Genomic DNA, 57,671 nt, shown 5'->3' with positions numbered 1-57,671 from the left:
AAACATCTTTAGGCAAAGGGGAAATATATTGTACTTCAGGCAACTCTGCCAATTGCACTACCTGATCTTTGGTTATAGAAAAAACAAACTTATTTAGCTGCTCCCAATTACTATTTACCTGTACTATATCTATATTGTTCAATGCATTTAAGAAAGCTATTTTATCTCCAGCTGCATAAAGGGACACTATAATATCGGTATTTCCTTCATAGCCTTTCAACCTTTCATCAATCTTCCACAAGGAGGAATAATCTTGTATATAGTATGCATACGCGTTTTTTAGTACTTCTAATTTCGAGCTTTGGTCAACTAAAACCACATAAGCGTTATCAGGAATATAATCCTTCAAAAAGATGTTGTGTTCTTTTAACTGTAGCTTAGTAGCAGTACTCGGTAGTTTAGAAAAGCGTATTAGTAGAAGTTTTGACTGCTCAACTTTGCTATGCTCATTTAACCATGCATCAACGTTATAAGTAACATTAATATCTGCTCCTTTGATATATATCCTCTTGGGGACATTAGCTTGTCCCCAAACAGCAATATTTCCAACCAACATGGAAAAAATTAAAAAAAACAGACCAAGCCTATTACTTATACCGATTCTCATTGATGCAAAAATTGTTTTTCAACAGTAACATTCAATTTAAGACTTTCAACTGACAATATGCCTTATAAATGGGTATCAATTGTCCTTATTATGCCATTTCTTGGTGCAGAGTACGAGTATTTTTGCTTATTTTTAATGTTCTCATTTAAAAATTAAATTATATAAACTATATACTTTATGAGGTTTAAAAATCTACTATTTACCATCATTGCTGTTTTTCTATTCAGTAGTGCTACTAATGCTCAATTATCAAGAGTTCAGTTTATACACAACTCAGGAGACATTTCAATTTTAGGTGTAGATATTTATATCGACGGCGTACTGCAAGTAGATGACTTATTTTTCAGAACGTCATCATTTTTTAATGGTGTAAATGCAACGAACCCTGTACGTATATCTGTAGCACCAAATACAAGTTTTTCTGAAGCTGATAGCTTTTATAGCACTACAATGACACTAACTCCCGGAGGCATCTATTTGATGATACTAGCTGGAAATGAAAGTACTTCAGGATACTCTCCAAATGTTCCTTTCCATTTTGACGTTAATAATATGGGACGTGAAGCGGCTTCTATTTTTACCAATACTGATATCATGTTCTACCATGGGGCTACAGATGGCAGCACTATGGATATAAGAGCAGGTGTTACTACCTATGCAGACAACATTAGTTATGGCAACTTTATAGGATATGCGGAGTTTAAGACAAGCGATTTGATATACAGAACTACTAATACCTCAGGTACCGTTATCAATACATCTTACGAAGCACCGCTTCTTACCAACCATAGTATGACGGGGCAAGCAGGAGTTGTTTTACTATCAGGCTATCAAAACCCATCTAATAATAGCAATGGTCCTGCAATGGGATTATGGCTTGTAAATACAAACGGAGGGCCATTCATTAATTTAAGTGAAACAAATCATGAAAAACTAGCACGTTTACAGTTGATTCATAACAGTGGAGATACCATAGCATCGAAAGTTGATGTTTATATAGATGGTACAAAGAGGTTTGATGACATGGATTACAAAACGGCGACTACTTACTTTGATGCATATGCTAACCAACCGACAACATTTGCACTGGCAAAAAGCAATAGCACCTCTATTGCAGATACGTTTTTTAGTATGACTACAAGCCTTGATTCTACAAAAACATACGCTGCAGTTATACACGGTATAAAAAGTGCTGCTAACTACAAACCTAAACCACCAATGACCATTCACCTACACAATGGCGCTAGAGAAGCTGCTACAGTAGGTACGAATACTGACATACTATTTATCAATGGTAGTACCGACTTAGGTGCTGTTGATGTATTAGAAGGCACTAATAGCTTATTTAGCAATGTTGCTTATGGGAACTTTAGTGGCTATATACAGCAAGCAACTTCAAATAAAGTATTTACATTAAACAAGAATGGCGGCGCTACTATTAGTAAACATGCTGCAAACTTGCAAATACTTAATCTCCAAGGTCAGTCTATTACAGTACTTACAACAGGTTTCTTAGAACCTGATAGCAACAGCGGAGGTCCGGCAGTAGGTATGTATGCTGCTCTTAGTTCTGGCGGTGCGCTGGTTGAACTACCAGTAACCAACAGCATTAAGAATATCAAAGCAAACAATGTAAAGGTTGATATTGTACCTAACCCTACTACAAACACAATACACATATCTGCTCCTAGCATTTTAAGTAACATTATCATTTACAATGTAACAGGGCAAACAATAATGACTATAGAGAAGTCTTCTAGTAACAAGATAGATGTTAGTCACTTAGCAAAAGGCAATTACATAATTACCGCTAATGGAGGAACAAAAACTTATTATGGCAGATTTACAAAGCTGTAATAGCTACAAATAATTCTTAATTAAGGCTCTACTATGTAGGGCCTTAATTATTTACAATTAACTTAAATCCGATACCGTAGGCGTTGAGTATCTCAATATTGGGATCTTCTTTTAGCAGCTTCCTGACCTTGCTGATATACACATCCATACTTTTAGCTGAGAAGTAATCGTCGTTACCCCATACTTGTTCTAAAATGGCGCTTCTATTTACCAACACATTTATATTACTAGCTAGTATATACAGAAGTCCTGATTCCTTAGAGCTCAACTTTGTAGAGACTCCTTCGAGTTCTAAAGTCATCTTTGTAGTGTTCAGAAGGTACCTACCAATATGTAGCTCGTCAGCTAATGGCTTGTCTTTTTGAGTTCTGTTAAGAATCGCATTTATCCTTAAGAAAAGCTCTTGTGTATTAAACGGCTTTGTCACATAGTCATCACAACCCAATTCAAAACCTTTTATTTTATCTTCTTGCATATTTCTGGCAGTAAGAAAAATAACAGGCATATCAGGTTTTATAGCTTTTATCTCTTTCGTTAGTGTAAAACCATCTTTGGTAGGCATCATAACATCAAAAATGCAAAGGTTATAATTCCCAGTTTTAAACTTATCTAAGCCATCAGTTCCATTCTTGCACCACTCTATATCAAAACCTCTATTATTAAGGTTTTCAGTTAATAACATGCCTAAATTTTGGTCATCTTCTACAAATAATATTTTTGTCATAACTACTTTTTAGGTAAGTAAATGGTAAATACAGTTCCCTTGCCCTGCTTACTTTTCAAAACGATCTCCCCCTTGTGTAGGTCTACAATATATTTAGCATAGCTCAATCCAAGGCCAAATCCTTTTACATCATGAGTATCACTAGTATTTTCTCTATAAAAATTTTCAAAAACATGCTTTTGCGCCTCGGCTTTCATACCTATACCATTATCACTAACCTGTATCACTAAGTTCCCATTAGTATTAAAGGTTGCAATGGATATTTTTGGATTATCGGAGCTATACTTTATTGCGTTATCTATGAGGTTGTGAAATAAGTCTGCTATCTGTTCTTTATTAGCGCTTATATATGCATCGGTAGCATTAAACTGCAGATCAATAGTAGTATGGATCCTTTGCAGTTGCATCTCAAATTTTGATATAACATCTTTTAGAAGATTATGAATATCAAATTCAGACTTTTGTTCCAAAACACCTGTATTCTCTAATGTAGCCAATTGTAATATTTGCTCTACATTCTTATACATATGCTCATTCTCTTCCTTGATCACATTCATATACACCTCACTATTCCCTTTTACATCTTTCCAATTTTCGATAGCAAGGTTGATATTGGTAATTGGCGTTTTGAACTCGTGGGTGATATTATTAATGAATGTATTTTTCATAGCCGACAAACGCTTCTGATCTAAGATTGTTTTTACAAAATAGCCATACAACATTATGAGTATAATGATTATGATAATAGAAGATATCATCATAATAGACATAGATTTTATAATATTGGTAAAGGAGTTGGGAATAAAAATTACGAGTTCATATGGTGCATTAAATTCATCGCCAAGAAAAGAGGCCCTTATCTTACTATTATTCAAACCCGCTACAAAAGCATTATCAGACAAGTATTCATATCCTACGCTATCAACTCGCTTAATGCCCAATGAGTAATTGGTGTCAAGACTATTATCAATTAGTACTTTTTTCAAATCTGCATTTAGATGCTCGTAATTAATAATAGTAGAGAGGTTTTTATTCTCTCTAAGTAGATCTTTGAAGTTATTTATGTTTAGAGTTTTAGTTTTGCTGGAATAGGCATCAGATGTGTAGTTAGAATCAAGTAACAACTCAAACTTTAAGGCCACATCAAGCTTTGCATTATAGTTATCAAAACCGATATAACTATCGTTGATGAATGTATCTATGTTCACTTCAAACAAGTTGAACATATTTATAGTATCTATTTTGCCCCCCTGTTCAGGACCATAAAAACGACCGTCTTTATATGATTGCTTAATTAGATAAAACCCCTCTCCTCTATTAAATTGAGTTTTAGCATACATGTTGAAACAACTACTATTATCTTCTATATCTTTTGCAATAAGAGATACATCTTCCTTTAGCGCTCGCTCTATAGTTGTCTTCTGAAGACTTATATTATTCCATATCCAATAAAGCTGTACGCCTATTAAGCAGGCAATCACTATACCGGAAAGAATAAAGAGTGACTTGTTATTTACTCTAGCCATATTATATAGTTAAAGATACGAGTATGATCAGGTTCTGTTATAATTGTTTGTGTTTTATATCTAAATATTAAGAATGTTTAACTATTCGGAATATACTGCCAATAAAAAAGCCACTCAAATTGAGTGGCTTTTGATATGAATAAGATAAGATCAATTATTTATCGTCTTCTGCTTTCTTCATTTTTTCTTTAAGCTCAGCTAATGCACCAAGATCTCCAAGAGTTGGTTTTTCCATTTTAGATTGGACGTTCTTAACCGCTTTCTTAGTTTTCTCTGCATTGGCAGCTGCTTCTTTTCTATCAGCTTCTCTTTCGTCAGCTTTGGTTTGTTCCCAAATACGAGAGTGAGAAACCATGATACGCTTGTCGTTACGATCGAACTCAATGATAACAAACTGTAGTGTTTCATCAACCTCTACATTGCTACCATCTTCTTTACGTAGATGACGAGCAGGAGCAAAAGCCTCAAGACCATATTGTAACTGTACTATAGCACCTTTCTCATCACGTTTAGTAACGATACCTTCGTGCTCACTACCTATTGGGAATACAGTTTCAAATGTGTTCCACGGATCTTCTTCCATTTGCTTATGACCTAGAGCCAATTTACGGTTCTCTTTGTCTATGCTAAGGATAACAACATCGATCTCTTCACCTACTTTAGTGAATTCATTCGGATGGTTGTAACGCTTGATCCAGCTAAGATCACTGATGTGGATCATACCACCAATACCAGTCTCTAGCTCAACAAACACACCGTAAGGAGTGATGTTCTTCACAGTTCCTTTGTGCTTGCTATCTTGAGGGAATTTGTTCTCGATAGTCTCCCATGGATCTTCAGTCATTTGCTTGATAGACAAGCTCATCTTACGCTCTTCTTTATCTAGAGTAACAACTACTGCTTCGTACTCGTCACCCATGTTAAAGAACTCCTTAGCGTTGATTGGCTGAGAAGACCATGTAATTTCAGATACGTGAACCAAACCTTCAACACCAGGAAGTATCTCAAGGAATGCACCGTAATCTTCAATATTTACAACCTTACCTTTCACCTTAGCACCTTCTACAACGTCTGCAGATAGGCTATCCCAAGGATGCTCAGTAAGTTGTTTCAAGCCCAGGCTGATACGCTTCTTCTCGTCGTCGAAGTCTAGAACAACTACATTCAATTTCTGACCGTTCTCTAGAACCTCGCTCGGATGCGTTACGCGGCCCCAGCTGATATCTGTGATGTACAATAGACCGTCTACGCCGCCAAGGTCGATGAATGCACCAAAGTCAGTAACATTCTTAACTGTACCCTCAAGTACTTGACCTTTCTCCAACTTACCGATGATCTCAGAACGTTGTTGTTCGATATCGCTTTCGATAAGCGCTTTGTGAGATACAACTGCGTTGCGGATAGCTTCGTTGATCTTAACGATCTTGAAGTCCATTGTTTTACCAACATACTGATCGTAATCAGTAACTGGCTTAACGTCGATTTGAGAACCAGGAAGGAAAGTCTCCAAGCCATATACATCAACAATAAGACCACCTTTAGTCTTACTAGTGATAGTACCTGTAACCACTTCGCCAGTTTTGTAGTAATCAACGATCTTACCCCAAGCGTTAGCCTGGCGAGCTAGTTTACGGCTTAGGTGAAGATGACCATTGCGGTCTTCTTTTTCAACCACCATTACCTCAACTTCGTCTCCTATGTTAACTGAATCCAAATCACGGAATTCGTTAAGCGATACAAGACCGTCTGATTTAAAACCGATGTTGATGATAGCATCAGTTTTTGTAAGACCTACAATGTGTCCGCTTAATAGCTCAGACTCTGTAATGTCTTTGAACGTACCAGTGTAGATTTCGTCCATTTCTGCACGCTTCTCATCTGAGTAGTTTGATACGTTTCTTTTGTCGACGCTCCAGTCGAAATCATCATGAGCGCCAGCCTGTTGTTCTGTTAGGCCGTCAGTTTGATTAACAATTTGATTTTCTTCCAAAATATTAAGATTTTTTTTAAGGACTGCAAAGGTAACCCTTTATATGTTCCCAAAAAAGGATTTGGAAGAATTATTGTAACATTTCTCTTGTGCATAACTCGCTGATTATCAGCACCAACCTGTTAAAATGTTACGAATTGTTACAACAAACACTCTATTTACCCGCCGTAATGTATGCCGTATGAGCCTTTTGGGCACTTATACGAAACACTTCGTAAGTGGCGGTGAGTAGCGTAAAAGAGCTAAATAGGTATAACATAACGCACAAAATAACTATAGCAAATATACGCTTTTTATGCCGAAATACCCTCTTGTTCATCGCATACGTTTGTTGGGATTGTAAGGGGGTGGCTGCATCTGTTGCCGCTTGCTACGGGGGTGGAATATGGTATTGCCGGCTACCATCATTACCGATAGTGCGAAGTACATCTTAAGCATGATGTATGCTAGTACGGTGAGTAAAATTTTCATAGTCCCTTTATTTTTTGTTTTGAAACGCCTTGTTTACGTGTTGGCGATGAGCAACACACACGTGAGTATGCCCAGGAATAGCGCAATCTTCAGACCTACCATTGTGTGTGTCACCATCTTTGTGTTTTTTATTTGTGCCTTACATGCCCGCTCTCCCCCACACCTATATTTATACGCCTGCTATCAGCTTGTGCAGCATAGGCTGCATAAAGTCTATAATATGAATGGCATAGCTGCCCAGATAAGCAAAAAGCGCAAAGGTGAGTAGCGAGTAAAACAGTTTGTTTTGCCTGTTGCTCACAATGTAGAAACGCTTTACCCGCACCTCAACCGTTTTGCGTATTTTCTGCTCTCTATAAAAGAAGAAGGAATGCCATAGTTTTTGCCCGAAATAAACCGCCTGCCTGCGATGGAGTATTAATAGACACTTGGAGATAAAATGTGTCGTTGCGATAAGAACCGTAAGCATTAATAGCTTTTCTGATAATGTACCCATAGCGTGATTTATTTTTTGTTGTTGATACAAATGTAGAACACAACAAGGGGCTACAAATCCCTAATCTTAGTAATTTTTTGGAGGGAGAAGAAAGAGGGTGAAAACACCCTACCTTAAGGAATATGCTTTTGTATTTTTAAACAAACCGTATATATGTATAAAGAGGTAAAGTTGAATGAAAAATTTAGTGAGTATTTCTGTAAAAGTCAATATGAAGACCAAAAGAACATAATAGACAGCCTATCAAGAATAAACATATTTATAGGTGCGAATAACTCAGGGAAAAGCAGAATGCTTAGAAGGTTATTTTATGATAAAAATTATAGATACGCACACAAAGATATCAATGCAAAAGCAAGACACATACATATTAAGCGATTTTTAAACAATTTAAAAGATGGCGGCTTAAGAAATTATACCGCAGAATATTTAAATGATGTTATTGAACATTTACAAGAAATTTTTGACAAATTAACCTATTGGGATATTCATAATGCAAACTCATATGATGAAGCATATAGAAATTTTGCAAACGCGATTGATACTACTAATTTGTCTAATAGCTTGTCTAAAATTAATATACGAGATAGGTATGCTACTGCTAGATTTATACATGACAGATATACACATAATCTTAAAAACACTTTTTCACTTTTAAATGAAAAATTGCCCGAACAATCAAAATTTGACAGATACTATATCCCAGTACTAAGAAGCTTAAAAGGATTATCACCTAAACAAGAGGTAGGCATAAACGCCTTCAATGATATTTACAAAACGCATACACAAAAAGAATACTTTAAAGAGAATGACACTTTAAATATATTTACTGGCCTTTCTTTGTATGAGGATACTACTAAGCTACTACTTGGAGACACAGCAAAAAGAAATAAAATAAAAGAGTTTGAAAAATTCCTAGAAGACTCTTTCTTCCAAAAGGAAGTAAACATTGTACCTCATCTAGAATCAAAAACTTTACATATAAAGATTGGAAATAGAGAGCGTCCTATACATGAATTGGGGGACGGTGTACAATCAATAATTATACTTACCTACCAGCTGTTTATGCAGCAAGGAGAAAATGCTATTTTCTTCTTTGAAGAGCCTGAAACACACCTTCATCCAGGCTATCAGAGATTATTTATCGAAACATTGCTAGATTCTAGGTTTGATAGTTTTCAATACTTCATGACTACACACTCTAATCATTTTTTAGACATAACACTAGACTATAACAGCATATCTGCTTATACTTTTAACAGACGTACAAATAATGACAATTTTGATGTAGAAAATGTAACCTCTGGAGACGAGAATGTACTAAAACTGATAGGGGCTAGAACATCTTCTGTTTTTCTTAGCAACTGTACTATATGGGTAGAGGGTATAACCGATAGGATATACATACGTAAGTATTTAGAAATGGTACAAAAGACTAAACCTATTAAATACAAGGAAGACTATCATTTCTCATTTGTAGAATACGCAGGTAATAATATCACTCATTGGTCATTTCTTGATGCAGAAGATCCTGAACACGACAATATAAATGTGGAGCATCTGTGTGCGAAACTATTCTTAGTAACAGACAATGACGGAGCTGGGTTAAAGCTAGACGGACAACCTCATGTTAATAAAAAAGCGAAATATGAAAGGCACTTAAAGTTACAAGAAAGGCTTGATGATAGGTATTATCTATTACAATGTAGAGAAATAGAAAATCTACTTACAAAAGATGTTATCAAAAGAGTAATTGAAGCTAAAGAACCTGAGGATGCAGAACTAGACTTCAAAAAATTTGACAAAAAGCCACACAAAGTAGATGCTATTGGAAAGTTTATAGAAAAGAATGTTACAGGTTTAAAACGCAAGTATACCTACAAGTCTGATACTATAAATGACAAATTAGGATTTGCTAAGAAAGCAGTTGAACAGATAAACACCTATGATGATATGAGCGCCGAAGCAAAAGACTTAGCAGAAAGGCTGTACAACTTTATTAAATCACAAAACTCCTAACATATCTCCTACATCAAAGCGCGTCATGTCGAACCGAAGGGAGACATCTAGTAAGTAAGAATGAGATTTCTCACCCTAAAGGGGTTCGAAATGACGAAGAGCTATTGAGCTAACAACCTAAATAAAAGGACAAATATCTAAAGCTCGGCGGCACAGCAGCACTATGCCTCATCAAGGCTACACGAAAATTTGGGTGTGATAAATTTTCGGCGTCTTTTCTTTCGTTCTTTCTTTGGACAAGCAAAGAAAGGACAAAGCAGATAGTACAACACTTATATCTTGAGATGGCTTCGTCATTGCACTCCTCGCCATGACGGTAAAAACACGCTCCCCTTTTCCCGCATAATACCTTACATTTACACTTGAAAATATTAAAGCGTAATTGCTTTAGTCTTGCCATAGAAACGTAGGAAATTTCAGCGCACAAGACGAAGTAAGAACGCTCACGCTAAGGCGTGGGCTCTCTTATTCGTGTGCGGGTCTCCTACGACCTCTATGGCGGTAAGTTGGGTTCCACGTCTTTTTGTATACAGGCGGGTGCTCGGCTATCAAACTTTAATCATGAGAATATGAAAACCGAACGCTGTATGACTAACGTCACCGCCCGCTTTGCGGGTTTTGCCCACGCTGCCGCAGAGCTGTCTGCCTATGCACGCACTATAGATGTATTTGTTATTGCCCTACGCACTGGGCAAATTGTGCAACACACGCCGCCCGATGCTGCCGAGTTTGAGGCATGGCTACACACGCACCACATCCGCAATATTGATAAAGACTGGAGGAGATAAAAACAGGGTGTTTTCACGGTTGCCTACTCGGGCATTAGGGGTATCTTAGCGGTTCATTATTTAACCATCTAAAAAAATCAACGCCATGAGTACAACGGTGAAATTGAACTACATCAACCGTAGCAACGATGTCAACAATTCTCAGATCGTCATCTTTCAAAAAAACATAGCCCCCAGTTTTGATGAGCTGGCAGTGGCTTGGAAGGTGATAAAAAATTGCGGACAGGGAGACAACCACCCTTTTACCTTCCCTCATAGTTTTTCGGTAGGCGCGTCAGACTCTTGGGGCAATTACACTCCAAAGTTCTCTGCCGAGTATGGGCAGCAGTGGGAAATGATAAAAGACCAGTCGGGAGACATCTTAAAACTATCGAGCGCACCACACGTCAGCATTAAGGAGGTAGCTATTGCTAACAACCTAACGCAGGGCGCTATCAATGCCGGTGTGTACAAAGATGGCAGTTTGCTGGCTACTAAAACAAACATTGTACCTGGTCAGAAAAGCGTATTTGAATTCAAACCTACGATATGGATAGGCATAGTCTCTCAGATAGAGGAAGGCGAGGTATTGAACTCTGCCATCATCAGCCAGATCAATACCGAAATATCTTTACTAGGCATCTCTAGTGCTGATATTGTAATGACAGGTGGCGGCAGCGGTGCCGAAGCCAAGCCTTTTAGCTTTGCGCTGGAGAATGTTGTGGTGGCCTAGCTAGGGCTTCATCTTCATGCGTACAAGCAGTAGTATAATAACAATAGTACTCAACACCGTACCGGGTACTAAATACCATAAAGAGCCAATGCTCATATACAACAGTCCTTTATGAGCATTGGCCACTCCCATACCAAATGCTATGGCCATAGCAATGCCCACAGCACCCCATAGTAGAAATAGCCACTTCATCAATGTAGACTCGGGGTTGACGCCTACCTTTTCTACAACTTTAGCCCAAGGGCCAAGTTGACCTGCATGCTGCCCTGTTTTAGGTCGTATATAGTCGCCTATTATCAAACCGCGAGCACCATCTATTGCCATGTAGCCAAAGTTGAGTAATGAGAGGATTATTATGATCCATTTAAGGAGCGCCATATTTCAATTTTTCCCTGAAAATATATAAATGGAATATTATTATACACTACCCTTTGTCTTTTTTATATCATTTTATAACCAGTGGTTACAAAAAAAAGAGACTGCCCTCTGCAAGCAGCCTCTATGTATGAAGCATCCGCATAAGAAAAAAAATCGCCCCCAATTCTTTTTTATACTTCAGCTATCTTCTGAGCAACAACCCATGAAATTGTTACTAAACCAAATTTAAAATTTAGGCCACCTAGACAAGCAGCCTCGTTTATTAAGACTCGTATAATCAATACCCCTATTGCATTACACGTATATGTAAGTAGCTGCCTATAGCTACAATGCGTCCTTAGAAATAGACTACTTAGACAAGCAGTCTCTCGATTTAATAAAGAGTAATCTCGTACCCTTACACAACCTTAGTTTTTATCCGTTCATTACGGTAATTACAGTTTTATCTGCGTCTATCTTTATCCGTTGCTCCTTTGCTAAGAACAACAAGCTGGGTAGTATATTATCTATATGCTCATCCATATCTTCCAGCAAGCTACTCACGGGTAGTCTTGTCTTATCAGTCACTCGTCGGTGCATCCTTACTATAGCTGCCCACACTTCGTCCAAAGATGGTTTCATATCGTTGTTCTGTTCTTCTTTTATAGTAACGACGGCTGTGTGAGATTCGTTAGCAAAACATTCACATTTTTTTATCCGCTATGTAACATTAGTAGCCATACACTACTAGTTGCGAGGGTACATTTAACTAAACAATGATTGGTAACCTTAAAACTAGAACGATATGAGAAACTTAATTTCAGCAGTAGTAGCCCTAGCGCTTTTGGGCACAACAGTAGGCTTTACTTCTTGCAAAAAAGACAATGAAGTAACCCCTCAACAAACTACACAGACAGCAACACTTTCTGATGCAGAAAAAGCAGCCTTGAGCTTCCTACGCGAGGAGGAAAAAATGGCAAGGGATGTATATGATGCCTTACTGGTTTCGCACCCTGCAATGACTTTCTTGTCAAATATTCGTGGTAGTGAGCAAAAACATATGGACGCAGTAAAAAACCTACTGGATCAATATGGCATTGCCGACCCAATAGGCAACAACGCAGCGGGTGTATTTACTAACGCAGACATACAACAGCTGTATAATACACTGGTGGCCAAAGGACAAAAATCTGAGCTAGATGCCGTTATCGTAGGGCTTACCATAGAAGATATGGATATAAAAGACTTACAAGATGCTATCAGCAAAGCAACACAGGACAATATAAAAACAGTGTATGGCAATTTGCAAAAAGCTAGTAAAAACCACATGAGAGAGTTTTATACTCAGCTCACCAGCAGAAATGGTACTTACACGCCACAGTACATCACACAGGCAGAATACGATGCTATCGTAAATAGCCCAAAGGAGCACGGTAGTAACTAAATAAAAAGGTAGGGGTTGATTTGATATATTGCTCGCTTGTTTTATTCAGGCGGGCATTTTTTTCTTAAAAAAAATAAAAAGTATGGCAGAGCATAGGGGTATTTTTCTACAGAGTTGTTTTAAGAGCATAAAACTTAGAAACTATGTATATGAGAAAACTACTTTTGACACTAACAGTACTATTAGCATGTAATCTTTTATCATTTGCGCAGATGCCGTACAAGGTAACTGTAAGAAACAATAACTATCAAGCGCTAAGCACAGGAGTAAACGTCAGCGACACCACGGCCTGGACAGAAGACTCTACCTTCATTATCAACATTCCTTTTGACTTCAAAATAGAAGGAGTGAACGTAAAACAAATAATACTATCTGGTGCTTCATTAGCAGTATCTGATACAGGCTCAAGTGCTGATGCGTTTCCTATCATCAGTGCTGAAATTGTAGACCGAGGGCTTTCTGATACTGATTCCGTTTCTCAGTCTCCAATCCGCTACCAAGTAGATGGTAACATGGGTAGTAGAATATTAAAAATTGAGGTAGCCAATGCGGGTTTTTATGATGAGTTAACACAGAGTGGTACAACAAAGAATTATGTCAACATACAGCTATGGTTGTACGAGCAAAGCAATATTGTAGAGCTACACTATGGTGCATCTCAGATTAATTCTTTCTCTACCTACTTCCCTCTTGGGTTGTTAACCGGTTATATTAGAGATATAAATGTGGGCACTGGAAACATGGATAAGTTCTACATCCTTAAAGGCAACAATACTAGCCCAACAGTAGATAGCTTTTCTGCTACATCTCCACAAACAGGTCTTACCAGCTTCCCAACCAGCGGAACGGTATATCGCTACACACCTATAGTACCACCTAGCACAAGTGTTGGTACTATAGCACTAGAAGGCATGAAGGTGTACCCTACTCATTGCACGAACAATATTACTATAGACAATGCTAAAGGAATAGCTACTTATCAAATCATCAATATAAACGGTAGCACCTTAAGCACAGGAACTATCAACATAGGAAGAAACACTATTGATGTGAGCCACTATCCATCGGGTATGTATTTTGTAACCATGAAAAGAGACAACCAAACAACTACAACACGTATAGTGAAAATGTAATTCAGCAACCTTTATAAAACAACAAAGCCGAGATGTATATCTCGGCTTTACTTTTTATAATAGCATTCTTTATATCGTCTTAATTCTCCTGATAGCAGTTTCGATAATGGTATCTATATCATTGTCTTCATCTACACGATTCATATGTACCGAATCATCTGGAGCTATACCATAATAAGTAGGTTCATTTTCAGAATCAAACACTTTAAGTGATGGATATTCTAGTATCCAACCATTAGGTAATTCCCTACCTGTAGAAAAACCAATGCCCCCACCTGTAGAATCACCCATGATACGCACATTACTAAATGCTCTACAGCTTACTGCAAAAATATTACCGATGCCTTTTGTGCCTTTATTCGTAAGTAGCACAAAGTTTTCAGGGAATTTAGCGCCTGGTGATTGCTCTATAAATGCCCCTTGCAGATCGGTAAATTCATTTTGTGCAGGACCATTTTTATACACTGTTTTATACAATAGCGTATTATACCTAAACGAAGTATCAACACCCATACGTTTCAATATAGGGAACATATTTTCAGGATTACCACCTGCGTTATTTCTTACATCAAAAACCACTCCGTACAAGAACAACGTTGAATCACGAAACTGCCTTAGTAAAATATCAAGATGTTCATCCGTCACTTGCCTGTTAAAGTCTTCGTAGTAGATATAAGCTACAGAGTCAATAACCGTATGCCAAAAAGGCCCTGTGTGTTGTGCATTGGCCAAGTATTTTCTTTCTAATAAAGAACGATTGAAATTAGCTGGTTCTTTTACTCTTGGGTTGTATCTATAAGTTCTAAACCCTGCATTTAGCGATATATTCTCGTCTTGGAACATGGCTATGAATTTAGCACAGGTATCAAAAAACTGTTCATCGGTCATGGTATCGTATAACCTGAACTGATAGTCAGCTCTTAGAGAGTCTCCCCAAGGCAATTTCTTTTCATCAAAATAAGCATAACCCTGATCCATTGTTTTCCAGAGGTCATCAAATATCTGAGACACAGAATGCTTTTTGCCAATAGGCATCAAAAGCTTCTCACAAGAGCTTAAAGCAAAAAGTACTATTATAAGTAGCGATATCTTCTTCATCGAAAAACAGGAAGCTTAGTGGTTGAGTAAAAATGAAAGCATGACCGTATGCTCGGCAAAATAGGCGATCTTATTATGCTTAAGACGTGTATAGTCCCAAATATAACTTAGCCTTACAGCGTTGCCATTGTCTAGCAAGTAAGTATAGTTCAACCTACTGTTGTAACGCAAATAGCCACCTATTGATTTAGTAACACTATTTTCAATAAAATCTTTCCATTCTTTATTATCTGGATCCAAATTCTCCACTCTATTTAAATAGGTTGGTCGTGAAAAATTAGTGATCAAAGGCATACTAAAATCCCAACTTATTATGACAGGCTTCTTTTTAAAATAAGACTCTTTAGCAATACGTATTGTTAAACCAAAACTAGCTGCATACTCATTGATATCTGAAGAGCTATATAGATGTGGCGCCTTTTTATTACCATACATAGCACTTAGCATACCACCGGCTCTCATATCAAAACCTAGAAAATTAAGCGGTGCACGTACTAAAAAACGATAGTCTAACAAAGCTCTTGCCGTACTTACTGATAAAGAATTAGACGTCCCTTTACCTCTATTGAACTTAAGCATAGAGCCTTGAAGGTAAAACTCTGAAAAAGTAATCTCGTTAATCTTCAAATGTCCTACCGAAGGAGAAAAGCCTATTTTTTGGTAATTATATTTTGAGATGGCATCGTCGTAAAATGATTGATACACGGCACCTACCCCAGCTGTAATATATCTTTTGTATCCATTTTCAGTCATGATACCTGTTTCCTCATCCATCAACTGCCCGTAAGACAACTGGAAAGAACAGAGACCAAAAACAAAAAGCAACCCTTGCTTCCAATTCATTATTAATTATTGTTTTGACAAAAAAACGATTTTTTATTTAATAATACCTTGCTACCCATCTATCCATTCAAATGTAGGCAATAGCCATTCACTAAGGGGTTTAAATACAAAGCCATGTCCTAAACCCGTCTCCAACTTCACTTCCTTAAAAGCTGTGATATCTTTAGACTTCTCCTTTATAGGGATGCAGCTTTTCCCTACTACATCAGTTTGCTCGTATATAGACAGCACCTTACCATGCAATCTTATATTAAAGTAATTAGTGGTCATAGTGTTGCACATACCAAGTAAAATGTATTTGACATTCTTATCCATATTCATGGTAGAGGTCAGCATGGCTATCAATGCCCCCTTTGAGGTTCCTACAACTGAAATATGATCTGAAGAAATACCTAAGTTTTTAAGACTATCAATTTGAGCCAACGTCTTCATGGCATAATGCTCCTGGTCTGCATTCTTTGGTCTAACATCTGCATAGGTAATATATCCTTGTTCTTTAAATGCTGTAACTATAGAATCGAACTCATAAGTACCATACTGACTACTATATGCCTCTGCTCCCATATCTTCCAATATTTTACTATGAAAGAAAAATACATAACGAGCATTCAAGTCTACCTCTTGCGATAGAGACAATATACTGAACATAGAAAATACCGCAATAAGGGGGATTTGTTTCATTTATTATTTCTTTTCTTTTGTAATACCCTCTAAAATAGTCCAGACAAACTAATAAAGCATTATTTAATTAACCCATAGTTATAAACATTTTTTTGACTGTCTCATTACAAACGACTTTTGTCAAAAAGATGTCTTTTTGGACAAACCACCTTTTTTATAAACACGATGAAAAGATCATTACTTCTTTTATCCCTCTTTTACATATGCCCCACTTTATTTGCACAAAACCTTGTCCCCAATCCAAGCTTTGAACAATATGACAATTGTCCTACAGGTTTTGGCCAAATAGTATGCCCTCTTAATTCGCCACCATTTAAACCGACAGTCACCGACTGGGTAACGCCAGTGCCTAATAGCCCCGATTACTACAACGCCTGCTCCAAAAGCATTTACGCGACAGTGCCTACGCACTATCACGGTACCTACCCTGCTCATACGGGCGATGCTTATGTTGCCATTGCAGCACATTCCGGCTTTTTAACTAACGGCCCATCCTCGTCGTACAGAGAATATATAGAAGTAAAATTGCTACAACCCCTTGTTGCCGGTGAGCAGTATGTGATATCTTGTTACGTAAGGATCGCATTTAAGAAAGACCCACAATATACACCGAACATTATTGCTGTTGACGAAATAGGTGTTCATGTGTCTAAAACGCAAGTGACCTCTTTTACCCACCCTCTGAACCAAAACTACACCTCAATGCAGGATACTTTTAAGCAGCCATTAAACGACCAAACTGGCTGGACAAAGATATCTGGTATATACACTGCTACAGGAGGCGAAGAGTGGATAACCATAGGTGTGTTCAACTTCAGTAATACACACCCCAACTTTACACAAGTATATCCTACGGCGGTTGTACCCAACCAAACATATACCAGTTATTATTTAGTAGATGATGTTTCTTTAGTAAAGAAACCCAAATGCGATACCATCACAAAGACAACTGATACTATTCTATGTAATCATTTGAGCTTACCTGTTACGCTTAACTCATCAGCTACAAACGCAACCTATACATGGAACACAGCTGCCAATACGGCTTCTATTAGCGCGCCAAGTGTTGGTACTTATTGGTGTAGCGCACTTGAAGGATGCAACTTAACTGTTGACAGCTTTACACTTTCACTCAACAAGGATACTACACATACCAAAATAGATACCACTGCCTGTAAAGGAGAGTCCATCAACATCACTAGTAGAGATAATGCTATCAGTTATCTATGGAGTACAAATGAAACAAGTAAAACGATATCTGTAAATAAGCTGGGTAAATATTGGTGTACTTCTCAGGTTGGTTGCAAACAATATATAGACAGCTTTAATGTAGAAGACAGATCATTTTATGTAGACATAGACTTGGGGAAAGACATATATACTTGTAGTGAAGAGCGTATAAAGCTGGGCAAACTATTTGCTGGCAATAAGACCTATTCTTGGAATACCGGCGAAAACACCTGCTGCATTTCTCCTACCCAATCAGGAACATATATATTAACTGTATCTGATGAATGCAGTGTGCTTAAAGACAGTATTAATATTGACTTCTATAATTGCAACGATTGTTTCAGCATGCCTAACGTCTTTACCCCTAATAAAGATGGGCGTAACGATGCTATAAAACCTATACCTAGATGCGATATAGATAAATATCTCTTTAGAATATATAATAGATGGGGAGAATTGGTTTTTGAAACGAAAGACATCAACGAACGCTGGGATGGCACTTATAAAAATGAATCCTATAAAACCAGCACTTTCTTTTACTACATACAATATACCTTGATGCAAGACCCTAACACAAAAACAATTTCTGGAGATATTCTCTTATTAAGATAAGCTCACATTAAATTTAGTTTTATTATTATAAATAAATATGTTTTATTGGTATTGAATTTATTTAGGTTTGCCACTCGAAAAAAGGGAACCTTAGATGAGTTTAGCCATAATACCCTATGGTAATAAGATATTAAGAACTGCTTGTAATACGGTATTGCCTGACTATAAGACCGAACAACTTATAAAGGAGATGTGGGCTACATTAGATAGTACAGGAGGCATTGGACTAGCAGCACCGCAGGTAGATAAGGCGTTGAAACTTTTTATTGTTGATAGTAAAAAACTATACAACAATCTTACCGAAGAAGGTCGTAGACGTTTTTGGGGAGATGAAGGTATCCAAGAGACTTTTATCAATGCACAAATGATCTCTTACTCAAAAGAGACATGGACGGAACCTGAAACCTGTTTGAGCCTGCCTAGAATAAAGATCGACGTTCCAAGACCTATATCTATCAGGCTACGCTATCAAGATGCTAATATGGAATGGCAGGAAAAAGACTTTGGAGGTATGACGGCAAGAGTGATACAGCATGAATACGATCATACTTTTGGCAAACTACATATAGACTACATAAAGAAAAGTAACAAGCCATTGTTTTACAGCATTAAACTCAAGAGAGTGTTGAAGGGAAAGGTAATAACGAAATATAAAATGCATTATAACTAAGAGAGCCGTTCATTTTGAACGGCTCTCTTTTTATTAAGAATAGCTATTGTTAGATCTTGTATACCCATCCGTGTGTATCTTCTGCACGACCGTAACGGATATCATTCAACTCATCTTTCAACAAAGGAGATATCTTCCAGCTCTCGATAGGAGGCAACTCCATCTTAGTATCCATATAAGTTAAATCTTTAATTGGTGCTATGGAAGCGGCAGTACCTGTACCAAAAGCTTCCATTAACTCACCTCTCTCGTATGCTGCTTTAATTTCATCAATGCTTAAATCACGCTCTTCTACTTTATAGCCCTTATCCTTAAGTAGCGTGATAACACTATCGCGTGTCACACCCTCTAGTATGGTATCACTAAGGCCAGGAGTGATAACAGTATCACCAAGTACAAAGAAAACATTCATTGTACCTATCTCCTGTACATATTTATGCTCAATACCATCCATCCATAATATTTGATCGTACCCCATCTTACGCACTTCTGTCATAGGGTACATACTAGCGCCATAGTTACCGGCAGCCTTTGTATAACCAATACCGCCTGGGAAAGCACGTACATATTTATCATGAACATATATAGAAACCGGTTCTGCATAGTACGGTCCTGCAGGGCTGGTAATGATCATAAACATAAACTCTGTAGTAGGTTTTATACCTATATACTCATCTGTAGCCATCATAAATGGACGTATATATAGAGAAGTTTGATCTACATTAGGGATCCAATCCTTATCCAACTCTATTAGCTGACGCATACCTTCCATGAAAATCTCTTCAGGAACATCTGGCATACCCATACGGTTTGCAGAGCGGTTAAAACGCTTGTAGTTGTCATAAGGACGGAAAATAGTAGCTTCTCCTTCTGGATTCTTATATGCTTTTATTCCTTCAAAAATGGCTTGGCCATAGTGTATAAAAGACGTTGCAGGATTTATGCTAAGATTTTGAAATGGAACTATTTCTGCAGTATTCCATTCACCATTGCTATATTTAGCAACGAGCATGTGATCCGAGTATATCTTACCAAAGTTGATGTTATTAGGATCTAACTGATTGATTCTGCTCAACTCAGTCTTTTGCACATTGATGTCAAATGTGGATACATTCATACGCGTTCAAATTTATTAAGAGCTAGAAAAGATTAAATGCTGTGCGAAAGTAACGTTTTTTTTTGACATTTTATGAGCAAAACATTTGTTAAGTTTGCTGAAAGCCTTGATATGAGCGAGATACCGAAGATTATCACTAGCGACATATTAGATAATAACACAGATGACTTTTGGGAGGATCTACCCAAAGAAATGCAGGATTTAGACCCTAAAAACGTGTTGGTGATCACTACAAAAATGGAGGATAATAGCCCTGAGCAAGCACAACTGGACAAAATACTAGCAGCCTGCCAACTAGAAAAAGCTAACTACTTTTTAATAGCACTAGAAGAAGACAAACAAATGGCTTGGCATAAGCTAAAAGCTCATTTTTTGCCAGAAACGGTACTCTTATTTGGCATTTTACCTCAAAAGCTTGGTATTTCTTCCCTTTTCCGCATAAATTCTATCAATAACTTTGATGGATGTACATTTATACCTGCCTTATCTATACAAAAAATGGAAGAGCAATTGGAAGCCAAAAAACAACTCTGGACCAATGCTTTAAAACCACATTTTATAGACACTAAAACAACATAAGTTCTATTGTCGTCTCCTAAAGAAATACTACAGTCATATTGGGGTTTTGATGCGTTTCGACCATTACAGGAAGAAATTGTCAATGCTATTCTAAATAAAGAAGATGTATTGGCCATATTGCCTACAGGTGGCGGCAAATCTATTTGCTATCAAGTACCTGCAGTTTTACTAGATGGCATGTGCTTGGTGATATCTCCTTTAGTGTCACTAATGAAAGATCAAGTAGCTACACTTAAGAAATTGAATATCAATGCAGAGTACATCCATTCAGGACTTCACTACTACGATGTAAAGAGCATATTAGACAATGCTTTGCATGGGGGCTATAAGTTGCTTTATGTTTCTCCAGAAAGGCTACAAACTCGACTTTTTGAGGAGTATTTACCTAATCTCAATGTTAACCTCATAGCCGTTGATGAAGCACACTGTATCTCTCAATGGGGGCATGATTTTAGACCCGATTATTTAAAAATAGCTGATATAAAACATGCTTTTAGGCAAACGCCATTATTGGCACTTACCGCATCGGCTACCCATGAGGTAAAACAAGACATTGTACAACAGCTACACCTAAAACAAACTACGCTATACCAACAAGGAATAGAGCGTAAAAACATATACTACACTGTACAATACAGCGAAAAAAAGGATAACGACCTACTCGATACCATCAATAATGCAGGAGGCAGCAAAATAGTGTATTGTAGAAGCAGAAAAGCTACAGAAAGGCTCAACAACCTACTGTTACAAAATGGGATATCTTCTACAGTTTATCATGCCGGATTGGATAAAAACAGTAGAGAAAAGGCTCAAAATGATTGGCTAAGTGGTCAAACCAATACAATTGTTGCAACTACCGCCTTTGGTATGGGTATTGACAAACCTAATGTACGTTTGGTGGTCAATTACGACCTGCCGGAACATCTGGAGGCCTACTATCAGGAATCAGGAAGAGCAGGAAGAGACCAGCAGCCCGCTACATCAATACTACTCTACAATCAGACGGATATAAACAGACTGGAAGAAAGTACAGCGATCCAGTACCCTGCTGTAAGTTATTTGCGTTCGGTATACCAATCTGTTGTAGAATATCTACAGCTCCCTATTGGTGTGGAGCCTTATAAATATTACGATTTTGAACTGGCAGATTTTTGTAAAAAATTCCAGCTACAAGCCCTACCTGCATTATATGCCCTAAAGCTGCTGGAAAGAGAAGGTCTATGGACACTCTCTGATACAGCTTATATGCCTACTACGATACACATGTTGGCAACAAGGGCTGAATTAGACAATCTAGCTAGTAATGATGCCAACTTGAGTTATGTATGCACAGGGCTTCTAAGGCTGTATGGAAGCTTGTTTATACACCCTACCCCTGTACGCTTAGGCGTTATAGCCAAGCAGCTAAGAATGAGATATGAAGAGGTAGAACAATACTTACAGCTACTTCACAAGATGGAATACATCAACTATAGTAAGCCTAAAGACAAACCGCAACTCTTCTTCCACCATATGAGAGTGGATAGCAAACACCTCATCATCAATACCAAAAGAATAAAAGAGCTAAAAGAAAGACACCTAAAAAGGACCGCAAGCATCATACACTACATTACTAATAATGACATTTGCAGAACCCAACTCCTCCAACAGTATTTTGATGAAAAAGGAACAGACAGGTGTGGGCATTGTGACGTGTGCGCTAATAGCAAGGAATATATCATTGACAAAGAAGAGCTACTAAAAACGATAGGAAAACACCGATCTATTTCAGTCCCCTCCTTACAAAAAGAATTCCCTAAAGCAATAAGCAAGGAGTTAACAGCGTTATTGAGAGCAATGGTAGAAGAGCAACTATTAACCATAAATCCCGACAATAGCATTTCACTAGCATAAATGCTTTAGTATATTTACCATCATTATTTACAGACTAAGAGTTCATGACAGATAAGATACGCTTCGCAATTGTGGGATATGGAAATATTGGTAACCGACATGCCAAACATATAACAGACAATCACAATACAGAACTGGTTGCCGTATGCGACAAAAACGAAGCTATTCAAAAACAATTACATGCAGATATAAGTTACTACAACGACTTACCCTTACTACTTAGAGAAGCTGAAGCAGATGTGCTATGCGTCTGTACTCCCAACTATCTACACGAACCTCATGCTATATCGGGACTAAAAGCAGGCATGCATGTAGTGGTAGAAAAACCAATGGCCATTAGCACCGCAGAATGTGATAGGATGATAGCTGCTGCTAACGATACAGGGAAGACCATATTTGCCGTTAAACAAAACAGATATAATGAACCCGTACAGCAAGTAAAAAAACTCATTGATGCAGGCACTTTGGGCAAGATATTTATGATACAAGTGAACTGCTTTTGGAACAGAGGCGATCATTACTATCAAGGTAGCGACTGGAGGGGAAAAAAGGCAAAAGATGGAGGATGTTTATTCACACAATTCAGCCATTTTGTAGATATACTCTATTATCTAAACGGAGGCATTACAGGAGCAGAAGGCTGGGTGAACAACTATGCACACGAGCACAATACCGAAGTGGAAGATACTGGCAGCTTTGTACTTAAAGCACACAATGATGCCATCATCAATTTCAACTTTACCACTTGTTCCTATGAGAAAAACATGGAAGGCTCCATCACCATATTTGCAGAAAAAGGCACATTGAAAATTGGCGGGCAATACCTTAACACCATAGAATATCAACAACTGGAAGGTGCTCCCCTACCCAATATCAATATAACAGCAAAAGCCAACGACTATGGCTTGTATCAAGGGTCTATGAGTAATCACGACCAAGTGATACAAAATGTGGTAGACGTATTACTTCACCAAAAAGAAGTAATGACCAGTGCTGAGGATGGCAAAGAAGTAGTGCGCATGATAGAACAGATGTATGCCGGCGCTACAAAACTTTAGTGTTTCGTTATCCATACATAACCAGTATGGTCTCCACTGATAACTCTAGCCATATAAACACCCGCAGCCCAGTTAGAAATATCTATCCTGTTTGCATTCACCGACTGCGCTACTAACTTGGATTGCATATCAAAACAAGCTATTTGATAATTGGTCCATTCTTTAGGCAAATCAATAGTAACAATATCTGCAGCAGGGTTAGGGTATGCTTTCAACACCATAATATCACTACCTATATTGGCTACAGATAATGGTCTGTATTTATCTCTATACCTTATGGCTGTTATGGTTTCTGTACCACCTACCACAGTTGTGGTCACCCACATGGCTGGATAATGCTCTCCTTTGGCAAGCCATTTATAGTCTATTGTTTTTCTAGGCAAGCCAAAAGCAGGTGCTATACTTATCTTTACACTATCCACTTCATCGATTTCAGAACGTATTCTGATACAGTTGGTGGGAGTAGTATAAAAAGGAGTTATAATTGTACCCCATCCGTCTACTTTAGTTTTCCTTGTACCTTTCTGCTGAAAAGAGGCTATTGATGCCAATTGCATTTTCAAGTCGAATGTAGAATTGTTGGTATTACCATATTGCAATGGGAAATAATACCATTCATCCTCATCACTATAGTTAAAAGCGGTAGGCAAGCCTGAGATATTAGCCGCAAAAGCCTCCGCAACAAAACGACTTGGGCTACTCTTTTTACTAAAGAAACTATACAGATCCTTTACACTAATGGGCAAAGTACCTGATGGTATTGGTAATGTATCTCCTATTTTATAACCATAAGCTTGCAATGAGATCAAAACATATAAAGGATTTACTTGCAAAGCAGTCTTATAAGCATCTACAGCTTGTGCCACAGGAGTAAGACTGGAAAAGTTCCATGTTTTATTAGTACCAGTATCATTAAGGTTGATACTCGCCCCTACTACATTGGCAGTACTATACCTCAAGGTATCACCTGCAACTGGCATATCAGATGCATCAATTGATATTTGAGCTACTGCGGATAGCGAAAATCCTAAACAAATAAGTAGTAAAAGCTGCTTCATAGGAATATGATATTTATCATTAAAAATAATCATAAGTGTCGGTAAATTGCAGTAAGATCAAAAAATATAGCCATGTCAGATAAACATAATGATGCCACATTAAACAGACCTGAAGGAGACAGAGATATAGATGCCAATCTGATAAAGATGGATCTGAACAAGTACATCAGCCAGATAAAAAGCGAAGAAGCTTGGCTAAACAAAGACAGAAATGCCATAACACTATACAAAACAGACACTATGCGGATGGTACTCCTTGGGCTGCATCAAGATGCAGAACTTAAAGAGCACACTGCACCGGGCAATATCAGCGTTCATTTGCTAGAGGGGCATGTAAGTTTTAGAGCCGAAGGACAAGAGGTAAAGCTTACTGCCGGTCAGATAGTAACGCTACATGCCAAAATACCCCATAGTGTCTTTGCCCATGAAGAATCTGTATTCTTACTAACTATTTCCGTTAATGCCTCATAACACTGATTAATTCGACTACATTTGCACTTTAAACATTTCCCAAGATGGTAGAAGTAGGCAAATACAATGTGTTAAAGGTGCTTAAGAAAGTAGATTTTGGTTTTTACCTTGATGGAGGTGACGGTCAGGAAATACTATTGCCTAAACGTTTTGTACCCGAAGGACTGCAAGAAGACGACGAGCTGGAAGTCTTTATCTACCACGACAATGAAGGCAAGCTGATCGCTACTACACAAAAAGCCAATGGTGCTGTAGGAGACATTGTGGAAATGGAAGTTGTGAGCATTACCCCACATGGTGCTTTTCTTGACTGGGGCATCATGAAAGATGTATTTCTTCCATTATCTCAGCAACGCTCAAGAATATATAAAGGCGAACGCTACCTAGTGCTACTATACATAGACCAAGTAACAGGCAGAGTAACGGCTACGGAAAAACTGGGCAAATCTATTAGCAACGAAGTGATCACCGTTAACGAAGGTGACGAAATTACCATGAGGGTTTATCACCAAACAGAGATCGGTTATAAGGTAATTATCAACAACGCGCACTGGGGCGTACTCCACTATAGTGATGTATTTACAGACCTAGACAACAACACCGTTGTAAAGGGGTATGTAAAAACTATAAGAGATAAAGATATAGATGTAGCTATTGGAGAGAAAGGTTATAAGCGAATAAGCAAGGAAGCTGAAAAGGTATTGAACCTACTTAAAGAAAATGACGGCTACCTACCTTACCACGACAAAAGCGCACCAGAGGATATCTATGACTTTTTTGCCATGAGTAAAAAAGCATTCAAAATGGCTACAGGATCTCTGTACAAGCAGAAAATAATCAATTTTACTAAAACAGGGATACAGCTTATCGAAGACTAAAGTCAACTATCTAGTCTGTATACCCATTTTATAATTGGTCAAGTCTATCTTATAGTTAGCCTTTTGATTTAGTTCTGTAACTTCCATTTTAGAAGTTAGTTGGCCATTTTCATAGAAGTCACCCTCTAGCATCATACCTGAAATACCTGCCACATCCATCAAGTACATATTCCATAAACCGAAACCAGCACCTTTTTCGGTATCAAGCACCATTTTACCGGTTACCCATATTTCACCAGTATTTTTCTTATCCTTATCTACACATTTATACTGCACGCAGTTATATCCTTGAATGGTTTTAGTACTACTGGTTTTAGAGCACTTTATATCTTCCATTTTACTTTCGTAGCTATTCTTAATGCCTTGCTGCATCATATTGCCAAACATCCCATAATTTATAGCCATGCCTGACTGCTCTTCTTCATTAAGCATGATCATCGACTGGTTTTTAGCATCATAGATCACCGTCATATGCTCTTGCTTTCTACCCCTTTTATTCTCAATACCCCTAAAAGCAAAATTCTTGTCATTGATGTAATATTTGATATTGCTTACATCTTCTTTTCCTTTCTTGTCGTATTCTGTAAGCCTAAGGTTCATATAAGTAGAAAAAGAGTAGCTTTTTTCCGTTTTACTGTTCATGAACTTATTCAGCTTATCTAAACTAGGCTGGCCATACTCTTTCATATATTTTTCTTGCATGGCCTTTTCAACCTGACCTCTTTGTGCAAATACACTGGTGCTAAGAAGGGAACAAACAACTAATGTGACTATAAGTTTCATAAGATGATATATTATACCCACAAATTAATAATTGATCAATAGAATATCAATTAAACATTCGAGTTTATTTAACACCTTATTGAATTACAAATGCTTAATTTGACCTCTAAAATTCAGGTAGCAGATCATATGGATTGGAAAAAGATAAAGTGGTATCTCAAGTACTACAGTCAATATTTCCCTTTTACTCTCAATACTATAGTAGGCTTTATTGCTATCTACTTTGCCTACCGTTTACTATACCAGCCATTACCTGACGATACTCCAACCTCATTTTTACCATTCATCGTATTAATGGGTAAACTTGTATTTTGGTTCATTATAGCCTTAGTACTCTTATCCTTACTTAGCACTACTGCTACATGGATATACTACTTATTGTTGCAGAAAAAAGAAGGCAACAATTTACAGGTTGAATTTGCTACAGAACAACGAAAAGGCAAGCGTAATAGACTATTTCTTTCATCTACCATTAATGGAGCCAGAAGACCTCTGCTGGGTTTCATAAAAGGCAGACTAGTTTATGACAACTATGAGATGACAGAAAAATTTGGCTTACTCTCTGCTCAAAAAGAGAAAGACCGCTTTTGGAGAAAAGCCATAACAGGTAGGAACAGAATTTTATTACCCGATATAAAAGAGTATAAAGTACAAGGTGGCTTTGTGTTTTTTGAAGACATGCTGCGCATCTTTTCTTTAGCAGTACCGCAACAAATACAAAATAGTTTTTATCAACCACCTGTTCTTAAGGAAGATGATGAACGAGATGTATATCCTAAAGAAACTGAAACCTTAGACATACGTATAGATCAGTTAAGAAGAGTTGATGGAGAGCTTCATAATTATAAAGATTTTGAATCGGGTGATGATGTACGACGCATTGTATGGAAGGTCTATGCAAAGAATAGAGAACTTGTAGTACGTGTACCTGAACGCTTCGAACCTTTTGCCTCTCATTTATATTTCTATGCATCCTTTTTTGCTTCGGGCAAAGCTAAATGGCTTGGCGATGCCTACATGAAAGAAATGCTCAATTATTACAAGAATTATATTTGGACTGTATATGATGCCCTAACAGAAAAAGAATGGGCACTACGCTATATACCCGACCAAAACTTCGCCATACCAGAACACTTGGAAGAGCATGATAAAAACGCAAGAATAATAAGCAATAGCTCTTGGCAAACAGAAAGACCTCTTATCAAATATTTCAACCCTAAGAAAGGAGCTGTGCTATGTATTTCTTCTTTTACTGACCTTGAAGAACTAAATGAAATACTGGAAGAGTGCAATGCAGCTACAGTTGTCTACTTTGTAAAGACCTCAAAAGTATTCAGACAAATAGTGCCTTGGAACTTATTTAAACGACTAATATTACTTCCACCTAAAGATCGCCTTAACAAGCTTCGCAACAGTTGGATATTCTCCCCCATGCGCCCACAAGTGCATAAAAGGGAAAAGGCAATAGTAGAACTACTTAAGAAATCTAATGTAACCTACGCCGAATTATAACTACAAATAGATATCCCAAATACACATAACTTGCTCATCTAAAATAAACCGATCATGTTTGATGAATTAATGCAGATAGTACAACAAGCTAGTCAAAAAGATGTTGTAGAAAACAATAATATACCTAACGAGTATAATGATGCTGTAATGAACGAAGCAGGAGCCTCTATAATGGGAAGCTTGCAAAATATGCTTGCATCAGGACAGACAAAAGATGTTGTTTCACTACTTAAAAATGAAAACACAAACGACAGTCCTGCAATGGGTGTTATATCTAACAACTTCATAGACAGCATTACAGAAAAGCTGGGTATCGACAAGGGTGTAGCGTCAAACATTGCGGCATCTATACTACCCCAAATCATCAACTCATTTTTAAACAAAGCTCAAGACCCCAATGACAAAAGCTTTGACATGAGTAACATCATAAACGCATTAAACAATAATGGCTCCAACAACACCAATAGTGTTTCTGATCTAATAAGTTCTGTTGGCGGAAAGTTTGGCTTAGATAAAGACAAAGACGGAGACGTGGATCTAGGCGACCTTATGGGCATGTTTAAATAATAGATAAGAGAGAGACAATATTTTCAAAGCGACTATTTAGTCGCTTTCTTTTTGTCCCATCTTATAGCATAACTGAAGTAGAAGTTAAAATCGAATATGGTATTCTTATCCCCTTTCCCATAACCTGCCATGTAGGATGGTGGCAATTCCTTAAACTGTTTTTGATTCAATAAAAACTTACCTCTTGCAGTCCATCCTAAGAAAAAACCTTTGTACACTTCCACTTTAACACCACCTACTACTTCAGCCCAATGTGCGGTCAAAGTTTTTCCAGCAACTACTCCAGGTGTATTACCCCAAGTACTATCTACAATTAAATAGTTAGCATCACCACGATTGATAAAGCCTACGGCATACCTTACACCAATAAAGGCCATATCCCAATCTTTAGGCATTATACGAGATAGCATACTCTTATTATAGCCCACTTTCACAAAGGTGTTAGTACTATTATACTTCAAGTCGGTATAGTCTACAGTAGCTGTACCGTAACCACCTTCCAAAGACAAGTAGCCTTCTTTTTTCCAGTAGTAGTCTACCTCCATTTCATAGTTAGTATATCTATCTTGAAAAAGTGTAGTAAAAGGTTTGCTGATCTCTAAGTTGATTCTAAGCTGATTACTTATGGTTTTACCATCGGGCACATTAGCACTCGTACTGTCTTGAGCAAAAACAGCACCTACCATTAGCATTAAGAGAATACTAAAAGAATATTTTAACATGCTCGATATTGGCATCGGTATTAACTTCTGTATTTGTGATTTTTATAGAATCAATATTGTAATTCGTACTCGTCACATTCTTTAAACTATAGGTAAAAATATACCCGCATGCGGTAGACAAAAAACGTGGCTTGCGCTCATAAAAGAAAGTAACCGTATCTATACCTGTAGTAGCGGCCGAATCGGGCCATATATACCACCTAGAGCTATCTGCAATACTGGATAGCCTTATCGGGAAGCTACTCGCTTTTACACCGTTATAATACACAGAAGGCGTATCCACCCACCCCATAACAGCCTTTGGCAATTCGTATTTTTTACCAGCACTTCCAGTATCGGCAGGCAGGTATGTACCAAAAACCAAAGCAACTGTTGTAGGCTCTAAACAAGGATCTCTAACTTCTTCACAAGAGGTAATAAAAAGAGAAGTAAGCACGGCTACCACAACCAATAAAAAAGCCTTATTAATCATCTAGCGTAGCCATTATTTTATCAATATCGGTAATCAAAGTGTCTATTTGTTTTTTTACCGCTTTCTTGTCTTTATCATTTGCTATCACAGCATTGGTCTTACTGGAAGCTACATCATCTTCAAGCTTAATAAGCTTGTTGTTCAATTCTTCGATCAGCTTATTCTGCTTTACAATGGTAGCTTGTAAATGCTCTTTTTCCTGCTTTAAAGAAGTGTACTTCTTAAGCAGCAGGTCCAGTTTTTCATTAAGCACCGTAAAGTTTTGCATTACTCTCGTATTTGTGCGTTAAGCTGTTTCTTGTAAGCGTCTATCAATTGTTGCATCACCTTATCTACTTCCGCATCAGTTAAAGTACGGTCTTCTAACTGGAAAGAATAATTTAAGGCTAAAGACTTTTTATCAGCACCGATCTTTTCACTTTCAAAAATATCGAACAGACCATAAGTTTGCAAGAATGGAATATTCAGTTTTGTGGTCACTTGCTCCACTTCGTTGTAAGCAACGCTCTTATCTAAAACAATAGCTAAGTCCCTATACACCGTAGGATATTTAGGTACTTCTTTATACTGTACTTTAGATGCGGCCATAGCTTCAAGCCATTTGCTCCATACTATCGTTGCTACATATACAGGTTGTTTTATATCATACTGATCAGCTTTCTTCATTGCCACTTCTTCAAGTGTACACAACGTCTGTTTCTTCCAGCTCCATATAGTTTTGCCATCAGTATAACTCAATTTCACTTTACTGATACCACTATCCTGCATTAGTTTCTCTACTACCGCTTTCAAGTAGAAGGTATCAACAGCTTGAGCTTTTTGGTTCCACCCTTGAGCAGCTGCATTACCTGTTGCGTAAAGCACCAATTGCTCTTCTTCGTAATACTTTTGCTCTTGCTGAGTGTATATTTTACCAAATTCAAACAATAACAAGTCCGTCTGCTTTCTGTTGTAGTTATATTGCATTACCTCCAATCCACTCTCCAACATAGAAGGTCTCAACACGTCCAGCTCACTCGTTAAGCTATTCAGCATTTTTACAAGGTCTGCTCTGTCAGGGTAATGCTTACTGTTTACAATGGAATTGGTAACGATCTCATAAAAACCACCTGCGGCTAACACATCGGCTATTTTGTTTTTAACAGCGCGATCGTTTGGCATTGGTTTATTCAACGAGATATTCAAACGTTCTGGTATTTTGATATTATCCAGCCCGTCAATACGCAAAACCTCCTCTACTATATCAGCAGGCTGTAGCACATCTGGTTTGTTTGTAGGCACTATTACTTCTATACCATTTTCTGTTTCTCCCTCAATAGTAAAACCAAGAGCAACAAGCACATCCTTAATAGCACTGTTGCTATAATCTTTACCGCTCAAAGTTCTTACATAATCGTAAGCAACATTGATTTTCACTACTTCAGGCTGCTTAGGATAATTATCTGAAATCTCAGAAGCTATCTGTCCGCCAGCCAGCTCTACCATTAGCACTGCTGCCCTTTTTAGTGCTGGCTCTAGTGCATTGATATCTACTCCTTTCTCAAAATGAGTTGCAGCATCGGTACGTAACCCATGATGCATAGAAGTACGCCTTACATGCATAGCATCAAAATAAGCGCTCTCAAGGAATACAGTAGTTGTTGCATCTGTAACACCACTAGTAGCACCACCAAACACCCCTGCTATACATAAGCCATTTTGCTTATCGCATATCATCAAATCAGCATCACGTAGTCTCCTTTCTGTATCATCCAATGTGATAAACTTGGTATCTTGTGGAAGGAACTGAACATTAATTTCATCACCTTCTATCTTATCTGCATCAAAGGCATGTAAAGGCTGCCCCCACTCATGCAAAACATAGTTGGTAATATCTACTATATTATTAATGGAGCGAACACCAATTGCCTCCAGTTTCAGCCTCAACCAATCAGGTGAAGGTGCCACTTTAAGATCTGATACGGTAAGCCCCATATAACGAAGACAAGCATCTTCGGCTTTTATATTTACTTTGATCGGTCTATTCTCTTTTGCCTCAGGTATATTTACTTCAGGATAAACTACTTCATACTTCTTACCTCTATGATGCGTTAGATAGGCACAAACATCCTTAGCCGTACCAATATGGCTCATCGCATCAGAGCGGTTGGGCGTGAGTCCTATATGTATAGCATGATCTGGCTGCGGTATGTCAAAATAGTCTTTGGCCAATACACCTACTGTAGCCGTACTATCCAACACCATGATACCACCATGGTCTGTACCTAACCCTATTTCATCTTCAGCACATATCATACCCTGACTGGCCACTCCACGTATTTTTGCCTTCTTGATAGGGAAAGACTCGCCATTGGTAGGATGTACATGGCTACCAACAGGTGCTACCACCACTTTTTGGCCTGCTGCCACATTTGGGGCACCACATACTATATTTAAAGGCTCATCAGCGCCTATATTTACTGTAGTTACTTTTAGTTTATCCGCGTCAGGGTGTTTTTCGCAAGTAAGCACTTCACCTATCACCAAACCTTTCAAGCTACCTTTTATCACTTCTACAGTGTCTACCCCCTCTACTTCCAAACCTATAGAAGTAAGAATAGTACACAACTCATCTAATGGTAACTCTTCCGGTAGATATTGCAACAACCAAGAATAGGAAATCGTCATTTTTTATTAAAATTTGCCGTAAAGATAACCTTCATTATAGCAAATAACATGTTTTAAAAAAAATACCTGCTCAAATGTTTTATTAACAGTTCACATGTGAATTGTATGGGTATTATTCTGTATATTATAGATAACTGGTGGATAACAAGTGTATAAGTGAATTTTATCTGTGTACATGGATTGATATATGGTTAATAGCTTTTGATAATTATTATCACGAAAAAGTGATGAGAGACAAAAAAAACGCTTTACATTCGTTTCCCCCCATTCAGTTAACCTTTAGGTAATATTAGCTTAACAATGAATTTGGGCTATCATAGGACTATACTTAAACATTATAAAAAATAGAGCTAACCCAATAATGGCCGTAGACGTAAAAAAAGATTTTGGCAACACCCGAGCCAGAGGCAAAAAAGTAGATAACACCTCCATGATTTACGGGAAAGTGCCACCACAAGCCAACGATCTTGAAGAAGCAGTGCTAGGTGCTGTGATGTTGGAAAAAGACAAACTGGCTGAAGTATTAGAGATCATCCAAAGTGCGGACTGTTTTTATGTAGACGCACACCAAAAGATATATGCTGCCATCAGACGATTGTTTGATAAAGGTATGCCTGTTGACCTACTAACGGTTACAGAAGAACTTAGAAAGAGCAATGAACTGGAAATAGTTGGTGGTGCATACTACATCACTAAACTGACCATGAGTGTCGTATCCAGTGCACACGTAGAAGCTCACGCTAGAATAGTGATGGAGAAATTCATACAACGTGAGTTGATACGAATTTCAAGCCAGGTAATTGGTGAGGCTTACGAAGATAGTACTGATGTTTTTGACCTGTTAGACAAAGCCGAGTCTAACCTTTATGAGATAACAGATAAACACCTTAGAAAGAACTTCTCCAGCCTTAAAGATGTATTGGTACGTACTGTACACGAAATTGAAGAAGCTAAGAACAGAAAGGATGACATGACGGGTGTACCTTCTGGATTTACTGATCTAGACAAGCTTACTTCGGGTTGGCAAAAGACCGACTTGATCATCCTCGCTGCACGTCCTGCTGTAGGTAAGACCGCATTCTCGCTAAACTTGGCTATGAATGCTGCCATGAATTCGAAGAAACCATACCCTGTTGCAGTATTCTCGCTGGAGATGGGTTCGGGTCAGATAGTAAAAAGAATGCTCGCAGCTGTTACAGAAGTACACATGAACGCCATTACCAAAGGGCGTATGCAAGAGCATGAATTCATCCAAATGACACAAAGGATGAATAAGCTGGCTAGTGCGCAGATATTCTTAGACGACCAAGCAGCCTTGAATATATTTGAACTTCGCGCCAAAGCAAGAAGACTTAAACAAAAGCATGATATTCAATTAATTATAATTGACTACTTACAGTTGATGCAAGCCTCGGTTGACAAAGGTGGTAATAGAGAGCAAGAAATCTCTAAGATATCACGTGACTTGAAGGCTCTGGCAAAAGAATTGGATATTCCGATCATTGCTCTATCTCAACTAAACCGTTCAGTAGAATCGAGAAAAGACTCTAAAGTGCCTCAATTGAGTGACCTTAGGGAATCTGGAGCCATTGAGCAGGATGCTGATATGGTCATGTTCTTATACCGTCCTGAATACTATGGTATTGAAAATGATGAAATGGGACAACCCATTGAGGGTGAGACCCACGTACACATAGCTAAGCACCGTAATGGTAGTACCGACACCGTAAAGATCCGTTTCATCAAAGAGTTCCAGAAGTTTGTTGACATGCCAAATGACGACTTTGGTTTTGATGGTGGTCATGGCGGCGGCGGTGGCGATATGATGCCACCTAGCGGAGATAATCCTTTTGCAGGTATGCGTGGCAGAGATAATAGTGACTTTGGTGGCTCTAAGATGTTTGTACCTAGCGGTTTTCAAACACTGCCATCGAAAGCAAATGATGTCAACTTTGACGATGATGACCTTAACGGTCCTCCATTGCCCCCGAGCAACCCTAACGATAATGAACCACCTCCTTTCTAAATAGGTAAATAGATACAACATACATCAGCCACGCCATATAGCGTGGCTGAAGCTTTATACGCGAAAAAATGACGTATTACCCCCTTGAATGGATGTATCTACCAATAAATTGAAGAGATTTTGGTAGCTTCGCGCACGATTTTTACCCATTCAATAAAGCATATGCAAAGAATATATTTTGATAACGCAGCGACAACATCTCTTTCTCCTGACGTACTGGAAGCGATGATGCCTTATTTGACGGAGAAGTTTGGTAATCCATCATCAATATATTCCTACGGTAGAGAGACTAAAATTGCCGTAGAAACTGCAAGAAAAACTGTTGCTAAAATACTAGGAGCACACCCTAGTGAAATATTCTTTACCTCTGGAGGAACAGAAAGTAGCAATACTGCCATTAATTGTGCCGTAAAAGATCTAGGATGTAAGCATGTTATTTCTACAGGTATTGAGCACCATGCTACTTTATATAATGTAGAACGCCTTGGTGCTACAGACCAAGCTAAAGTGAGCCTCGTAAAGCTCTTGGATAATGGCCATGTGGATCTAGCTCATCTAGAAGAATTATTAGCCAGTAATGAGAAGACTTTAGTAACGCTAATGCATGCTAATAATGAAATTGGCAACCTCTTAAATATTGAAGCAGTAGGTGATTTATGCGAAAAGTATAACGCAATTCTTCATTGCGATATGGTACAGACCATTGGTCACTACCCTATCAATTTTGATAGCCTTAAGGTACATTTCGCAAGTGCATCAGGCCATAAATTTCATGGCCCAAAAGGAGCAGGAATATTATATATCAATGCAGATATATCTATCAAGCCACTACTAGTTGGCGGAGCACAAGAACGTAATATGCGTGCAGGTACAGAGAATTTGTATGGTATCATTGGTTTTGCCAAAGCACTTGAAATTGCCACTAAAAACCATGATGCAGATAAAGCATATATCTTAGACCTAAAGCAATATGCTATTGAGCAGATAAAAGCAAACTTCCCTAACGCTAGACTGAATGGTGATGCAGAAGGCAACTGTTTATATACTGTATTGAGTGTTGCCTTTCCTGCCAGTGAAAAAACAGAAATGCTCATGATGAACTTGGATATGGCAGGTATATGTGTAAGTGGCGGTAGCGCTTGTAGCAGTGGAGCATCAACAGTAAGCCATGTGATCCAATCTCTATACGGAGCAGAAGCAGATCAATTAGCTCCGGTACGTATTTCTTTCTGCAAACATAACACCAAAGAAGAAGTGGACATCTTTATTAATAAGCTGAAAGATCTACTTTAATCAATAATCACATTTCATATAAAGTCGGCTACAAGCCGGCTTTTTTTATGTACAAAATGTATTTTAGCACATATCGTATTACTATGTCCAACAGATTGTCTAAAACACACCATTACCTATTTACGCCTATAAACAATGGATCTCTTATTGTATTCAGAATACTGTTTGGCTTGGTGATGTCTTTCGAGTTTTTAGGCGCACTAACCAGTGGGTGGGTAAAAGAAGTATATATAACCACACAGTATAATTTTACATTTATAGGTTTCGAGTTCTTACACGCGCTACATGGACCGATCATGTACTGGTACTATGCCATAATGCTACTATGTGCCCTACTCATTGCTTTAGGTTGGTTTTACAGGCCGGCATCAATAATAATGGCCATACTGTGGACAGGCTTCTATTTTTCTCAAAAGAACCATTACAATAATCACTATTACCTAATGGTGATACTTTGCTGGCTGATGACATTAATGCCCGCTAATAAAAGAGCCTCCTTAGATGTAAAATGGAGACATGTTTCCCCTGCTTATACCTGTGCTAGATGGTATATTCTTGTGTTCATAATACAGATAGGCATTATGTATACATTTGCCGCCATAGCAAAGATGAACCCTGATTGGCTTCAAGCGATGCCCATAAAACTGTGGTTTTCAAAAAAAGCGTCCATACCATATATAGGTAAACTATACGGTACGGCATGGTTCCCTTGGTTTGTTGCTTATGGAGGCCTACTGTTCGACTTATTGATAACACCGGCATTGTTATGGAAGAAGACAAGAAAATATGCCATGTTTGCCATGTTATTCTTCCATTTCTTCAACTCTGCTACCTTTGGCATAGGCAGTTTCCCTTATATGGCTATGAGCTTAGCGGTATTCTTTTATCCTGGAGAAGAATTTGACAACCTATTAAAAACGCCTAAGTCCTTTACAGCAGACTATAAAGTCCCCACCCTGCATATACGCAGGCTGATTGTAGGTATATTCAGCATTTATTTCATATGGCAAATATGCTTACCCATTCGCCATCATTTCATAGAAGGGGACGTAGCGTGGACAGAGGAAGGACATAAAATGGCATGGAGAATGATGCTACGTACCAAAAGAGGTCGCTCTTACTATATAGTAAAAGATAAAAAAAACGATCAAAAATGGACCGTAACCCCTGATGACTATTTAGCTCCTTTTCAGGTGAAAGACGTTGCCCACCACCCTGACATGATATGGCAATTTGCACAACTACTCAAAGAAAAATATAAAAAAGAAGGATATGACGTAGCAGTACATGGATACTGCTATTGCTCCTTGAATGGCAAACCCGAAAGACTAATAATTGACCCTGAGGTAGATTTAGCCACTGAACCATGGCTTCACTTTAAACATCATAGCTGGATAACCCCTCGTCCAGAATAGCGGCAAACAGGGTTGATAATCAAATACATAACCCCATTGAAATACAGTTTTTTTTCTTAACGAGTTGTTAAGCAGCAAAAAAAATTCCATATGTAAGAAAAAAAGCACACCTTTGTAGTAGGATTAGAGGTATTTACAACACCTCAGAGAAAATTACATATAGAGTTTCAGGGAGTAATTGTAACTTGTTGAACTTATGAGTATTGGTCTTAAGAATGTTTTGCCACCAAGCGCAAAACCATTTGTTATCAGAGCTCTCATATTGTTCATCGGTTAGAAATTACTATATCATCTCTTACTGGAACGAATAGGAATCCCCGACGAACAACTGACAGCTGCGGTACAAACCGGAACGATTAAGTTACTACAACCATTTTTCAACACAGTTACGGCACAAGGGTCTAGCATACTTATTGACAATATACGGTCAGTAAATATAGCTCCCGAATGCAACGGTTTAGAATTAATAGTTCTTTATATAGGGTTTATACTGTGCATACCTAGCAATTGGAAAAAGATGTTAGGCTTTATTGTAGTGGGTACATTGGTTATCTATCTACTAAATCTGGTACGAACAGCTTTATTGGCTGTAATGTACTATCAAAGCCACTCTATGACACAATTTGCTCATCACTATGCTTTTAAAATAGTGATCTATGCGGTAGTATTTGCAGGCTGGTTATTGTATGTCCGAAAAATTAAAGTAAGTGACGTATAAGCAACGACTTTGGATATCAGCTATTGCCATCACACTGATATGCTGGGTAGATCATCAGCTATTTTCAGAAGGCATGGCTGCCAGAATTATCCCTGCAATGATACGCCAAACAGGTCATTTGATCATATTGTCTTTGACCTTGGTTGTAGGCTACTGGGGATGGAAAAAACACCCACACAGTTGGACAAAGCGATTGTGGCTACTGATATATACTGCTTTTATAGTAGTGCTAATACTAGTAGGCATCATCACTTGGCAATGGCAATGGTTCAATAAAAGCTTTTTAGATATTATAAGCACATTGAGATATGCCTTTTGCAGTCCACTACCCTTATTAATGATATATGTATTAACGAAATTGAATAAAGAATAGAAAACACAAAGATTCAAAAACAAAAAAGTAAACAGCGCACAAAAAGTAAAACTAAAACACATGAAACTCTTTAAACAACTTAGTAAAGTAACATTCATCCTAGTCTTCATGCTTTTGGCAATGCCAAAAACCTCTAATGCAACTTGGGGTTGGGGCGGTAGCAGCTGTGGCTGTGGCTACCATAGCCATACATGGTACTGCTGGTACTATGGCTGTAACCACAACTGTGGCGGTAATGATGTACCTCTTGACGGAGGATTGAGTTTACTTGCAGTTGCCGGAGCTGGTCTTGGCATTAAAAAAGCTGTAGCTAAGCGCAAAAGCAAGAAAAATACGGATAAATAGTAGCTAACACTCTACTTTTCAATTTGTTAATCCGTTGAATAAATCTATATATAGTATATTTGCCCAAGCAGAGATGCTATATAGAGCCATTTATTTGCAACAAAGAGGAAAGTATGAGAATTCACAACATTGCTATAATGTTGGTAGTGGCCTTATTTATGGTCATGAGCCCAACAAATAGTTCTGCAGCTATAGTCAACAATTCATTTAGTAACATCGCGTCTACTATTGAGGATATTGTAGATATTTTCAAATCATTTGAAAGTACTCCTAATGGAGACAAATCTATCAAAAGGAAGAAGTGGAAAGATTATAACAACGGTGATGATGATGATGATGGAGACGACGACGACGATGATGGAAATGACATACCTCTAGACGGAGGGCTTTCTTTCCTAGCTGTTGCAGGCGTTGGACTGGGTATCAAAAAGGTAGTCGACCACCGAAGTAAAAACAAATAAAACTTAAATATATTATTTAGGCAGGTGTATGAACACCTGCTTTTTTTTGTTTATAGTATATTAGTTGTTTCAATAACAGAGCTTATGAGTTTTGACTGGAGCAAGTTTGTAAAAAAGATAGATATTAATGTACCTGCTGATGCCGTTTATCTGGCTTGGACGATACCTGATATTTTAGAAAAATGGTTTTTACGGTCTGCCACCTTTTATTATTCAGCTGATAAAAAAAGGGCTAAACACGAGAACATACATAGCGGAGATAAATATGAATGGCTATGGCATGGCTATGGCGACGACGTAATGGAAAAAGGCGAAGTACTATCTGCCAATGGTATCGATAAGCTATCTTTTACTTTCGGCAATGCAGGTATAGTAACTGTAGAAATAGGTAAAGTGCTGGACAAAACCATTGTTATGCTTACCCAAAGTGAAATACCAACTGATGAGCTATCTCAGGTCAATTATCATATTGGCTGCCAAAACGGTTGGACCTTTTATCTGGCCAACCTAAAATCATACCTCGAAAACGGCCATGACCTAAGAAATAAAAATGAAGGGCTGAAACATATGCTCAACTCCTAAACGCAAAGGGCTATACATTAAATGTATAGCCCTTTACATATAAAGTTATTAATATTAGAATCTTTCCAAACCGCTAAAGAAGAAGTTACCTTCAATAGCAGCATTCTCATCACTATCAGAACCGTGAACAGCATTCTCACCAATAGAAGTAGCATACTTCTTACGGATAGTACCTTCAGCAGCTTCTGCAGGGTTAGTAGCACCTATTAATGCTCTGAAATCAGCAACAGCGTTATCTTTTTCTAAAATAGCCGCTACGATAGAACCACTACTCATAAAATCAGTTAATTCGCCATAGAATGGACGCTCTTTATGTACTTCGTAAAACTGACCAGCTTGCTCTTTGCTCATCTTAGTGTACTTCATAGCCACTATTCTGAAACCAGCAGCATTAATCATTTGTAGAATGTTTCCAATGTTTCCTGCAGCAGTAGCATCAGGCTTGATCATTGTAAAAGTGCGATTAGACATACTATATATTTAAACGTTTTTTGATTGTTGGGCGCAAATGTACTGTTTATTTACAACTTTAGTATTAATACATATGGATAGATAACTATTGATGCTTACATTTGCCCACTAACATTGACAGGATAATATAATGCAACCCGTACAAGACGTTTTTTCGTTACTACAACATCCTAAGAAGATATTTATAACCACACATCACAAACCTGATGGTGATGCTATAGGTAGCATGTTGGGATTGCATCATTACCTTACCAAAAAAGGACACAAAGTATCCTCGGTTTCTCCAAGTGAACTACCCGACTTCTTGATGTGGATGCCTGGTATCGAAGAGTTATACAACTATGAGGCAGAACAAAAAGTTTCTGAGCAACTATTAGCTGATGCTGACCTTATTTTCTGTCTTGATTTCAATGCTTTTAGCCGTACAGGAAAACTCTCTGATGCACTAGCGGCAGCTCCACAACCCAAGGTACTAATAGACCACCACCTCATGCCAGACCCTGTATGGGACTATGGTATGAGCATACCGGAGAAAAGTAGCACCTGCGAAATGGTCTACGACTTCATTAATCTATATAATGATAATGAGCTGATAGACCTGAATATTGCAGAATGTTTATATACGGGCTTAATGACTGATACCGGCTCTTTCCGTTTTACTATAACATCGGCAAGTGTGCATGAAATGATTGCTGACCTAAAACACAAGGGCTTAGATCATGCCAAAATACATGAAGAAGTATATGACTCTTGGTCGGTAAAACGAATGCAGTTTATAGGTTATGTACTGCTTGAAAAAATGGAGATACTACCCCACCTTAACTCTGCCGTGATCGCTTTAGAGAAAAAAGACTTAAAGCTTTTTGAGGTGAACACCAGTGATCTGGAAGGATTGGTCAACTACCCCTTAAGCATAAGAGGTATTAAGTTTGCTACCTTAATTACAGAGCGAGGAAATAATGAAGTGAAATTCTCCTTCAGGAGCAAAGGCGATTTTGATGTAAGCAGCTTTGCACGTGAATATTTTAACGGAGGCGGTCATTTTAATGCCTCAGGAGGTCGTTCTACAAAAGGTTTTTCAGAAACTCTAACATATTTTAAAGAAATTTTATCCGATATTCATCCCTAATTTTAAAAATAAGATGTTAAAACAAATAGCAACACTTGCCTTAGGAGGCATATTATTAGCAGGCGTTTCTAGCTGCAACAACAACAACGGTCTGAAAAGAACTGATGCTGGATTGATGTATAAAATTGTCAAAGACGCTGAAGGGGAAAAGCACCCTAAAATTGGCGACATCATTGAAGTGCACTTGAAAGTAAAAGTTAGGGATAGCATACTTAATGATACCCGTATGATGATGGGTGGATCACCATATACAATGCCATTGCAAGAAGACCCTTTTAAAGGTAGTTTTACATATGGCTTGCAATTATTAACTCCTGGGGACAGTGCAGTATTCTATATCTTGTTGGATTCTCTTAAAAAATATCAACCTGAAGGAGCACAATATCCAGAGTGGTTTAAAGATGACGATACTCTTGTTTACGAAACTGTACTTGTAAATGTTAAGACAAGAGAAGAGATGGACCAAGAGCAACAGGCTAAAAATGCAGAACAACTAAAGAAAGATGATGAGCAGCTACAAGCTTACTTTAAAGACAAGGGTATCTCTCCTGAAAAAACTGCGTCAGGATTGTACTACACTATAGACAAACAAGGTAGTGGCGATAAGATCGAACCTAAAAATTACGTTTCTGTAAAATATACAGGTACTAACCTTGCTGGAGTAGCTTTTGATTCTAATGTTGATCCTAAATTCCAACACGTTGAGCCATTTAGCTTCGTTGCTGGACAAGGACAAGTGATTAAAGGATGGGATGAAGGAATACTACTATTACAAAAGGGAAGTAAAGCTCATTTCTATATTCCTTCTGCTCTTGCATATGGCGGACAAGCTTTAAGTGCTGAGGTAGGACCTTATTCTTGCCTTGTATTTGAAGTAGAAATTACTGATGTACAAAAAGACCTACCTCAACAAAACCAATAATTTATAAGAAGAGAAATATAAATGAGATATAGTAGACTACTTATATTGCTGGCCTTTGCACTTACCACTTTTTCAGCGTGTAAGGTTACAATGATGTCATCTAAAAACAAGACAAAAACGTTTAAAACAACTGAACGTGGCCTTGGTTATATGATGGTAAAAGATGTAAAAGGTACGCAATACCCTCAAGATGGTGATATGGTTGAATTTCATATTACTACCGTTTATGAGGATAGCATAATGTTTGACTCAAAAAAGCAAAATAACGGCAAGCCTGTTCAGTTTAAATGGAAAGAACCTTCTTTTAATGGAGATCTTATGGAAGGTATCAAAATGCTTACTGCCGGGGATAGTGCTGTCTTCCGTGTATTGGTAGATACCATTATTGCTACCGGACAACGTAAGCAAGACTGGATGGATACCGGCAAGTATGTTTACTATTCCATTGCTTTGAAGACAGTAAAGACTCAGGAACAAATAAACATGGAAAAGGGTGAGAAAGCAGGTGCTCAAAAAGAAACTGATGAAAAACTGCTAGCTGAGTATTTTGCCAAAAACAAAATACAACCTAAAAAAACAGCATCTGGCCTATACTATGTGATCAACCAAGAAGGAACAGGAGCAACACCGACTAAGGGACAAACTGTAGCTGTTAACTATACCGGAAGAACCATTGATGGCAAAGCATTTGATTCTAGTACCGACCCTGCATTTGGTCATGTATCACCTCTTGAGTTTCCTATTGGACAAGGTAGAGTAATAGCAGGATGGGATGAAGGAATAAGCTTGCTTAATAAAGGTGCTAAAGGTGTGTTGTATATACCATCTTACCTTGCTTATGGCGAAAACACTCCTGACCCCAATAAAATACCAGCTAATTCAATATTAATATTTGATGTTGAGTTGGTAGACATTAAATAAAAACAAAACCAGAAGACATAAATGATGTTGAATAAGATACTAATAGCTGCTACAGCTTTACTACTTCCGCTTAGTACCATTGCTCAAGACATGAAAGGTGCTAGTGTAACAAAAGGCGGTCTTAAATACAGGATGATCATTGACAAGCCAGGTGGTAAAACACCAGAGGTTGGTGATTATGTAAAAATGCACTTATCATATACTGTAGATGATAGTGTATTGTACAGCAGTAGACAGTTGAATAACAATGAACCTGTAGAATTTCAACTCATGAAACCGAACTTTAATGGCGACATTACTGAAGGTTTCATGGAAATGACCGCGGGAGATAGCGCTATTCTTTTTGTACCGGTTGATTCACTTATCAAACAAGGCACACCTGTTCTCCCTTGGATGAAACGTGGTAGTGGGCAGCATATCGTTTATCGTATCGTGATGGTCGATGTAAAATCTATGGAGCAAATGAAGCGCTACAGAGACGAAATGACCAAACAACAAAAGGTTATTGACGATAGAAAACTACAAGACTATTTCAAGAAGAATAATATCAAAGCTCGTAAAACCGAAAGCGGTTTGTATTACTCTATTGAAAGAGATGGTGATGGTAAACTACCTCAAAAAGATAGTAATGTGTATGTAAACTATACAGGTCGTACTCTAGATGGAAAAGTGTTTGACTCTAATGTTGATCCTAAATTCATGCACGTTGAGCCATTCAAGTTCATGCTAGGTGCAGGACAGGTTATCAAAGGTTGGGACATTGGTGTTGCTTTATTCAAAAAAGGAACTAAGGGAACGCTATACATTCCGTCAGGCTTGGCTTATGGCCCCAATAGTCCTGACCCTAATAAGATTCCTGCCAATGGAGTGCTTATCTTTGATGTGGAAGTACTTAAAAAGTGATGCAAACATCAATGAATATCAAAATACTAACTTTTATTATCTGGTATTTGCTTCTAGCAAATACCAGTTTTGCTTATGGCCGTCAGGACACACTTAGAGGTAGCAATGGAGCAGGTAGATACTGGTGGGATGTATTACACTATGACCTTTCCATTGATATGGATACTGCCCAAAGAAGTATCAGCGGACATAACACAATTACCTTATTGGTAACGGACGCACCGACACAGCAATTCCAAATTGACCTACAAATACCCATGGAGATAGACAGCATTAAATATGGTAGTCTTGCACTCCAATATACCAGAGAAGAGAATGTATGGTGGGTCAACACCTCTATCTTACATTGGCAAAAAGGGGAAATCCATAAAATAACCATCTATTATCATGGCCAACCAAGAGTAGCAAGAATGCCTCCTTGGGATGGCGGTTTTATCTGGTCTGAGGATAGTACTGGCAAACCATGGTATTCAGTAGCCTGTCAAGGGCTTGGTGCTAGTAGCTGGTGGCCATGTAAAGACTATCAGGCAGAAGAGCCTGATAGCGGTATGGTGCTACGTATTAACGCTCCCAAGGGCTTGTCAGCTATTAGTAATGGTAGGCTCCTTAAACATAACGAAACCAACAATAGTTGGACATGGGCAGTAAAGAACCCCATTAATAGTTACGATGCTACTTTTTACATTGGCGACTACGTGAGCTGGAAAGACACTTTGATGGGAGAAGATGGCCGACTGGACCTAAGCTTTTATGTATTGAGATACAATGAAGCAAAAGCTAAAAAACAGTTTTCGGTAACTAAGGAGATGTTACACTGTTTTGAATACTGGATGGGACCCTACCCTTTTTACCAAGATGGCTACAAACTCGTAGAAGCACCTCATTTGGGTATGGAACATCAGAGTGCGGTGGCTTATGGTAACGAATACAAAATGGGATATAAAGGCATGGACAGAAGCGGTACAGGTGTGGGACTTCTATTTGATTTCATTATTATTCACGAAACAGGACATGAATGGTTTGGCAATAATATTACCGCAGCAGACATAACCGACAATTGGATACATGAAGGCTTTACTACCTATACCGAAGCCCTGTTTACCGAATGTGCTTTTAGCAAAGACAAAGCCTTTACATACACCATTGGAGAAAGAAAGAATATCAGAAATGACAAGCCTATATGTGGTAGCTACGGTATTCATGACCATGGCTCGGGCGACCAGTACGACAAGGGAGCCTCTATAGTGCATATGATACGAGTAATGATGAATAACGATCAGCAATTCAGACAATTGCTTAGAGACCTCAACAAAGACTTTTACCACAGCATTACTACATCAAAAGAGGTAGAAACATATATTGCTAAAAAAACAGGGCTACAGTTGGCAGCTTTTTTTGATCAATATCTGAGAACAAATGATATTCCTACTCTGGAATGGTATATAAAAAGCAACAATTTATATTACAGGTTTACTAATACAGTACCTGAATTCAGTCTGCCTGTTACATTATATGGGCGAAAGAAAAAAGTACCTGTACTGGTTACCAACGAGTGGCAGCATATCAAATGGAAAAATGGTGGATATAATGTCAGTTATTCTACCGACTATCTTATTAAAGATAAAGACTGATTTATTAGGTTTGTGCTAGCATGGCTAAGAAGACAAAAGCTACCGAGACACCATTAATGAAGCAGCATAAGGAGATCAAATCAAGATATCCCGATGCTGTCCTACTATTTCGCGTTGGCGATTTTTATGAAACCTTTGGGGAAGACGCTCTAGTTGCATCTAGAGTGCTGGGCATTACGCTCACCAAGCGTTCTAATGGCGCTGCATCGGCTATAGAGTTAGCGGGCTTCCCGCACCACTCTATTGATACCTATTTACACAAGTTGGTAAAAGCCGGCTATCGTGTAGCCATCTGCGACCAGTTGGAAGACCCCAAAACAGTGAAAGGGATCGTAAAACGTGGGGTAACAGAACTGGTAACACCTGGTGTGGCTACAAACGACAAGCTTCTGGATAATAACACCAACAACTTCTTAGCTGCCTTATATATCAATGATAAGGATAGTGGTGTTGCCTTCCTAGACATAAGCACAGGGGAATTTTATACCGCCCAAGGCAATATGGAGTATATGGATAAGCTCTTACAAAGCTTCCAACCTTCAGAGATCGTTTTATCTAAATCGCACCAAAAGGCATTCAGAGAAAATTTTGACACCAAAGTATATACTTACTTATTGGATGAATGGGTATTCCAAGAACAATATACCTATGATCTTCTACTCAACCATTTTCAAACAAAGTCTTTAAAAGGATATGGAATAGAAGACATGAAACCTGCCAGCATAGCTGCAGGCGTAGCTATCCACTACCTTAAAGATACAGAACATGCCAACCTACAACATATAAACAGTATAAGGCGCATCGTAGCAGACTCGTTCATGTGGATGGACCGATTTACGATACGTAATCTTGAGTTGATACATAGCGCTGATGAAAATGGCACCAGTCTATTGCAGGCAATAGATAACACTTGTACCCCTATGGGCGCAAGACTGCTGAGACGTTGGTTGGTATTTCCACTATATGATATCCATCAAATAGAACAACGTCTGGAATTGGTCACATACTTTATCAAAGAACAAGACCTCTGCCACGACTTGATAGCACAGCTCAAACAAGTAGGTGATGTAGAAAGATTAATTGGTAAAATACCGCTAAAAAAAGCAAACCCACGAGAGGTAATGCAGCTCGCCAAAAGTCTTGGTGTGATGGAAAACATAGAGCAACAAGCAATGCAAACTTCCTTTGACAGCTTGCAGAAAGAAGTACAGAACTTACAGCCGCTAACAGAGCTTCAAGAAAGAATAAAAACAGTAATAGTAGAAGATGCTCCTGCACAAACAGTGAAGGGAGGGATGATCAACGATGGTATATCCGAAGAACTGGATGACCTCAGAAAAATATCCCGTAGTGGTAAGCAGTATTTAATTGATATACAAAAAAGGGAAACAGAAAAAACAGGAATATCCTCTTTGAAGATAGGCTTCAATAATGTGTTCGGTTATTATCTGGAAGTAACCAATGCTCATAAAGACAAAGTACCTGAAGAGTGGATACGAAAACAAACACTTACTAGTGCTGAAAGATACATAACACAAGAGCTGAAAGAGTATGAGGAAAAGATACTTGGCGCGGAAGAAAAAATACTTGCCATAGAGAACCGTATCTATCAAGAGCTGCTTACTGAAATAGATCCGTTTATCGCTACGATACAAAGCAATGCACATATTATTGCACGATTAGACTGCCTATTCTGCTTCGCTACCAATGCTAAGAAATACAACTATAGAAAACCTACTATTACCCAAGAACATGCTATAGATATAGTACAAGGCAGACACCCTGTTATAGAACAAAAACTACCTACCGGCGAAAGCTATATTGCTAATGATCTTTTGCTGAACAAAGAGGAACAACAAGTTATTATACTTACAGGGCCTAATATGAGTGGTAAGTCTGCCTTACTTAGACAAACAGCTATCATTACCATTATGGCACATATGGGTAGCTTTGTTCCTGCCGAAGCAGCCTCTATAGCACTAACGGATAAGATATTTACACGCGTGGGCGCCTCTGATAATTTAAGCGGAGGTGAAAGTACATTCATGGTAGAGATGAATGAAACCGCAAGCATCATTAACAGTATCAGCGAACGTAGTTTGATACTACTTGATGAAATAGGAAGAGGAACCAGTACTTACGATGGCATTTCTTTAGCATGGTCGATAGTAGAGTATCTACACAACAATAAGACCAACCCTAAAACTTTATTTGCCACACACTACCACGAGCTCAATGAGTTGGAACATCAACTAGAGCGTGTAAAGAATTACCATATCACCCATAAGGAAACAGGCAATAAGGTTATCTTTTTAAGGAAGCTAGCCAAAGGAGGCAGTACGCATAGCTTTGGTATACAGGTAGCGCGAATGGCGGGTATGCCACCTGCACTACTCAACCGTGCAGAAGAGATACTAGCACTACTGGAAGAACAAAGAGAAAAAGAGGACAGCCCTACAGAGAAGGTCAAAAACATTAAACAGACTCAGGAATTTCAACTGAATATATTTGACGGGCTTACAGAAGATCTGAGAAGTATTCAACATATACTTTCGGAAATGGATATCAATACTCTTACTCCCGTGGAAGCCTTACTAAAACTCAACGAACTCAAAACAATTGTAAAAGACTATAAGTGATCATTTAAAATATTTTCACCAATTCAATAATTGTTTTTACTTTTGGCACAGCATTTGCAATAAGCATTGCCGAATAAATACAACTAACAATGACTTACCAAACTAAAATATCGACAGCGCCTATTGGAACAGATAGGTTTAGTGTGCGAGGTAAGCATATGCCATAGATTTTTTCTAAAAATCATTTAGCAGCCTCGGTACACTACTACCGAGGCTTTTTTATTCCCAAACTAAAACATCAAAATATGGTATAGCCAACATGCTATTGCCATATGCATGAGCCATGTGCTCTAAAAAGAATAACAATGGACAAATCATTAATTAAAGAAACAATTCTATACACGTCACTGTTCGACTATGGCAACCCACATGCAAAAACCTTATTTGTAAAGTTGTTTGGCAAGTTGGCTAACTGTATAGAAATATACCAAGTGAATACAGAAAAGATATATAACTATATCACAACACATTATCAAAAAGAGATAAAACAGGAAGTCAATAATTCTGAGATCTATGCTAATAACAAAAAGGCGAATAAAACTTACTGTCTGCTGATCTTAAAAAATGAGATACTCATAGAAATAGGAAATGATTATTGCGAGATCTACTATTCGGGAGAAGAGTGCCCTTTGGTATTGGAGTTAAGCAAAGCTTTACCTAAGTGTAAAGCATCTAGAAAAAAACCACTGGAGATCAATTTAATTACCACAGGAGATCATGGCCTTACACTTAACAGCATGAATGTAAAAAGGACAAGGCTTGATCTTAAATTGAATTATGATGACGACTTTATTGAAGTAGACAAACTGATAAGAGACCGTCTGAATAAGAAAAAAGATAAAGGCATTGTTCTATTACATGGATTACCAGGTACGGGCAAAACCACTTATATAAGATATTTAGTGGGCAAGCTGAAAAAGAAGATGTTATTCGTACCACCCAATATAGCATCGCAAATAGGTAATCCCGAGCTAATAAAATTGTTAATCAATAACCCTGATAGTATCTTGATCATAGAAGATGCCGAGAGTATTATCATGCAAAGGCAAGCAGGAGAAACTTCTTCTGTATCTAACCTGCTGAATATATCAGACGGACTATTATCCGACTTCTTGAATGTTCAGATCATCTGTACATTCAACAGTGCTATCGGTAGTATAGATGAAGCATTGATGAGAAAAGGAAGACTAATAGCCAAATATGAATTCAAAAAACTGCCTATAGAAAAGGCGCAGGCCTTATCTGATAAGCATGGCTTCAACAAAACGATCAAAGAACCGATGAGTATAGCAGAAGTGATGAATCAAAATGACAAGAGCCATCAAAAAAAGGCCGTTCAGATAGGTTTCAGAGCAAATTGGCAAACTGTTTAATTTTAAGGGTAGACATTGTCTACCCTTTTTCTGCTTATTGCGATATAAGAATTATCTAATATGTAAGGCATTTCTACATCGTTCATTGTACCTACATTTGTTATATGCAAAAAAGATACATTACCATACTTGTTCTATTACTAGCCACAATAATTGTGGGTTGCAGTAAAATGCCTCAAAAAGGTGCAAAGAAAAGATTAGTACATGCACAGGTAAATAATAAAACCTTTGATGCTATTGTAGTACCAGGCATTCCCTACGATGGTAATAGCTGGGACTCTTTGATGAAAGCTAGGGTTTTATGGTCTTACTCTTTGTATAAAAACGGTATGGCAAGAAACATTATCTTCTCTGGAGATGCTGTTTACTCTCCTTACAGAGAATCGGAAGTAATGGGTAAATATGCACAAGAACTGGGCGTGCCTAAAGAAAATATATTCTACGATACACTAGCCCACCATAGTACTGAAAATGTCTACTTTTCCTATCTACTAGCCAAACAATTAGGTTTTAAATCCATCGCATTAGCTACCGATCCTTTTCAAGCATTTATGCTGAGAGGGTTCTCAAAAAAACGATTTGGCACACCTGTATATCACCTACCATTCATTATTGATACTATAAAGGTTTACAGCCATTTAAAACCAGAAATAGACGCTAGTGAATTGAAGGTTGAGAACTTTGTCCCTATAACAGAACAAGCTTCTTTTTTCAAACGCTTTAAAGGCACAATGGGTAAGGACATCAACTTCAGTCAATATCCAAACAGGCAAGTACCTTCTTTATAGAACTTATTTTGCTTTATCTCTTTTTCTGAGTTTACTATTTTTTGCCCCATACAAGAAGTAGATGACCAAACCTATAACCAGCCATATCATAAAGCGTTCCCAATTGGAAGTTCCACTTTCGCTAAGCAGATAGCTACAACTTAAAAAACCAAGAACAGGTATTAGTGAATAGTTTTTGATAAAAGATAGTATTGCTGTAATTAGGAAAGTAATGCCGAATAAGATATAAGGTATTTTCACTCTTATAGCCCCCCAGCCTTCTTGCCCATCTACACTAAAGAAGTTAGACACACCACCAGGATAGTATTGAAAAAACGCTACAGCTGTTATAATAAATAGTATTGGCGTGATCCATTTACTGTTGATATATGGCGTCTTGAATTTACTCTCTGGTATATTGCTTACTTCATCAGGATTTTTAGCTGCTTTTTTACGCTGCTCCTGAAGCCTTAAGATACCTCCACAAACAAGTACGAATGCAAAAAGCGTACCTACACTGCATAGGTCTACAACTGTTTCCAGATTTAAGAAAAGCGCAGGGATACCTACAACAACACCTGTAAGTATTGTAGAAAATGAAGGTGTTTTAAACTTAGGATGTATTCTGGAGAATATCGATGGTAACAACCCATCACGGCTCATGCTCATCCATATACGTGGCTGCCCCAATTGAAATACCAACAATACACTTGCCGTAGCAATAACGGCACTTACAGCCACAATACCTGCAAGCCAATCCAAATTATTAGCCTCAAATACGTATGCTAATGGGTCTCCTACATTTAGCTCTGTATAGCTGACCATACCTGTCAGCACCAAAGCAATAAGAATATAAAGTATGGTACATATTATGAGCGCATTAAACATACTCTTAGGCAGATCTACCTGCGGGTTCTTACATTCTTCTGCTGTGGTTGAGATAGCATCGAAACCGATATAGGAGAAAAACACTGCGGCCGTTCCTGCTAAAATACCCTTAGTACCATTTGGCATGAAAGGCGACCAGTTCTCAGGCTTTATATAAAACGCTCCTGCAATGATCACTAGGGCAATAACAGCTAGTTTTAATATCACCATTGCATTGGTCGTTCGTTTCGACTCCTTGATACCAACATATATGATCCAAGTAATGATAACGGTTATCAGGAAAGCTGGTATATCGCAGATGATGCGCAGATCGCCTATCATAGGTGCTGTATTCCAAGCTGCTACAGCCGCTTCTGTAGCTTGTTCCTGCGCCGTCCAGTAATCCATAGTAAGAAAGGCAGGGATATTAATACCAAAGCCTCCTAATAAGGAGGTCATATAATCGCTCCAAGAAATGGCAACCGCAATATTGCCTATGGCATATTCCATGAGCAAGTCCCACCCTATTATCCATGCTATCAGCTCTCCGAAGGCCACATAAGAATAAGTATATGCACTACCCGATACAGGTATCATACTGGCAAACTCTGCATAGCACATAGCAGCAAAAGCACAGGCTATAGAAACAAAGATGAATAGAAATACAATACCCGGACCTCCATCAAAACTTGCTTGTCCAATAGTAGAGAAGATACCTGCACCTACTATGGCAGCAATACCCATAAATGTCAGATCTCGAACTGAGAGTATCTTTTTTAAGCCTGAATTGCCATGAGCATCGGTATTACCAATAGCAATATCTCTTTCTATATCTACTAGTGTCTTTCTGCGGAATAAGGACTTAGGCATGTATCTAAATTCTATTTGTAGATTAAAGTAATGGCTAAATATTAATTTTCAAAGGCATCTGGCTTACATTTGTAGAATTAACCAATTAGGCATGAACAAGCAAGTACAAGAATTCAATGAATATAGAGCCAAGATGAATGAGGTAATACTTGGCAAAAAGAATAAAGTGATCGGTCGATTATTTAACCTAGATACCAACACTTATGCTGAAGGTGCACTACCTGTAAAAACCAAAGAAATGCTTGGGCTAGTTGCCAGCATGGTGCTAAGATGCGACGACTGCATCAAATATCACGTAGAAAAATGCTACGAAGAGGGCATCACTACAGACGAGCTATACGAAGTATTTGCCATAGCCAATATAGTTGGCGGTACAATTGTTATACCTCATACACGTAGAGCAGCAGAATATTGGGAAGCATTGCAGGAGGGTTAGGCTACTGAGCTTTGCTTCTTTTGTTCTTTATAAGCCGCGATAACCTCTTCATATAACTGCTCATAAACAGGCACTATCTTATCTTGCTCAAACAACTCAGCATGTTTGGCTGCGGCTGCTTTAAACTTATTTAAAGTGGCATCATCTTTCAAGATAGACATTGCATGCTTAGCCATGGTATCGACATCGCCTACATTGGCTAAGAAACCCGTAACCCCTTCTTTATTTATTTCGGATAGACCACCGGCATTTGTAGAAATAACTGGAACTCTACAAGCCATTGCCTCCAGTGCAGACAAACCAAAACTCTCATGGGCTGATGGTAAAATGAATAGATCAGAGATACTTAGTATCTCATCCATTTCTTCCTGTTTGCCCAAAAAGCGTATATCGTCACAAATATTCATTTGTCTACACATCTCCTCGGCATTTTGACGCTCAGGACCATCACCTACCATCAATAGCTTTGAAGGCATTTGTTCATTTACCAACTTGAAGACTTTTATAACATCATCTACACGCTTCACTTTCCTAAAGTTAGAAGCATGCACCATGATACGCTCATCATTTGGCGCCACCATTTTCTTGAAGTGGTCTTTATTAGACTGACGGAAACGTTTAGTATCTACAAAATTGGGAATTACCTTTATTTCTTTTTCTATATCAAAAGAAGCAAATGTTTCTTCTTTAAGACTTTCAGAAACGGCTGTTATAGCATCAGATTCATTTATAGAGAAGGTAACCACAGGTGCGTAGGTCTTATCCTTACCTACCAATGTAATATCTGTACCGTGCAGCGTTGTTATATAAGGAATATCTCTACCTGCCTTCTTCAATATCTGTCTTGCAAAATAGGCAGCCGAAGCATGTGGTATAGCATAGTGTACATGTAACAGATCCAAGTTGTTATTAGTGATCACATCCACCATAGTACTGGTTAGCGCAGTTTCAAAAGGCGGATAATCAAACAATGGATAAGTAGGTACCGGTACTTCGTGGTAAACGATATTAGGGTGAAAATGTAGTCTTACAGGCTTTCTATAAGCGATAAAATGTACTTCATGGCCTTTTTCTGATAACGCCATTCCTAATTCCGTAGCTAAAACTCCACTACCCCCAAATGTTGGGTAACATACTATACCTATCTTCATGTAGCAAATATCGGATTATTGTTTTGCAGCTCAAGCAAAAAAGTAATAGTAAAAACTAATAGCACAATAGGCTAGCTACTCTTAGCATGTGTCAAAAGATAAGCTCTAACTTTTCCTGCATCAGCAGTTTCTAAATTTGCTCTCTTGCTCATTCTTGGCAATACCTTTTCCCATTTATGTATCGTTCTTGACTCTGGCTCGAACAGAGCGTGGCATTTACCACAGCTAGATTGATAAACAGCTTTCCCCTCCTCCATTTGGCTGTCGGTATATTGCTTTTTTACTGATGCTACCACTTCTTCATCTGTCATGGTATTTTTGGCTGTTTTTTTAGCCGTACATTGAACTAACAAAATAGATAGACCGAAAAGTATAATGGCTGATGTTAATCTGTTCATGAGGTAAATATTTAGTACTAATATATGCACTATTTTCGTTAACGAGCTGATAAATAATAATTGATTGCATTGCTTTTTTATATTTACAATATGAGATTACAATTTATACTACTGTTGACTCTAGGCACTGTTTTTTCTGCAAGTGCTAATAGCGACTCATTAATGATGCGCCATATTTCAGACCATATTATGATGAAGGGCAAATGTTATGATGACCTGCGTGTGCTGTGCAAAGACATAGGTAACAGATTAAGTGCAAGTCCTGAAGCAGAAAAGGCAGTTATATGGGGGAAGAAAACACTGGAAGATGCAGGAGCTGACCGTGTATGGCTACAACCTGTATCTGTACCCCATTGGCATAGAGGTAATGAGCGTTTGGCTTTCTCTTTTGAAGAAGCTAATGGTAAGATGTCTGTAAACATGACGGAGGTAAAAATGACCTCTCTTGGTAACACAGTGGGCACTGACGGCAAGATGCTTACTGCTCCTGTTATCATGGTTAATGATTTTGATGAGTTTGCGGCACTTCCAAGAAAAGAAGTAGAAGGTAAAATAGTGTACTTCAATTATAGGTTCCGTCAAGATCTGATCCATACTTTCAAGGGCTACTCTGATGCAGGACCATACAGATGGAAATCTCCAAGTATTGCATCAAGAAAGGGTGCAGTAGCAGTTATCATTCGTTCGGTTTCTACTGGTCTTGATGATGCGCCACATACAGGCTCCTTAGGTTACGAGGAAGGTGTAAGACCAATACCTGCTGTAGCTATAGGCAATACTACTGCAGATATGCTGGAACGAAAGTTCAAAAAAGGAAAAGTAAGTGCAACTATCCAATCGGACTGTAAGATGATGGAGAATAAGATCTCTTACAATGTAATTGGGGAGATCAAAGGGTCAGAGCATCCCGAAAAGATCGTATTGGTTTGCGGGCATCTGGACTCTTGGGATATAGGCGAAGGAGCACATGACGATGGTGCAGGTTGTGTACAATCTATTGAAGTTATAAGAGCTTTTAAAGAACTAGGCATCAAACCTAAATACACTATTCGTGCTGTACTATTCATGAATGAAGAGAACGGACTAAAAGGAGGCTATGCCTATGCAGACTCTGCCAAAAGTAGACACGAGCATCATATACTAGGAATTGAAAGTGATGCAGGTGGCTTTTCTCCAAGAGGTTTCAGTTTGGATATGAGTGAAGAACAAATAGCTCAAATAACTGCTTATAAAAAATACTTTGAAGAGTATGGCGTGTACAATTTTGGTGAAAGGCATGGTGGTGCAGATATAACACCAATTCATAGAGCGGGTATGCCTGCAGCAGGCTTGCTACCTGATGTTCAACGTTATTTTGATTTGCACCATACCGAAAATGATGTGTTTGAAAAAGTAAACCATAGAGAGTTAAAGCTGGGAGCGGTAGTAATGGCGCAGCTTATCTATCTTATTAGTGAACACGGACTGGTAAATGAGTAATGACGGTAGTCATAACACTTTTAGGAAACTGCTGAAGAAACCTTCAGCAGTAATTGCTTTATGCATTATCGGGCTCACATTTCTTATTGCCATACTAGCATACCAAATAGCGCCCGATAATACGCCATATGCTAACAGAATGATCGTAGAGCTGGGAGCCAAACCTCCCGGGTTTGAGAAGCAGCTACTTTTTATACCCAAAACTGTAGCACAAACCAATAGTAGCCAATGGCACTTTTTCACCGGCACACCTTCTAATTATAAAGCATTACCCATAAATAGATATTTGTTTACCGATACACATCTATTTGCAGTGCACTATATAGATGATAATATAGAAGATACTGTCCGCTATACAGCGGCAGAGCTATTGCCACAAACTATACTCACCCAGTCGATTGACAAACAAAAGGCTTACATCGAAAAAGAACTTATCAAAAACCATACTTTTTATTTGGGTACCGATAGGTACGGTAGAGATATTCTATCCCGATTACTTGTTGGGTCTCGCGTAAGTATTGCTGTTGGTTTTATTGCAGTTTTGCTTTCTATTAGCATTGGCATTTTCTTAGGCTCTATTGCAGGCTATTATGGAGGTATGGTAGACAATATGGTTATGTGGATCATAAACATACTATGGGCTATACCTACATTATTATTAGTCTTTGCCATTACGCTTACTATAGGAAAAGGTTTCTGGGAAATATTTATAGCCATAGGGTTAACCATGTGGGTAAGTGCCGCACGTTTAATAAGGGGGCAGGTATTTGTTCTTAAAGAGATGGAGTACATTACTGCTGCCAAGTCCTTAGGACTTGGTGACAGAAGAATTATCCTTAAGCATATACTGCCCAACATTGCAGGACCTATCATGGTGATTGCTGCTAGTAATTTTGCAACGGCAATACTTATCGAAGCAGGTCTAAGCTTTTTAGGTATAGGTGTTCAACCTCCAATGCCATCATGGGGTCTAATGATAAAAGAGCATTACAATTTCCTTTTAACCAATCGTCCACTATTAGCCATCATACCAGGCATTGCAATTATGCTATTGGTATATGCCTTTAATATATTGGGAAATGCAATAAGAGATGTAATAGACGTGAGGACAAACTAACGTTTTGACCAATCCATATTCAAAGTACTCTTTACTGTAGGTACGGCGCTAAACTTTATCTTAACTGGCTTTCTCGTCAATCTTGATAATGTTTTCTCCTGTTCCTCTACTGTCTTCAGTTTAATATTCTCTATTGTTGCAGGCATAAACTCCTTTATGGCGCGCTGGTCGAGCATACGCAAAACAGAATCTTTATTGATATGTAAAGTAGGATCTATTGATGCATTACGTATCATCTCAATAGTTCTCAGGTCTATTTGAACATAAGTTAACTCTAGCGGGGTATTGATATAAACTGTATCGTTCTTAAATTTAATTGTAGTCTTTACTGAGTCTGACAGATCTATAT

At 38.2% G+C, this 57,671-nt stretch carries 57 protein-coding genes (2 of these 57 running past the window's edge); 34 read left to right on the top strand and 23 right to left on the bottom strand.

Features of this window, described 5'->3' with window-relative positions:
* Window positions 1-556 carry the 5' portion of a S8 family peptidase gene (locus tag R2800_04520; protein ID MEZ5016293.1) on the bottom strand. Its footprint begins 3,896 nt before the window's first position, so 556 of the gene's 4,452 nt are visible here — the first part of the coding sequence; its start codon is at window positions 554-556; the stop codon falls past the left edge of the window.
* 228 nt (window positions 557-784) lie between these two features.
* Between R2800_04520 and R2800_04515 the strand changes: the two genes are divergently transcribed.
* Window positions 785-2,464 (top strand): T9SS type A sorting domain-containing protein, encoded by a 1,680-nt coding sequence (locus tag R2800_04515; GenBank protein ID MEZ5016292.1) that lies wholly within the window; start codon window positions 785-787, stop codon window positions 2,462-2,464.
* A 43-nt stretch (window positions 2,465-2,507) separates the two neighbouring features.
* On the opposite strand, the gene R2800_04510 is transcribed toward R2800_04515, so the two are convergent.
* The 5 genes from R2800_04510 to R2800_04490 form a co-directional block, all read right to left on the bottom strand.
* Window positions 2,508-3,188, bottom strand: a complete 681-nt coding sequence (locus R2800_04510) for a response regulator transcription factor (protein MEZ5016291.1) — start codon at window positions 3,186-3,188, stop codon at window positions 2,508-2,510.
* Window positions 3,189-3,190: 2 nt separating this feature from the next.
* Window positions 3,191-4,714 (bottom strand): HAMP domain-containing sensor histidine kinase, encoded by a 1,524-nt coding sequence (locus R2800_04505; GenBank protein MEZ5016290.1) that lies wholly within the window; start codon window positions 4,712-4,714, stop codon window positions 3,191-3,193.
* 154 nt (window positions 4,715-4,868) lie between these two features.
* Window positions 4,869-6,704: a 30S ribosomal protein S1 gene (rpsA, locus tag R2800_04500; GenBank protein ID MEZ5016289.1), complete on the bottom strand. Its 1,836-nt coding sequence runs from the start codon at window positions 6,702-6,704 to the stop codon at window positions 4,869-4,871.
* 315 nt (window positions 6,705-7,019) lie between these two features.
* A complete protein-coding gene (locus R2800_04495; GenBank protein MEZ5016288.1) occupies window positions 7,020-7,175 on the bottom strand; it encodes a hypothetical protein in 156 nt (51 codons plus the stop codon).
* 169 nt (window positions 7,176-7,344) lie between these two features.
* On the bottom strand, window positions 7,345-7,671 hold the full coding sequence (locus R2800_04490; GenBank protein ID MEZ5016287.1) for a hypothetical protein: 327 nt from the start codon (window positions 7,669-7,671) through the stop codon (window positions 7,345-7,347).
* A 153-nt stretch (window positions 7,672-7,824) separates the two neighbouring features.
* Between R2800_04490 and R2800_04485 the strand changes: the two genes are divergently transcribed.
* From R2800_04485 to R2800_04475, 3 genes are all read left to right on the top strand, one after another.
* A complete protein-coding gene (locus R2800_04485) occupies window positions 7,825-9,690 on the top strand; it encodes an ATP-binding protein (protein MEZ5016286.1) in 1,866 nt (621 codons plus the stop codon).
* A gap of 587 nt (window positions 9,691-10,277) precedes the next feature.
* Entirely contained in the window at window positions 10,278-10,478 is a 201-nt protein-coding gene (locus R2800_04480; protein MEZ5016285.1) for a hypothetical protein, read from the top strand.
* A gap of 85 nt (window positions 10,479-10,563) precedes the next feature.
* On the top strand, window positions 10,564-11,190 hold the full coding sequence (locus tag R2800_04475) for a hypothetical protein (GenBank protein ID MEZ5016284.1): 627 nt from the start codon (window positions 10,564-10,566) through the stop codon (window positions 11,188-11,190).
* Here R2800_04475 and R2800_04470 read toward each other — a convergent pair whose 3' ends face one another.
* The gene (locus tag R2800_04470) at window positions 11,191-11,568 is read right to left on the bottom strand and encodes a hypothetical protein (protein ID MEZ5016283.1); all 378 of its coding nucleotides are present in this window, start codon (window positions 11,566-11,568) and stop codon (window positions 11,191-11,193) included. It abuts the gene before it with no gap.
* A 414-nt stretch (window positions 11,569-11,982) separates the two neighbouring features.
* Window positions 11,983-12,189: a hypothetical protein gene (locus R2800_04465; GenBank protein MEZ5016282.1), complete on the bottom strand. Its 207-nt coding sequence runs from the start codon at window positions 12,187-12,189 to the stop codon at window positions 11,983-11,985.
* A 163-nt stretch (window positions 12,190-12,352) separates the two neighbouring features.
* Between R2800_04465 and R2800_04460 the strand changes: the two genes are divergently transcribed.
* Complete coding sequence (locus R2800_04460; GenBank protein ID MEZ5016281.1) at window positions 12,353-12,991, top strand: DUF2202 domain-containing protein; 639 nt, start codon at window positions 12,353-12,355, stop codon at window positions 12,989-12,991.
* Window positions 12,992-13,140: 149 nt separating this feature from the next.
* On the top strand, window positions 13,141-14,124 hold the full coding sequence (locus R2800_04455; protein ID MEZ5016280.1) for a T9SS type A sorting domain-containing protein: 984 nt from the start codon (window positions 13,141-13,143) through the stop codon (window positions 14,122-14,124).
* Window positions 14,125-14,193: 69 nt separating this feature from the next.
* Here the strand turns inward: R2800_04455 and R2800_04450 are convergent, their stop codons facing one another.
* Genes R2800_04450 through R2800_04440 form a run of 3 tightly spaced genes read right to left on the bottom strand, consistent with a single transcriptional unit; the run spans window position 14,194 to window position 16,746 of the window.
* Window positions 14,194-15,222 carry a S41 family peptidase gene (locus tag R2800_04450; GenBank protein ID MEZ5016279.1) on the bottom strand — a complete coding sequence of 343 codons (1,029 nt, stop codon included), beginning with the start codon at window positions 15,220-15,222 and terminating at the stop codon, window positions 14,194-14,196.
* Between the two features lie 15 nt (window positions 15,223-15,237).
* Window positions 15,238-16,065: a hypothetical protein gene (locus tag R2800_04445; protein ID MEZ5016278.1), complete on the bottom strand. Its 828-nt coding sequence runs from the start codon at window positions 16,063-16,065 to the stop codon at window positions 15,238-15,240.
* Between the two features lie 51 nt (window positions 16,066-16,116).
* Window positions 16,117-16,746: a hypothetical protein gene (locus R2800_04440; GenBank protein ID MEZ5016277.1), complete on the bottom strand. Its 630-nt coding sequence runs from the start codon at window positions 16,744-16,746 to the stop codon at window positions 16,117-16,119.
* Window positions 16,747-16,911: 165 nt separating this feature from the next.
* Between R2800_04440 and R2800_04435 the strand changes: the two genes are divergently transcribed.
* Together R2800_04435 and R2800_04430 are read left to right on the top strand one after the other, a co-directional pair.
* Window positions 16,912-18,588 (top strand): gliding motility-associated C-terminal domain-containing protein, encoded by a 1,677-nt coding sequence (locus R2800_04435; GenBank protein MEZ5016276.1) that lies wholly within the window; start codon window positions 16,912-16,914, stop codon window positions 18,586-18,588.
* Window positions 18,589-18,682: 94 nt separating this feature from the next.
* On the top strand, window positions 18,683-19,258 hold the full coding sequence (locus tag R2800_04430; protein MEZ5016275.1) for a peptide deformylase: 576 nt from the start codon (window positions 18,683-18,685) through the stop codon (window positions 19,256-19,258).
* A gap of 49 nt (window positions 19,259-19,307) precedes the next feature.
* Here the strand turns inward: R2800_04430 and R2800_04425 are convergent, their stop codons facing one another.
* A complete protein-coding gene (locus R2800_04425; GenBank protein MEZ5016274.1) occupies window positions 19,308-20,375 on the bottom strand; it encodes a branched-chain amino acid aminotransferase in 1,068 nt (355 codons plus the stop codon).
* A 72-nt stretch (window positions 20,376-20,447) separates the two neighbouring features.
* Here R2800_04425 and R2800_04420 point away from each other — a divergent pair, with 72 nt between their 5' ends.
* The 3 genes from R2800_04420 to R2800_04410 are packed head-to-tail and all read left to right on the top strand — an operon-like array spanning window position 20,448 to window position 23,905.
* On the top strand, window positions 20,448-20,954 hold the full coding sequence (locus R2800_04420; GenBank protein MEZ5016273.1) for a hypothetical protein: 507 nt from the start codon (window positions 20,448-20,450) through the stop codon (window positions 20,952-20,954).
* 6 nt (window positions 20,955-20,960) lie between these two features.
* Complete coding sequence (locus R2800_04415; protein MEZ5016272.1) at window positions 20,961-22,847, top strand: RecQ family ATP-dependent DNA helicase; 1,887 nt, start codon at window positions 20,961-20,963, stop codon at window positions 22,845-22,847.
* A 44-nt stretch (window positions 22,848-22,891) separates the two neighbouring features.
* Window positions 22,892-23,905, top strand: a complete 1,014-nt coding sequence (locus tag R2800_04410) for a Gfo/Idh/MocA family oxidoreductase (GenBank protein ID MEZ5016271.1) — start codon at window positions 22,892-22,894, stop codon at window positions 23,903-23,905.
* On the opposite strand, the gene R2800_04405 is transcribed toward R2800_04410, so the two are convergent.
* Complete coding sequence (locus R2800_04405; GenBank protein MEZ5016270.1) at window positions 23,902-24,963, bottom strand: T9SS type A sorting domain-containing protein; 1,062 nt, start codon at window positions 24,961-24,963, stop codon at window positions 23,902-23,904. The two genes, R2800_04410 and R2800_04405, sit on opposite strands and share 4 nt — an antisense overlap.
* 72 nt (window positions 24,964-25,035) lie before the next feature.
* Between R2800_04405 and R2800_04400 the strand changes: the two genes are divergently transcribed.
* Both R2800_04400 and R2800_04395 read left to right on the top strand, forming a co-directional pair.
* Entirely contained in the window at window positions 25,036-25,434 is a 399-nt protein-coding gene (locus tag R2800_04400) for a cupin domain-containing protein (protein MEZ5016269.1), read from the top strand.
* Window positions 25,435-25,478: 44 nt separating this feature from the next.
* Window positions 25,479-26,312, top strand: a complete 834-nt coding sequence (locus R2800_04395; GenBank protein MEZ5016268.1) for a S1-like domain-containing RNA-binding protein — start codon at window positions 25,479-25,481, stop codon at window positions 26,310-26,312.
* A gap of 6 nt (window positions 26,313-26,318) precedes the next feature.
* Here R2800_04395 and R2800_04390 read toward each other — a convergent pair whose 3' ends face one another.
* A complete protein-coding gene (locus R2800_04390) occupies window positions 26,319-27,095 on the bottom strand; it encodes a hypothetical protein (protein ID MEZ5016267.1) in 777 nt (258 codons plus the stop codon).
* A 90-nt stretch (window positions 27,096-27,185) separates the two neighbouring features.
* On the opposite strand from R2800_04390, the gene R2800_04385 reads away from it, so the two are divergent.
* Window positions 27,186-28,607 carry a DUF58 domain-containing protein gene (locus R2800_04385; GenBank protein ID MEZ5016266.1) on the top strand — a complete coding sequence of 474 codons (1,422 nt, stop codon included), beginning with the start codon at window positions 27,186-27,188 and terminating at the stop codon, window positions 28,605-28,607.
* Between the two features lie 54 nt (window positions 28,608-28,661).
* Entirely contained in the window at window positions 28,662-29,174 is a 513-nt protein-coding gene (locus R2800_04380; GenBank protein MEZ5016265.1) for a DUF937 domain-containing protein, read from the top strand.
* 32 nt (window positions 29,175-29,206) lie between these two features.
* On the opposite strand, the gene R2800_04375 is transcribed toward R2800_04380, so the two are convergent.
* Genes R2800_04375 through pheT form a run of 4 tightly spaced genes read right to left on the bottom strand, consistent with a single transcriptional unit; the run spans window position 29,207 to window position 33,035 of the window.
* On the bottom strand, window positions 29,207-29,896 hold the full coding sequence (locus R2800_04375) for a DUF6048 family protein (GenBank protein MEZ5016264.1): 690 nt from the start codon (window positions 29,894-29,896) through the stop codon (window positions 29,207-29,209).
* Window positions 29,877-30,368 (bottom strand): DUF6452 family protein, encoded by a 492-nt coding sequence (locus R2800_04370; protein ID MEZ5016263.1) that lies wholly within the window; start codon window positions 30,366-30,368, stop codon window positions 29,877-29,879. The genes R2800_04375 and R2800_04370 overlap by 20 nt, the downstream gene beginning before the upstream one ends.
* A complete protein-coding gene (locus tag R2800_04365) occupies window positions 30,361-30,636 on the bottom strand; it encodes a hypothetical protein (GenBank protein MEZ5016262.1) in 276 nt (91 codons plus the stop codon). Before R2800_04365 ends, R2800_04370 begins: the two co-directional genes overlap by 8 nt.
* The gene (pheT, locus tag R2800_04360; protein MEZ5016261.1) at window positions 30,636-33,035 is read right to left on the bottom strand and encodes a phenylalanine--tRNA ligase subunit beta; all 2,400 of its coding nucleotides are present in this window, start codon (window positions 33,033-33,035) and stop codon (window positions 30,636-30,638) included. Before pheT ends, R2800_04365 begins: the two co-directional genes overlap by 1 nt.
* A 361-nt stretch (window positions 33,036-33,396) precedes the next feature.
* On the opposite strand from pheT, the gene dnaB reads away from it, so the two are divergent.
* The 8 genes from dnaB (at window position 33,397) to R2800_04320 (ending at window position 40,248) form a co-directional block, all read left to right on the top strand.
* On the top strand, window positions 33,397-35,061 hold the full coding sequence (gene dnaB, locus R2800_04355; GenBank protein MEZ5016260.1) for a replicative DNA helicase: 1,665 nt from the start codon (window positions 33,397-33,399) through the stop codon (window positions 35,059-35,061).
* A gap of 162 nt (window positions 35,062-35,223) precedes the next feature.
* Complete coding sequence (locus R2800_04350; GenBank protein MEZ5016259.1) at window positions 35,224-36,354, top strand: cysteine desulfurase family protein; 1,131 nt, start codon at window positions 35,224-35,226, stop codon at window positions 36,352-36,354.
* 83 nt (window positions 36,355-36,437) lie between these two features.
* A complete protein-coding gene (locus R2800_04345; protein ID MEZ5016258.1) occupies window positions 36,438-37,769 on the top strand; it encodes an HTTM domain-containing protein in 1,332 nt (443 codons plus the stop codon).
* 298 nt (window positions 37,770-38,067) lie between these two features.
* A complete protein-coding gene (locus tag R2800_04340; protein MEZ5016257.1) occupies window positions 38,068-38,487 on the top strand; it encodes an archaeosortase/exosortase family protein in 420 nt (139 codons plus the stop codon).
* On the top strand, window positions 38,477-38,860 hold the full coding sequence (locus R2800_04335; protein ID MEZ5016256.1) for a hypothetical protein: 384 nt from the start codon (window positions 38,477-38,479) through the stop codon (window positions 38,858-38,860). Before R2800_04340 ends, R2800_04335 begins: the two co-directional genes overlap by 11 nt.
* 60 nt (window positions 38,861-38,920) lie before the next feature.
* Window positions 38,921-39,205: a hypothetical protein gene (locus R2800_04330; protein MEZ5016255.1), complete on the top strand. Its 285-nt coding sequence runs from the start codon at window positions 38,921-38,923 to the stop codon at window positions 39,203-39,205.
* Window positions 39,206-39,318: 113 nt separating this feature from the next.
* Window positions 39,319-39,666 (top strand): hypothetical protein, encoded by a 348-nt coding sequence (locus tag R2800_04325; protein ID MEZ5016254.1) that lies wholly within the window; start codon window positions 39,319-39,321, stop codon window positions 39,664-39,666.
* A gap of 84 nt (window positions 39,667-39,750) precedes the next feature.
* Entirely contained in the window at window positions 39,751-40,248 is a 498-nt protein-coding gene (locus R2800_04320; protein ID MEZ5016253.1) for an SRPBCC family protein, read from the top strand.
* Between the two features lie 54 nt (window positions 40,249-40,302).
* Here the strand turns inward: R2800_04320 and R2800_04315 are convergent, their stop codons facing one another.
* Entirely contained in the window at window positions 40,303-40,719 is a 417-nt protein-coding gene (locus R2800_04315) for a nucleoside-diphosphate kinase (GenBank protein ID MEZ5016252.1), read from the bottom strand.
* 130 nt (window positions 40,720-40,849) lie between these two features.
* Between R2800_04315 and R2800_04310 the strand changes: the two genes are divergently transcribed.
* The 8 genes from R2800_04310 (at window position 40,850) to R2800_04275 (ending at window position 51,025) form a co-directional block, all read left to right on the top strand.
* A complete protein-coding gene (locus R2800_04310) occupies window positions 40,850-41,848 on the top strand; it encodes a DHH family phosphoesterase (protein MEZ5016251.1) in 999 nt (332 codons plus the stop codon).
* A gap of 13 nt (window positions 41,849-41,861) precedes the next feature.
* Window positions 41,862-42,770: an FKBP-type peptidyl-prolyl cis-trans isomerase gene (locus tag R2800_04305; protein MEZ5016250.1), complete on the top strand. Its 909-nt coding sequence runs from the start codon at window positions 41,862-41,864 to the stop codon at window positions 42,768-42,770.
* A 21-nt stretch (window positions 42,771-42,791) separates the two neighbouring features.
* The gene (locus R2800_04300) at window positions 42,792-43,691 is read left to right on the top strand and encodes an FKBP-type peptidyl-prolyl cis-trans isomerase (GenBank protein ID MEZ5016249.1); all 900 of its coding nucleotides are present in this window, start codon (window positions 42,792-42,794) and stop codon (window positions 43,689-43,691) included.
* A gap of 21 nt (window positions 43,692-43,712) precedes the next feature.
* Complete coding sequence (locus R2800_04295) at window positions 43,713-44,594, top strand: FKBP-type peptidyl-prolyl cis-trans isomerase (GenBank protein ID MEZ5016248.1); 882 nt, start codon at window positions 43,713-43,715, stop codon at window positions 44,592-44,594.
* A gap of 11 nt (window positions 44,595-44,605) precedes the next feature.
* Window positions 44,606-46,225, top strand: coding sequence for a M1 family metallopeptidase (locus R2800_04290; GenBank protein ID MEZ5016247.1), 1,620 nt, complete (start codon window positions 44,606-44,608; stop codon window positions 46,223-46,225).
* 20 nt (window positions 46,226-46,245) lie between these two features.
* Entirely contained in the window at window positions 46,246-48,864 is a 2,619-nt protein-coding gene (gene mutS, locus R2800_04285) for a DNA mismatch repair protein MutS (protein ID MEZ5016246.1), read from the top strand.
* Between the two features lie 305 nt (window positions 48,865-49,169).
* Complete coding sequence (locus tag R2800_04280; GenBank protein ID MEZ5016245.1) at window positions 49,170-50,237, top strand: AAA family ATPase; 1,068 nt, start codon at window positions 49,170-49,172, stop codon at window positions 50,235-50,237.
* A 104-nt stretch (window positions 50,238-50,341) separates the two neighbouring features.
* Window positions 50,342-51,025: a YdcF family protein gene (locus tag R2800_04275; protein ID MEZ5016244.1), complete on the top strand. Its 684-nt coding sequence runs from the start codon at window positions 50,342-50,344 to the stop codon at window positions 51,023-51,025.
* Window positions 51,026-51,028: 3 nt separating this feature from the next.
* Here the strand turns inward: R2800_04275 and R2800_04270 are convergent, their stop codons facing one another.
* Window positions 51,029-52,741, bottom strand: coding sequence for an amino acid permease (locus R2800_04270; protein MEZ5016243.1), 1,713 nt, complete (start codon window positions 52,739-52,741; stop codon window positions 51,029-51,031).
* Window positions 52,742-52,832: 91 nt separating this feature from the next.
* Between R2800_04270 and R2800_04265 the strand changes: the two genes are divergently transcribed.
* Complete coding sequence (locus R2800_04265) at window positions 52,833-53,177, top strand: carboxymuconolactone decarboxylase family protein (protein MEZ5016242.1); 345 nt, start codon at window positions 52,833-52,835, stop codon at window positions 53,175-53,177.
* Here the strand turns inward: R2800_04265 and bshA are convergent.
* Entirely contained in the window at window positions 53,174-54,328 is a 1,155-nt protein-coding gene (gene bshA / locus R2800_04260; protein MEZ5016241.1) for an N-acetyl-alpha-D-glucosaminyl L-malate synthase BshA, read from the bottom strand. The two genes, R2800_04265 and bshA, sit on opposite strands and share 4 nt — an antisense overlap.
* A 71-nt stretch (window positions 54,329-54,399) precedes the next feature.
* Entirely contained in the window at window positions 54,400-54,726 is a 327-nt protein-coding gene (locus R2800_04255) for a hypothetical protein (protein MEZ5016240.1), read from the bottom strand.
* Window positions 54,727-54,816: 90 nt separating this feature from the next.
* Here R2800_04255 and R2800_04250 point away from each other — a divergent pair, with 90 nt between their 5' ends.
* Together R2800_04250 and R2800_04245 are read left to right on the top strand one after the other, a co-directional pair.
* Window positions 54,817-56,205 carry a M20/M25/M40 family metallo-hydrolase gene (locus R2800_04250; GenBank protein MEZ5016239.1) on the top strand — a complete coding sequence of 463 codons (1,389 nt, stop codon included), beginning with the start codon at window positions 54,817-54,819 and terminating at the stop codon, window positions 56,203-56,205.
* A complete protein-coding gene (locus R2800_04245; protein MEZ5016238.1) occupies window positions 56,198-57,322 on the top strand; it encodes an ABC transporter permease in 1,125 nt (374 codons plus the stop codon). The genes R2800_04250 and R2800_04245 overlap by 8 nt, the downstream gene beginning before the upstream one ends.
* Here the strand turns inward: R2800_04245 and R2800_04240 are convergent.
* Window positions 57,319-57,671, bottom strand: the 3' portion of a protein-coding gene (locus R2800_04240; GenBank protein MEZ5016237.1) for a hypothetical protein. The gene runs 286 nt beyond the window's last position; the window shows 353 of its 639 coding nt (coding positions 287-639); the start codon falls outside the window, past its right edge; its stop codon occupies window positions 57,319-57,321. The two genes, R2800_04245 and R2800_04240, sit on opposite strands and share 4 nt — an antisense overlap.

Origin of the sequence: Flavipsychrobacter sp. (assembly GCA_041392855.1) — a bacterium.
Lineage (GTDB): Bacteria > Bacteroidota > Bacteroidia > Chitinophagales > Chitinophagaceae > UBA5543.
Note: the sequence above shows the minus strand (reverse complement) of the source record. Positions and strands in the feature narration are given on the sequence as shown.

Bases quoted from the DNA above. Each gene is read 5' to 3' on its own strand.
- bshA (MEZ5016241.1), bottom strand. From the start codon at position 54,328: ATGAAGATAGGTATAGTATGTTACCCAACATTTGGGGGTAGTGGAGTT.
- R2800_04495 (MEZ5016288.1), bottom strand. From the start codon at position 7,175: ATGAAAATTTTACTCACCGTACTAGCATACATCATGCTTAAGATGTAC.
- R2800_04350 (MEZ5016259.1), top strand. From the start codon at position 35,224: ATGCAAAGAATATATTTTGATAACGCAGCGACAACATCTCTTTCTCCT.
- R2800_04395 (MEZ5016268.1), top strand. From the start codon at position 25,479: ATGGTAGAAGTAGGCAAATACAATGTGTTAAAGGTGCTTAAGAAAGTA.
- R2800_04515 (MEZ5016292.1), top strand. From the start codon at position 785: ATGAGGTTTAAAAATCTACTATTTACCATCATTGCTGTTTTTCTATTC.
- R2800_04400 (MEZ5016269.1), top strand. From the start codon at position 25,036: ATGTCAGATAAACATAATGATGCCACATTAAACAGACCTGAAGGAGAC.
- R2800_04330 (MEZ5016255.1), top strand. From the start codon at position 38,921: ATGAAACTCTTTAAACAACTTAGTAAAGTAACATTCATCCTAGTCTTC.
- R2800_04390 (MEZ5016267.1), bottom strand. From the start codon at position 27,095: ATGAAACTTATAGTCACATTAGTTGTTTGTTCCCTTCTTAGCACCAGT.
- R2800_04510 (MEZ5016291.1), bottom strand. From the start codon at position 3,188: ATGACAAAAATATTATTTGTAGAAGATGACCAAAATTTAGGCATGTTA.
- R2800_04465 (MEZ5016282.1), bottom strand. From the start codon at position 12,189: ATGAAACCATCTTTGGACGAAGTGTGGGCAGCTATAGTAAGGATGCAC.
- dnaB (MEZ5016260.1), top strand. From the start codon at position 33,397: ATGGCCGTAGACGTAAAAAAAGATTTTGGCAACACCCGAGCCAGAGGC.
- R2800_04305 (MEZ5016250.1), top strand. From the start codon at position 41,862: ATGTTAAAACAAATAGCAACACTTGCCTTAGGAGGCATATTATTAGCA.
- R2800_04370 (MEZ5016263.1), bottom strand. From the start codon at position 30,368: ATGATTAATAAGGCTTTTTTATTGGTTGTGGTAGCCGTGCTTACTTCT.
- R2800_04475 (MEZ5016284.1), top strand. From the start codon at position 10,564: ATGAGTACAACGGTGAAATTGAACTACATCAACCGTAGCAACGATGTC.
- R2800_04270 (MEZ5016243.1), bottom strand. From the start codon at position 52,741: ATGCCTAAGTCCTTATTCCGCAGAAAGACACTAGTAGATATAGAAAGA.
- R2800_04385 (MEZ5016266.1), top strand. From the start codon at position 27,186: ATGCTTAATTTGACCTCTAAAATTCAGGTAGCAGATCATATGGATTGG.
- R2800_04320 (MEZ5016253.1), top strand. From the start codon at position 39,751: ATGAGTTTTGACTGGAGCAAGTTTGTAAAAAAGATAGATATTAATGTA.
- R2800_04505 (MEZ5016290.1), bottom strand. From the start codon at position 4,714: ATGGCTAGAGTAAATAACAAGTCACTCTTTATTCTTTCCGGTATAGTG.
- R2800_04435 (MEZ5016276.1), top strand. From the start codon at position 16,912: ATGAAAAGATCATTACTTCTTTTATCCCTCTTTTACATATGCCCCACT.
- R2800_04325 (MEZ5016254.1), top strand. From the start codon at position 39,319: ATGAGAATTCACAACATTGCTATAATGTTGGTAGTGGCCTTATTTATG.
- R2800_04485 (MEZ5016286.1), top strand. From the start codon at position 7,825: ATGTATAAAGAGGTAAAGTTGAATGAAAAATTTAGTGAGTATTTCTGT.
- R2800_04425 (MEZ5016274.1), bottom strand. From the start codon at position 20,375: ATGAATGTATCCACATTTGACATCAATGTGCAAAAGACTGAGTTGAGC.
- R2800_04470 (MEZ5016283.1), bottom strand. From the start codon at position 11,568: ATGGCGCTCCTTAAATGGATCATAATAATCCTCTCATTACTCAACTTT.
- R2800_04405 (MEZ5016270.1), bottom strand. From the start codon at position 24,963: ATGAAGCAGCTTTTACTACTTATTTGTTTAGGATTTTCGCTATCCGCA.
- R2800_04410 (MEZ5016271.1), top strand. From the start codon at position 22,892: ATGACAGATAAGATACGCTTCGCAATTGTGGGATATGGAAATATTGGT.
- R2800_04460 (MEZ5016281.1), top strand. From the start codon at position 12,353: ATGAGAAACTTAATTTCAGCAGTAGTAGCCCTAGCGCTTTTGGGCACA.
- R2800_04315 (MEZ5016252.1), bottom strand. From the start codon at position 40,719: ATGTCTAATCGCACTTTTACAATGATCAAGCCTGATGCTACTGCTGCA.
- R2800_04375 (MEZ5016264.1), bottom strand. From the start codon at position 29,896: ATGTTAAAATATTCTTTTAGTATTCTCTTAATGCTAATGGTAGGTGCT.
- R2800_04245 (MEZ5016238.1), top strand. From the start codon at position 56,198: ATGAGTAATGACGGTAGTCATAACACTTTTAGGAAACTGCTGAAGAAA.
- R2800_04265 (MEZ5016242.1), top strand. From the start codon at position 52,833: ATGAACAAGCAAGTACAAGAATTCAATGAATATAGAGCCAAGATGAAT.
- R2800_04450 (MEZ5016279.1), bottom strand. From the start codon at position 15,222: ATGAAGAAGATATCGCTACTTATAATAGTACTTTTTGCTTTAAGCTCT.
- R2800_04380 (MEZ5016265.1), top strand. From the start codon at position 28,662: ATGTTTGATGAATTAATGCAGATAGTACAACAAGCTAGTCAAAAAGAT.
- R2800_04280 (MEZ5016245.1), top strand. From the start codon at position 49,170: ATGGACAAATCATTAATTAAAGAAACAATTCTATACACGTCACTGTTC.
- mutS (MEZ5016246.1), top strand. From the start codon at position 46,246: ATGGCTAAGAAGACAAAAGCTACCGAGACACCATTAATGAAGCAGCAT.
- R2800_04310 (MEZ5016251.1), top strand. From the start codon at position 40,850: ATGCAACCCGTACAAGACGTTTTTTCGTTACTACAACATCCTAAGAAG.
- R2800_04295 (MEZ5016248.1), top strand. From the start codon at position 43,713: ATGATGTTGAATAAGATACTAATAGCTGCTACAGCTTTACTACTTCCG.
- R2800_04430 (MEZ5016275.1), top strand. From the start codon at position 18,683: ATGAGTTTAGCCATAATACCCTATGGTAATAAGATATTAAGAACTGCT.
- R2800_04440 (MEZ5016277.1), bottom strand. From the start codon at position 16,746: ATGAAACAAATCCCCCTTATTGCGGTATTTTCTATGTTCAGTATATTG.
- R2800_04275 (MEZ5016244.1), top strand. From the start codon at position 50,342: ATGCAAAAAAGATACATTACCATACTTGTTCTATTACTAGCCACAATA.
- R2800_04300 (MEZ5016249.1), top strand. From the start codon at position 42,792: ATGAGATATAGTAGACTACTTATATTGCTGGCCTTTGCACTTACCACT.
- R2800_04365 (MEZ5016262.1), bottom strand. From the start codon at position 30,636: ATGCAAAACTTTACGGTGCTTAATGAAAAACTGGACCTGCTGCTTAAG.
- R2800_04255 (MEZ5016240.1), bottom strand. From the start codon at position 54,726: ATGAACAGATTAACATCAGCCATTATACTTTTCGGTCTATCTATTTTG.
- R2800_04290 (MEZ5016247.1), top strand. From the start codon at position 44,606: ATGAATATCAAAATACTAACTTTTATTATCTGGTATTTGCTTCTAGCA.
- R2800_04480 (MEZ5016285.1), top strand. From the start codon at position 10,278: ATGACTAACGTCACCGCCCGCTTTGCGGGTTTTGCCCACGCTGCCGCA.
- R2800_04250 (MEZ5016239.1), top strand. From the start codon at position 54,817: ATGAGATTACAATTTATACTACTGTTGACTCTAGGCACTGTTTTTTCT.
- pheT (MEZ5016261.1), bottom strand. From the start codon at position 33,035: ATGACGATTTCCTATTCTTGGTTGTTGCAATATCTACCGGAAGAGTTA.
- R2800_04455 (MEZ5016280.1), top strand. From the start codon at position 13,141: ATGAGAAAACTACTTTTGACACTAACAGTACTATTAGCATGTAATCTT.
- R2800_04345 (MEZ5016258.1), top strand. From the start codon at position 36,438: ATGTCCAACAGATTGTCTAAAACACACCATTACCTATTTACGCCTATA.
- R2800_04420 (MEZ5016273.1), top strand. From the start codon at position 20,448: ATGAGCAAAACATTTGTTAAGTTTGCTGAAAGCCTTGATATGAGCGAG.
- R2800_04490 (MEZ5016287.1), bottom strand. From the start codon at position 7,671: ATGGGTACATTATCAGAAAAGCTATTAATGCTTACGGTTCTTATCGCA.
- R2800_04445 (MEZ5016278.1), bottom strand. From the start codon at position 16,065: ATGAATTGGAAGCAAGGGTTGCTTTTTGTTTTTGGTCTCTGTTCTTTC.